We start from the raw sequence: 44,570 nt of genomic DNA on the forward strand, positions 1-44,570 counted from the left end.
GAAACCGCACCTTTGGCAGCCGAGCCGCAAGTGGTGCAGAGTGATGCCGCCGTTGCGCCTGCCGATGAAGCACCGGCCGAAAAAGTGCCCGCTGAGGCCGAGCTGGTTTCCATTTCAGAGGATGCCGTTGAAACAGTGCAGCAGGGTCAGGCAACAGATGCACCGCCGTGGGAAGAGACTTCTGCCGGATATACGCCTCCCGACATTGAAGAAAATGACCCTTTCGAGCCGCCGCCCGACTATCCGTTTTTTGCCGATGAAGCATACGATATGCCTGTTGTTTCAGATGCGGTTGCCGAAGAAGAGGGCGATGACGAAAGCGGAAGCGATGGCGTGGAAGAAAGCAAAGAAGAAATCTTTGTTCCCATGCCGGAATTTAGCGCGGAAAACTGGGCGAAGATTGTTCGCCGTCTCGCCCGAAAACTGGGTGCCGCGCAAATGCTAACTCAGCACGCCGCTTGGGTCGGTTTTAATCCCGATGCCTGTTTGTTGACGCTTTCGCTCACGGCAGATGCCGCCCGCGAGGCCAAACGCAAAGCCTTTTTCGATAAAATTCGTAATGCGCTGGCCGAAGCGTATGAGATGCCTGATTTGCAATTGGAAACCTGCCCGTGGCAGGAAAACAGCGGTTGGGAAACGCCCGCCATGCGTCGGGCAAGATTGCAGCAAGAAGGCCGCCAGCGGGCGCAAGAATTGCTGGAAGCTGATCCGGTGTGTCGCCGGTTGATGGATTTACTCGATTGCCATGAATGGAAACCCGAAACCATCGAGCTGGCAGAGAATATCGAAGAATAAATGCCTGTCTGAAAACAGTGCGCTTTTACCAACCCACATGATTTTATCCAATAGGAGTAACCCGAAATGTTCGGAAAAGCAGGTCTGGGCGGCCTAATGCAGCAAGCCCAAAAAATGCAGGAAAATATGAAGAAAGCCCAAGAAAAGCTGGCCGTTACCGAAGTGAGCGGCGAGGCGGGCAACGGCTTGGTCAAAGTCGTGATGACATGCAACCATGTGGTTAAGAGCATAGACATCAGCCCCGATTTGATTACTGAAGCGGCCGATGATAAAGAAATGCTGGAAGATTTGGTGTTGGCCGCCGTCAATGCCGCCTGCGAACAAGCCGAAGCGCAAACCAACCAAACCATGGGTGCTTTCACGCAAGGGCTTCCTCCAGGCTTTGGCAATTTCTTCAAATAAGCATCACACACAATGCCTGTCTGAAAAATAGGTTTCAGACAGGCATTTTTGATTCTGAAAATCTTCCACTATGGCAGGCTAAACAAGGTTTAATCCATTGTCGTATCGCAGCAAGCAAAGCAAGCGCAGTTAACATGAAGCGGGAATATCCACGGCAGCCAATCAGTTTTTTCAGACAGGCTTCAGCCCAAACGCTTGATTTTTCACCTTCACACCCTTATAAAACAACTATAAAACCCTATTAACCAGAAAAGACATTGCCCCTGTATGAGCCATACCGTACATCTCCGATTCGAAAGCATCGACAACACGGTGCTGCAACGCCTGACCGGCGCCTTAGATGCCAATCTTCACACCCTTGCCAAAGCACTGGATATTCAAGTTAGCCGCCGTTTTTCCGATTTTACCTTTATCGGCGACATGGCTCATACAGGCCGGCGCGCCTTACTCGCCTTGGCCGAAATTGCAGAAAACCGCGATTTGGAAGACAGCGACATCCAGCTTGCCTCCGTCGAAGCCAAAACCGCTGATGCCGAGCATATCGAGCAAAAGCAAGACAAACAATATTATTTGCAAACCAAACGGGGCAGCATCGGCGGTCGTACTCCGCGCCAAAACGGCTACATCCGCGCATTATTAAATCACGATATCGTATTCGGCCTCGGCCCTGCCGGAACCGGCAAAACCTATCTGGCCGTAGCCGCTGCCGCCGATGCCATGGAAAAACGCCAAATCGAGCGCATCGTGCTGGTGCGCCCCGCTGTGGAAGCAGGCGAGAAACTCGGTTTTTTGCCGGGCGATTTAGCGCAAAAAGTCGATCCTTATCTGCGCCCGCTATATGATGCCTTATACGATCTGATCGGTTTCGACCGCGTTACCAAGCTGCTGGAAAAAGGCTTGATTGAAATCGCCCCGCTTGCCTATATGCGCGGCCGTACGCTAAACGGCGCCTATGTGATTCTCGATGAAGCCCAAAATACCACGCCGGAGCAGATGAAAATGTTCCTTACCCGTATCGGATTCGGTGCCAAGGCCGTAATTACCGGCGATTTAAGCCAGATAGACTTGCCGAAAAGCATCAAATCGGGCTTGAAAGATGCCAAAGAAAAACTACGCGATATCGAAGGCATTTATTTCCATACCTTTACCAGCGAAGACGTAGTGCGCCATCCCTTGGTGCAGAAAATCGTCGAAGCCTACGATGCGGCCGATACCAGCGAAAAACATCGCGATACAGAGCCAAACCATTGAGCAACACAACCTAAATGAGAAACTAACGATGCAAAACCTGCACTATCCGCTGCATTTTCTGTTCAAAATTTTTACCCCTTCCAATGATTTCATCGTATCCGATGCCGACGGGCGCGAAATTGCCTATACACGGCAAAAAATCTTCCGCATCAAAGAGGCGGTAGACGTTTATGAAAACAGCCGTCGTGAAAAAATCCGCTACACCTTCAAAGCAGACCGCATTATCGATTTCAACGCCGAATACACGCTGCGCGACGAGCAAAATGGCCACATCATCGGTAAACTCAAGCGCGAAGGCCTTCGCTCGTTTTGGCGTACCAGTTACATTTTGAAAAATGCGGAAGGAGAGGCAGTGTTGACAATCAGAGAAAAAAATCCGTGGATTGCCTTTCTCGATGCGATTATCGCCGACGTGCCGGTTATCAATCTTTTTAGCGGCTTGTTTCTCAATCCTTCCTATGGCGTGGCCGATAGGCAAGGGCGCGAAATTTTTTGTTTGAAAAAAACACCGTCATGGATGGAGCGTAAATTCCAGTTGGAGAAGCATGCAGAAACTACGCCTGAAGAAGAAACACTGGTGGTGCTGGGATTGATGATGCTGATGCTGCAAGCACGTAAAAACGGATGATAGGGCATCAGAACGCTAGTGGATATGTGCGTCATAAATAAGAATTTAAGGCCGCTTAAAATAAGCGGTCTTTTTTGTTGTAGTTTGAACAGCAAGTGATGATTCAGTTTATCACTCTATGAAGGCATTAGAGCAAGTCGTAGTCAGTGATAAAGTGGTTTATCCAGCAAGATTTATGATGAGTGTTTTTGAAATTGATTTCTAACTATATAAATGTAAAGATTGATTTATTGGATGAGCAATTCGTCTAAATCGCTTAAAATTCCCAGCATAGTCAAATTTACCCATCTTGGGTGTATTTCAGCATAAAGAACATAAAATGATCCGAAACCGTACTTTAAAACTCACCCTTTCCGCCCTTACTATTGCTGTGCTGGCGGCTTGCTCGTCTTCGGAGCAGCCAGTGGAGCCGATTAACCGAGCCGCAGATGTTTCCGGCGGCGTGCATTTGCCCGTGGTTCGTGCGATTGAGTCGCCCTCTAAAACCTTGTCTGATTACCGTATGTATCAAAGTGTTTTGGATGCGATTAAGCAAGATGACGATATTTTGCCCGCGCAGTTCGTTGCGCAGGCGGGCGACAGTGCAATGGTGGAAACGGTGCGTAACGAGTGGCTGAAAAGTTTGGCTCGGCGCGGGCAGTGGGCGCAATTTGACATGCAATATGCTAAATTGGATGCGGCAGGGCGCGCTCAAGAAGTAACCTGCTATGCGGAATACAGGGCACTGAGCCAAGGAAAATCGAGCAGTTTGTCTGCCAAGCTGGTTAAAGAGCTGGGTAAACAGCCTAAGGGTTGCACTCTGTTGCTGGAAGAAGCGGCCAGATATGGGAAGCTGGATAATCAAAGTGCATGGCGTCGGGTACGCGGTTTAATCAGCAACAATCAGGTAACAGACGCCCGCAATCTCGCCATCGCGCTTGGAAGCCCGTTGGATAGTGGTGCAGGGCAGGGTGCGCAGGAAAAATTGTTGATCGACGTGATTGGCCCTGCCGCGCAGAAAAGCGGTGATGCGGCAGGCAGATTGACTGCTTTGGAAAATGTGTTGACTCGCGAACAGAGTGCTTTTGCGTGGGGCGTATTGGGTTATGCCGAAGCGAAAAAGCAGAATTTTTCAACGGCGTTAAGCTATTACGGCCGTGCGGATAGAAAACAGCTTTCCGACGAACAGCTTGAATGGTATGCCCGTTCGGCTTTGCGTTTTTCCCGTTGGAATGATTTGGCGGGCATTATCGAAAGCATGCCTGAGCAGCTGAAGAAAAAGCCTGATTGGCAATATTGGCTGGCGCGTAGCTATGCTGCACAAGGTAACGATGCGCGTGCGAAAGCCTTATACGAGGCAGCTGCACAGTCGGGTCGTAATTTCTATGCGGCTTTATCGTTGGAAGAATTGGGGCAACGGGTAAGTGTGAAAAACAATGTTGCGGATGCATCTAAAAGAGACGTTGATAAATTGGCGTCAGACGGTGCGGTTGATCGTGCGCTCAATTTATTCCAGGCCAGCCAGGCTTCCGGCGATTGGAAGATGCGTCGGCAAGCGCAGGCAGAATGGCGCTATGCAACTCGGGGTTTAAACGAAGAAACTCTGTTGGCGGCGGCTCAGCTGGCGTTTGACAAAGGCTTTTATGAAATGGCGGTTAATACGGCCGACGGCACTTCAAATAAATTGAATTATAAACTGCGCTATATTTCGCCGTTTAAAGATATTACCGTGCGTTATGCCGAGCAGGCCGGTATTGATCCGGCTTGGGTTTACGGCTTGATTCGTCAGGAAAGCCGCTTCATGATGGGCGCGCAATCCAGCGTTGGAGCACAGGGTTTGATGCAAGTAATGCCTGCCACGGCTCGCGAAATCGCCAATAAAATCGGTATGGACGACAGCGAATTGTATACGATGGACGGCAATATCCGCATGGGTACTTGGTATATGGCCGATGCCAAGCGCCGTTTGCAGGATAACGAAGTGATGGCAACAGCAGGATACAATGCCGGCCCGGGGCGTGCGCGCGGTTGGCAGGCTGCAACGCCGTTGGAAGGTGCGATTTATGCCGAAACGATTCCGTTTAATGAAACGCGCGATTATGTGAAAAAGGTTATGACCAACGCAACTTATTACGCCACTTTATTCAATGAGCCGAAAACCTCTCTGAAACAGCGTATGGGTACTGTGCCGGGGCGTTGATGGTTTTCAGACAGGCATTGCTATTAAAAAAGACGGTAGTTTTTGCTTCGTAAGAAGATTGTGTTAGAATAGCGGCCTTTCTAGCCGGGTCTGTAGCTCAGGGGTTAGAGCAGGGGACTCATAATCCCTTGGTCGTGGGTTCGAACCCCACCGGACCCACCAAATTTCCAAAGCCTAAACAATCGTTTAGGCTTTTTGTTTTGAGGCTTTTCGCTTGAGCAGATTCTGCCTGTGACCAATTTGTGTCCAGAACAGCGTCTAAAAGTGCCGCATGTCCGTGCAAATGCTCGGGCGACAAGTGCGCGTACCGCTGCACCATCGAGATACTTTCCCATCCGCCCATTTCCTGCAAGGCAGCCAAGGGAACACCTTTTTGCACCAGCCAGCTTGCCCATGTGTGGCGTAAATCGTGCCAGCGGAAATTTTTGATTCCAGACTGTTCCAGCGCATTCTTCCAAATACGCGAACTGATGCTTGTAACTCGACCTCCGCGTGAATTGGTAAACACAAATTGAGGGTGTCTTCCTATCTGCTTTTCTAAAATATTGACGGTCGTCTGATTTAAAGCAATTCCGATTGAACGACCTGCTTTGGCTTTATCGGGATGTACCCATGCAACTTTTCTATCTAAATCGATTTGACTCCATTTCAAATCGAGTACGTTGCGTTGCCGTAATCCTGTATTCAGACTGAATTCTTCTGGCAGCGCGGCAACCAGCCTTTCGGCTTCCTCTACCATTAACCAGCGGATACGACGTTTTGCTTCTCTGTATAACGGTAATTTGGGTGCTCTCTCTAACAACATCCATTCGTTTGTCGCTTTGTTTAAAATAGCTCTGACCAATGCAAGATAACGATTTTTGGTGCTGTTTGAACAGGGTAGAACTGATATGGTCGCCATAATTGTTTCTCGTGTCATGTGTTTGAGCATCAGGCCGCGGAATGTGCCTAACCCTCGTAAACGACTGATGTCTGAGCCTATGCTTTTTTTCTCGGCGCTCATCTCCTCTATCCATCGGACGGCCGCTTCATCCCACAGCCGTTTCGGTTTTTCACCCATTTGCTCTTGTTGCCACAACTCATATTTCAGTTTGTCGTGCAACCTTTGCGCTTCCTGCTTGTCTTTCGTGCCAGCAGATTGTCTAATTCTGCGACCGCTTTTGAGTCGGATATCGATTTGGTAATATCCATTTTTCCGTTTATAAGTTGGCATTTTTGTTCACTCCTGTGTTCGAGTGATGCCTGCACAGCATCATTTTCAAGATGGTTCAAAAATACGTCAAGGGCAGATTGGGTAATGCAATATTTCCGTCCCGGCTTAGATGCAACCAATAACCCTTGCCGAATATATTGCCGGATGGTTTCAGGGTGGCATTGGCAATGTTTGTCAACGGCATTCACGTCATAGGTTTTCATCAGGTTTTCCTTATGATACGTTTTCATAAACAGGGAATGGTGCCGTTTCCATATCAAGCGCCAGTCGCTGAACTGCCTGATAGCGCTTAATTTTCGGTGACAATACCAGATAGGCCGTTTCGGATACATAAAAAAGCAGAAAATAATCATTGCCTGCTTCGGTATGTATCGGCTTTAACCGGTAATGCGGATACCGTTCATCGGGTGGCATAAAGGTCAGTCCAACCTTTATCGTACTAAACGGATTACGCGCTTCAATCAACATGACTTATCTCCTTCCCACCATAATAAAAACCAACCTGACAGGCTGCATGATAAAAAGCCGTACTTTTATCAGGATTTTTTAATACAGTCGTATAAACACACCACGATGACATTGAGTAGAGGACTTACCAACCCCGCCCTTACCCTGAGAATAATCATATGAGCTTCCTTCATAAACATCCTTTCTTGAAAAACGCTTTTCGCATAAGAAAGCCCGATTGTTTTTCAGACAAGCTTTTATTCAAAATAAAAATAAGGGATGGCAAGTAGCTTGCACAAATTCTATTTTCTAAGCTCTATTAAATTACTGGAATTAGAAGATGGGGAGTATATTTGTCTGTTTTGTTCTTTTTTATGTCTGTTTTGTACATTTAAAATAAACAAATAAAATATAATATTCGTCTTTCATAAAAAATAAACTTGTTATTCTATTGTATGAAACAAGTATTTGGGGATCATGCTACTCTATTTGATATTGATATTAGACTGCTAAAAAATAAAGGATATTTCAAACTATGATAAGTTTTCTGTATAAGAATTCGAATAAAGGTTCTCCTCTCGCGCAAATAGATATCATTTTTAATCATGAGGAGTTAGCAGAAGATGTTAGAAAATATATTATTGATATTTATAAAAAGAATTATGATGCGACGATTTACCCAAATCCAGATGTGTTTATTGCCTATAAGGATAGAATAACAGGTGATTTGCTAGCTTGTACGGGAATTTCATTCCGCCATTCATTGAAACAACTATTCTCCGAAAGCTATCTTAATGCCCCCTTGTCTGAGGTCATTTTGAAAAAAACAAATTGTATGATTGATGAGGAAAATATAATAGAAGTGGGCTCTCTAGCCTCAAATAATCCTAGTGCGGTTGGAAATATGCTTCATATTTTACCTTTTCTTTTATGGTTTATGGGGTATGAAGCGGTAATTTTTACAGCAACAAGTAGATTATCTAAGATATTGGCCTTCTACAGAATTCCATTTTCCATATTAGCGACAGCTTCTATAGAATGTATTCCTGAAGAAGAAAGAAAGCTATGGGGAAGTTATTATGATCAATCTCCTAAAACTGTTGTTGTTTTATTGGAACAGTGTGTAGAGCTCTTTGGTCGTATTCGTAGTAATCTAACCTTTATAGATTTTGAAGGAATACATCGTAATTTCTTAAACTAATCAAAAGATGAATGTTAATCATGAATATTCTTAACTCAATATTAATGCAAGCAGAAAATGTGCCAGATGCTCCAGCCGTTATTCTATTACAAGAAACTTCTAGAGATAGATATGAAGAAGAAGTTTTTTATAGTTATTCATCCTTAGTAACAGAGGCTAAAAATCTAGCAAAATTCCTGCTCCAAAACACTAATAAAGGCTCGTGTGTTGGTATTGTGATGGGTAATACTCCAGAATGGGTGTTGTCGGATATAGCACTGCTTATAGCCGAGCTAACTCAAGTACCAGTGCCTTTAGCTTTTTCCTATAAACAAGCAGAGCATTTATTGCATTCCTGTGACATTATTTTAGCTGATGAATTAGGAACAGCTTGCTTAGATCAATGGAAAAAAAATGGATTAAATTTAATAGGAAAAATTTATCCTATAACTTGTGGGCAAACGCTAAACACAGAAACCCAACTACTTGATAATGATATAGAACAATATATAGAACGACAATCTCAATCTGACTCTATTATTAAAATAATTCATACTTCTGGGACTACATCTCAGCCTAAAGGAGTAAAGATTCGGCGCAGAGGTTTAGATGAACTCGTTACTTCATTATGGCAGCATGCAGATCCCTCAGACTATAAACGTTATTTAAGTTTGGTTCCACTGAGTCTGTTAATCGAACAAGTTACTGCACTCTACATACCTTTAACCTCAGGAGGAGCAGTAATAATGCCTCCAAGTCATATTGCTCCTTTAGGAAGTCCTGGGGTCAAGGCAGAAGAACGATTGGAAATTATTCGTCAATCACGCCCTTCCGCTTTGACATTGACACCAGCTCTAGTGGAGGCGTTAGCTGATAGCGCTCATAAGCATGAGGAAAAATCAAATTTAATTTTAGCCCTATTTGGCAGAGATTCCTTACCACTATTAGCAGCTGGCGGAGCTCCTGTTTCCAGTGAAGTTTTGCATAGCCTTGATCAACTTGGAATCACAGTTTACCAAGGCTATGGCCTTAGTGAAAACAGCTCTGTCGCTACTTGGAATCATAAAGGTGCTAATCGCATCGGAACGGTAGGCAAGCCGTTGTCTCATGTTGAGGTAAAGATTTCTGAGGATAATGAACTTTATATTCGTAGCAGCTCTCTATTTGCCGGCTATACAAATGAAGATCCTAGTAGTTGCTTGACCGATAAGGATGGTTGGTTGCATACAGGAGATTTAGCAATACAAGATGATGATGGATTCATATCTATACTTGGGAGGAAAAAGTCTATGATCATAATGGCGAATGGTCGAAATATCTCTCCTGAATGGCTCGAATCAGCTTATCGTAACGTTCCTGGAGTATTACAAGTTATTGTTTTTGGAGATAAGCAGCAGTTTCTAAGTGGCATTTTTATTATTGAGGATATGTCAAAAGCAGATATGGTTCAACAATCTATAAATAATTATGCAGAAAAATATCTTAATGAGATTGAACATATTACTGAACCAATATTTGTACCGTATGACAAGAGAGTTATGGAGAAATTATTTACTATTACGGGGAGGCCTCGACGTGATGTTATTTCAAGTTTTATTGAACAACTGACAGAATGGAGATAATTATTTTATGATAAATCAAATTGATACGAGTCCTCATACAAATCATGCTGGCTTAGTTATTACCTCTCTGGATAGGGGGAGTGTAACAGATCTCGAGCCTAATGATTTATTGCAGCAATTAGCTAAAAATGGATATTTAATATTGCGTAATTTTAATCACAGTATTGACAGTTTTTCTTGCCTAGTACGTCAAAGTAGTGGGCGTATCAGCTTAGATCCTGCTCGTAGCTTTGATGGTAATACAGCTCAAAAAGTAGATGCTGGTTATGACAAGGTTGGCTTACATTGTGAGAATGGAAATAGTCCATTCTGGCCAGATTTATGTTGGTTTTATTGTCAAAAAGCTCCTAAACTCGGCTCGCAAACTACAGTATGTGATGGTAAAATTGTATATAATTATATGAGTAGCAAAGCAAAATTGGCTTTTCTTGAGCAGGATATTATGTATTCTCGCCGAGTAGAAGAGAAAAAATGGAAAACTTTTGCTTTTCACTCCTTAAGAGATCAAGTAAATGCACCTACAAGTATTGAAGAAATTACGTTGGATGATTTGTTATCTTTAATTGAAGATCAGCCAAATACTAATATTATAGTAAATAAAGATCATTCTGTTTATTACCAATTTAAAACATCAGCAATTCGTTCCAGTCATGTTAATCCATTGGAAACTCATAATTTTGCCAATAGTATTTTTGGCCCATCTAATCATTATGAGAAGCCAGTGATTACTTTTGCCAATGGAGAAAGCATTCCAACCGAGATTCTAGAAGAAGTTGAGGATCTTTGTGAGCGATTCACAGATGATATTGGATGGAAAGATGGTGATATCGTATTAATTGATAATACTCGAGTAATGCATGGTCGACGTAAGATTGAAGATAAAGCACGTACGATTTTTAATGCATTGTCGTATCTGAGTTAATAAAGCTGTATAAGGACTAATACTATGATGAATTCTATCAAACAAATCAATAAATATGCCCATTTAAATTATCTCCATCCTAATCGAATGCCATGGGAGGAAGCTGCAACGGATGGCGAGTTAGATTTCCTCTCTAGAGTTATACTTGGACAATCTGGGCAAGAAGAAAAAGCTATTGCATACCTTTACAAAGAACTAGCACAACTAGCCGAAATTGAAATGCATGTTGCTACAGTGATGAGCCGGGTATTGTGTGAATTACAAGGAGAATCAACACCTCTTATCATGGGTGACGGTTTATATCATTCTATTTCTTGTTTTGCATCTGAAGAAATCAATCATGCAAATAGCTTTTATCAGTATGTTCGAAATTTATCTGGTGCTGATGTTAAGCTAAAGAATAATTTTTCTAAAGAAAGAATTGAGCTCTATAATGATAATGATTCACCATTAATTAAACTTGCAGCTCTGTGCTCTACTGCCTATGTTGGAGAGTCAATTATCACAGTGTTCGAGCGCCGATTAAAAGTCCTTGATCCAATGCAGCATAGTTTCCTCACTAGGCTATTACACTTCCATGGATTAGATGAGGCCCGTCATATCAAATTTGACCATGCTGTTTTTGATCAAATTATTCCAACTTTTTCAAATTCTGAACGTAAGCGGATGCATCAATTAATTCAGGAAACAGAATCCTTGAATACTCAACTGGCAATAGCTAGTGAGGAAACGGTAAAAGCAGCGTTTGACATAGATTACACAGAAGGTAATTTAACAGCGAAAACCCAACTTGATATGACGTTACGCTTTCGCGAAATCGTTCAATCGGGAGAAACAATCAGAAAAGTCGACGATTATATTGATGATGAAACTGAAGCAATTATACATCAGTTTTCTCAAGCATCTAAAGTTCATGCAACTCAATTTTCGGAGAAGTTATGAGCTTTGATCAAGTTACCTCATCTAATAAATCAGTGAAAATAGGCACAGCTGCAATTATCGTCTCTCTTTTTCTTGCAGCAGTTGATGGTACTATTGTCAGTACTGTACTTCCTTATATTAGTAATGAACTTGGTGATCCAGCGCTTTATCCTTGGATAATGACAGCTTTTCTACTCCCCGTGGCACTGATTGCTCCATTAGCAGGAGCAATCAGTGATCGGCTTGGAACCTCTACTACACTAAAAGGCTTCTTACTATTATTTCTATTGGCATCCGTGTTTGCTGCAATAAGTTCAAGTATGTTTGAACTTATTGCAGCAAGGGCATTGCAAGGCATTGGTGCTGGAGGAATTATTGTGTTGTCCTATTCCTTATTAGCCGTATTATTTAATGCGGAAAAACGTGGAAAAATGCAAGGAATATTAAGTGGGGTATGGGGACTTGCTGCTATTGTTGGACCTCTTTTAGGAAGTGTATTGAATAACATATTTACTTGGAGGTCAATTTTTTGGTTTAATATTCCAATCAGTATATTGGCTCTAATACTTTTGTTTATAACTCCAACTGTTAAAAAAGATTACGATACTGAAAAAATAGATTGGACTACCCAAGCCTTATTAGTTGGTTTTACTTGTAGCTTATTATTAATTAGTCAGCTAGAAAGTATTAAGGATATATTACCGCAGCTTTTAATAATACTAGCCGTAACATCTATACTACTGTTTATTCGTATTAGAAAACTGCCGCAAAAAAGCCCTATTCCTTTACTCTTTTTTCAAAAGAAAATGTTATTTTCTGTTATGTGCTTAATTTTGCTTTCTAGTGCTGCGCTATATGCATCGGTAACCCTACTTCCTCTTGCGTTGCATCAGCAAAAAAGCAGTGATCTCTCTAGTGGCTTATTAATCATGCTAGCGGCTTTAGGCTGGGTCGTTGGTTCTGCAATTTGTGGAAACAAGCTTGTTTCTACTGGTTACCGGAGAATGTCAATTAACGGTATGGTAATGCTTGCATGCGGTTCATTTTTAATGGTGATGGCTATAAGCTACAATATATTTGCCCTGATTGCTGTTGCTTTATTATTAACAGGTCTAGGGATGGGATTTGTTGCAACCTCAACTCTAGTATTAGTGCAAAATAGTGCTCCTACTGAAAAAATTGGTAAATGGACTGCTACAGTCCAGTTTTTACGTAATCTTGGTGCTTCATTAGGAATAAATACGTTAGCAACAATACAACTATATTTAAAAGGAATCTACTCCTTCCAGGCTTGTTTTACTATTCTTGGATTATGTATGATTATTGGACTATTTTTTTCGTTGTCATTGCCATCTGTATATAAAAATAGCTTACTTAACTAGATTTGTGTAGTTGGGAATTTTTATACTATATTAAGCTATTCAGGTCGCTTATATGCCTAATATAAAAATTTAAGCGTCATAGAACCTAGTTTAAGTAGCTTATGGTTGGGCCATACGATCAGTGCCGTATTTAGGAAAGCAAGACTATAGCTGTTTGCCTCTCTTGTTAGTATCTGTAGCGCTACAGAATTATCAAAATAAGGATTCGAAAATTACTTTTAGCTAAAGTCGAATTAAAGCCATTGAAAGGAAAATTAAACGATAAACTAAGTGGCATAATTATACTATCCGTTAGATGATTATTTAAAACAATAAGTGTAAGCAATTTGTCAATTTTAGTATGCAAAGCATAGTATTTATTTATCCATATAGTTAAGATATGACTAAAATTTCTATTCTTGATATTACAATCCTAAAGCGTATTATCAGAAAAGAGGACTCGACAGAAATAATTCCTCATAAACATCCATATGGGCAGTTCGTGTTAGTTACGAATGGTATGCTGTTAGGATATACAAACCATAATCAGTGGTTAATAAAGCAAAATATGGGAGTATGGATTCCCCCTAATACGACTCATTGGGGGATTGCTAATGAGGATGCAGAATTGGTTGTCCTTTATCTACCGCCTGAATTGTGTAATAACTTTGGAGAAAGCTTAAAACTAATAGAATCTTCTCTTCTTCTTATTGCTATTTGTGACCGCTTGACCCGTGATAATTACTCTATTTCCAATAAAAACAAACATAATTTGCTTCAGTTACTATTTGAAGAGATTATTTGCTCTCCGGCACATCAGTTTATTTTACCGTTACCTCAAGATAGTCGTTTAAAAAAAATAACAGATAGTATTATAAAAAAACCAAATGAAAGATATACATTAACTGAGTGGGGACAGAAAGTAGGGGCAACAAGCCGTACATTAGCACGGCTATTTAAGAAAGAAACAGGATTACGCTATACTGAATGGCATAATCGTTTACTATTAATTATTGCCTGTCAGGAATTATCAAAAGGTACATCCAATGAGCAGATTTCGGCTATATTGGGCTTTTCCTCAGGAGATTCATTTGGTCATTGGTTTCGTCGAAATTATAATAATTCGCCAGGCCAAGCTCGTAAGGCTTTCAAAGAGAAATATACATAATATCCATTATATTCGATAATTTGTCTTTGTGGGACATGTTTTTACTTGTTTTAAATGGTATTCTGACTTATACATATAAGTTAATTTTTTTAGTAAATGTTATGAGTTATAATTTAGTTCATGTTTTACATATTTTATTTGCAATTGTAGCGGTTGGCCCATTATTATTTGCTCCATGGCTTTCTTTACGCCTTAAAACTTGTGAAGAAGAGAGAGAAAAATTTTTACTTTTAAAAGGGCTGAGAGCTATCGACATATATTATAATATTGCAGGTTGGGGGCTAATGTTAAGTGGGGGAGTATTGCTCTATTTGCATGAATGGCATAGGATTTTTCAATTGTGGTTTATCTTTAGTGTCTTACTTTTTATTGTAGATTCAATAGCAGAAAAGTTCTTGCGGGATCCTTCAGGTGAAATGCTCAATCAACTTACCCCAAAGGCTACTAATTGGAATGAATACTCATTAAAAATGCATAAAGCAATAGTAATACAAACTGTTTGTACAGCTTGCATTTTCATACTTATGTTGCTTCACAGTAGATTACCAATAAAGTTCCTTATGAAATCATTTTTTTGAAAAAAATACGTAAAGATATTTCTTTCAATACTTAACTGCTTACTGCCGTATACCCTACTCTGCCTGAGCCTGCTGTGTCGAACGATTGTCCGGTATTTCCTTAGCCAGTTTACTGATGGAGCGTGCTTCAGTCTTATGCTCTTATCTTGTTGTACAGTTCCTTTGCGATTTGGGCGTATTCTTTAAATAATAATGCCTCACATTTGTAGGGTTCATGCGCCGCGTTGCCGCATCGCTCGTAAACTACTATTCTCCAGTTTATGTACTGAGCCTCTGTGTCGTCGTTTTGTTGCAGCGCATAAAACACCTTCTCGGTAAAGCGTACCCGACATTCAAACAGGTCGGATTTGCATAGATTCAGTTGTTGGTCAAGTTCGTCTTGCATCAATACGAATAAATGAACATGCGGATGCGGTGGCTCGTCAGGATGGCCCGTTCGTGATGTGGACCAAACAATTGATGGCTGTCGAATTGTTCGGTCGTATGCGGGCGGCGTTGTGTACCGCTTCCAGTGGTGTACTGGCCGGCATTGACAAGACGATATTCAGTGCTTCTTTGTATTTGCTTTATTCCGGTATACCCAGCCACTGCCAGCCTTTCAATAAGCTGTTTCGCTTTCTCACCCGATAGCTGCTCGCGTCCTGCGTTTCCAGGTTTCCTTCGCCGTTACGCGAAACGTATCCAGATGGTTGCATAACTGACGAAATCTACTGAATAAACAAAAAGTCTAAACGATTTTTAGGCTTTGAGAGTTTGACGATTAAGCAGGGTTCAACGTTTCAATGGGGGCAAACATCCCATTTGAAGTTTTACAAGCGCAGCACGATGGATATCCTCCACCAATCCAACTGTCAGCTACTACTCATCAGCCGCAACTTGATCAGATTACCCGCCAGCCAGCTGGACACCAGTAAGCATAGGTATCACTGTTATGGCAGCAGCTCAATGCATTGACGAAATTTATCTTCCGTCCACCATAGTAATGATCAAAATCCGCAAACGGCTCAGCAACCGTTCTAATGGTATGCGCGGGGTATGCAGTTTGGCTTTATGGTGGTTGTGATAGCAGGCCGATTCGGTAAAGGGATCAGGTTTTAAGAAAGACCTTTGAAGATTCGATAAATGCCTGTCTGAATATTTTCAGACAGGCATTGTCATTTTATCCAGCGTACGCCATTCGGTTTGCGGGAAATGTTGTGTTGTGTAGTGTTGCAAAAATCGTTCGGTTTCGGTATTGATGGCAGGGTCGTAAATGGGATAACGGTTGTAGATGATGCGGTGTACCGGCAATTTGCGGGCGGCTAAGGCATTCAGGCTGAGTAAGGTGTGGTTGATGCTGCCGAGTTTGCCTGATGTAACGAGTATCACGGGGTAGCGGTGCTCTGCGGCGTAATCCAGAATCGTTTGGTTGCGGGTTAGCGGCACCATCAGGCCGCCGGCACCTTCGAGTAAAACGGTGTCGTAGTGTTGCAATAGAATGTCTGTGGCCTGTTTAATGCGCTTGGGGTCTATCTGGGTGTGTTCGCGTTCGGCTGCCATGTGCGGTGAACAGGGGTAGGGGAATACATAGGGCGCGGTGGTGCCGTTGCGGTCGTGTTCACTCAGGGGAATGCTTTGCAGGCGCCGATGGGTCAGGATGTCTTGCGCGATGCCGGTGCAGCCGGTTTGCACTATTTTTTGCGTGGTAACGTTGATGCCTGATAAGGTCAGCTCTTTGGCATATTGGGCGGTGGCAACAGTTTTGCCGACGTCGGTGTCAATGCCGCTGATAAGGAAGACGTGTTTGGTCATGATGTGTGGCTGCTGATGCGTTGGGCGATGATGTATAGCGGTGTGTAGGTGAGCGGGAATTTACCGTCGGTTTCGTAGCGGGTACGGTATTGTGCGTAAAAATCCGATAAACGGGTTTTGGTCCAGGTGTGTTTGCGGATTGCGGTTACGCCGGTGTGTTTCAAATGTTGTAATACGGCTTGCGGGCTGTCGAATTTTAAAGTGATGGTATCGGCTGCAAAATGGCTTGTCTGAAAGCCGCTTTGTTGCAATAGATTTTGCCAGACTTCGGGAGAGGGGTAAATCAAGCCGGCTTGGGTCAGGGTGCGGATTTGAAATAAATTGTCGGGTGTAAAGGTGCTGAAAGCCAGGATGCCGCCCGGTTTCAGACAGGCATGAAGTTTGCGCAGGAGAAGGGCAGGGTTGGTTATCCACTGGAAAGTAGAGGCGGATGTAATGAGGTCGTATGGCGTATCAAGCGGTAAGGTTTCGATGTCGCCGGCGAGAAAATGATCGGCTGCCACATAGCTCGAGCATGCTTCGCATAAATCGTTAACGTGCCATGTATTGGCCGACAGATTATTTTGCAACATACGGGTGTAGTTACCAGAGCCGCATCCGATTTCCAGCGCGCAATCAATATCGGGCGGTATGAAGTTTTGCAGCAACATTAGAAGATGGGATGCGATTTCCGTTTGCGCTGCCGCATGGCGCTCGTAAGAAGGTAGCGCGCGGGCGAAACGGCGGGCGATATCGGTTTTACAAAGCATGGCGGCAGAGGATTGGAAAAACGAAGATTGTAGCAGAATGAAAGTCGGTGCAGATAGTGCAATCGAATCGGCCGGTGAAAGTGTTTTCAGACAGGCATTAAGATTCGGTCTGTAAATAGACGCTGGCATGCGCGAGCCAGAGGCCGCGCGGGTTTGGGTTTGACTATAAGCGGCCAATTTCGGTTACAATCGAATCCATGAAAAAATCAAATCGAAATATCTTCCTTGTCGGCCTGATGGGCGCAGGGAAAACCACTATCGGCAAGCGGCTGGCACAAACATTGGCACGGCCATTTTACGACAGCGATCATGTAATCTGTGAAAAAACCGGCGTATCGATTCCAACCATTTTCGAATTGGAAGGAGAGCAAGGATTTCGCGAGCGTGAAGCCTGTACTATTGAAGACTTGACCCGTGAAAACGGCATCGTATTGGCCACCGGCGGCGGAGTTGTTTTGCGTGAAGACAACCGGCAGCGCCTTCGTGAGCGTGGTTTGGTTATCTATCTGCATGCTTGTCCTACGGTTTTGCTCGAAAGAACCCGCTGTGATAAAAACCGCCCGCTGCTTCAAGTAGATAATCCGTTGGCTAAACTGCAAACGCTTTATCAGGCGCGCGATCCGATTTACCGCCAAACCGCCCATGCCGTTATTGAAGGTGGAGAAGGCGGCTGTCATAAGACCATTGAAAATATACTAAAATTCCTGCAAGAGTAAGCCCCATGCAAACCCTTACCGTCAACACCCCGTCTCACAGTTATCCTATTTTTATCGGCAGAGATTTGCTGAGTCAAAACATTGCCGAAACTTTGCGGCAGTATATCCGGCAAAAAGCGGCCATTATTACCAATGAAACCGTTGCGCCGCTGTATCTGGTCGAATGGCAGAAAAAATTGGATGAATTGGGCATCAACCATTTTTCCATTATCCTACCAGACGGCGAAGTTTATAAAAACTGGCAAACGCTCAATCTGATTTTTGACGGCCTGCTCAAACACAACGCAGAGCGCAAAACCACACTAATCGCCTTGGGCGGCGGTGTGATTGGCGATACGGTGGGGTTTGCCGCCGCAGTTTACCAACGCGGCGCACCTTTCATACAAGTGCCCACCACGTTGCTTAGTCAGGTTGATTCTTCGGTTGGCGGGAAAACCGCGGTCAATCATCCCTTGGGAAAAAATATGGTTGGCGCATTTTATCAGCCGCAAGCCGTTTTTGCCGACTTGTCAACGTTGTCGACACTGCCACCGCGAGAATTTTCGGCCGGCATGGCGGAAGTGATTAAATATGCATTGTTGGGAGATGCGGAATTTTTAGTTTGGTTGGAAAAACATATGGAAGATTTGATGCAGCAGAAACCGGAAGCACTCGGTTATGCCGTTTACCATTGCTGCAAAATGAAAGCCGAAATTGTGGCGGCTGATGAAAAAGAACAGGGCATTCGTGCCTGGCTGAATCTTGGTCACACATTTGGCCATGCCATAGAAGCAGAAATGGGGTACGGCGTCTGGTTGCATGGCGAGGCAGTGGCGGCAGGCGCGGTGCTAGCCTGCCGTTTATCGCAAGCGCTGGGAAAATTAAGCGAAGAAGATACGCAACGTGCCGTCCGTTTATTCGCCCGAGCTGGCCTACCTACCGAAGCGCCGGTGTTTGATTTTGACCGGTGGATGGCGCATATGAAACATGACAAAAAGGTTAGCGACGGCACGATGAATTTCATCAGCCTGAATAAGCTGGGCGAAGCGTGCATAACGCCTATTCATGATATGGAACTTTTGCGAAGGGTTTTGCCGGTTTGAGTAAGAACAACTCGTATTAAACGATATTTAACTGGTATTTGTGGCAGGAAAAATGAAACTGATACAACAAATACTTGCATTAAAACCGTAAAATATCCTAAAATTGGCGGTTTCCCATACATTCTATTTTTCTTCAAGGAAATTTTAAACATGGTAGTTATCCGTTTAGCCCGCGGCGGCTCTAAAAAACGCCCTTTTTACAGCATCGTTGTAGCCGACAGCAGAAGCCGTCGCGACGGTCGTTTCATTGAGCGCGTGGGTTTTTACAATCCAGTAGCCAATGAAAAACAAGAACGTGTGCGTTTGAATGCTGAACGCCTGAATCATTGGGTAGGCCAAGGTGCGCAAGTTAGCGAAGCTGTTAGTAAACTGGTTAAAGAGCAAAAAGCGGCCGCTTAAGTCTTTAAAATATGAATGACACTCAGAAATGGGTAGCCATGGGCTACATTAAAGGGGTATTTGGTATTAAAGGTTGGGTAAAAGTCTCTGCCAATACTGAATATTCCGATAGTCTGTTGGATTACTCGGAGTGGCGGCTGGTTAAAGACGGTCAAAAACGCACGGTTGCCGTAGAAAGCGGTAAATTGTCTGGCGGTGAACTTCAAGTAAAATTTGAAGGTATTGACGATCGAAATGTAGCACACGAACTACGCGGTTATACGATTGAAGTACCACGTGAAGCATTTGCCCCTGCAGAGGAAGGCGAATATTATTGGACGGATTTGGTTGGCATGACTGTAACCAATCAAGAAGGTATTTCACTGGGAACCGTAGAAAATCTTATGGAAACCGGTGCTCATGACGTGTTGGTTGTTGACGGTGATTACGGCAAAAAGTTAATTCCGTTTGTCTCGAATTATATCGGCAGCGTTAATATGGAAGACCGAACGATTCTTGTAGATTGGGGTTTGGATTACTGATGAAAATTCAGGCGATTACCCTGTTTCCAGAAATGTTTGACAGTATCACTCAATATGGCGTTACCTCTCGTGCGCTGAAAAGCGGATTGTGGCAGTTCGAAGCGATTAATCCACGCGAATTTGCTGATAACAAACTCGGTTATATTGATGACCGTCCTTTTGGCGGCGGGCCGGGAATGATTATGATGGCACCGCCTCTGTTGGCCGCTATTGATGCTGCTAAGAAACGGATTTCAAAATCACAGTCGACTGTGATTTATTTGAGTCCGCAAGGTGCGCCGCTGAATCATGAAAAAGTAAAAGAGCTTGCTCAGATGAGCGACTTGATTTTACTGTGTGGCCGTTATGAAGGTATAGATGAGCGCGTGTTGCAAGCAAGCGTTGATCAGGAAGTCAGTATAGGCGATTTTGTTGTATCGGGAGGTGAATTGCCGGCAATGATGCTGATGGATGCGGTATTGCGGTTGATTCCCGGTGTGTTGGGCGATATGGAGTCTGCCCAGCAAGATTCTTTTGCCGATGGTTTACTGGATTGTCCCCATTACACCCGACCCGTATCATTTATGGGAATGGATGTTCCGGAGGTATTGCGTTCAGGCAATCACGGTTTGATTGCGGAGTGGCGGTTAAAACAATCGTTGCAACGTACTTTTTTACGCAGACCAGATTTATTGGAAAAGCGTGATTTAATCCCAAAGGAAACCCGACTCTTGCGAGAAATCGAAGAAGAGCAACGGAAAATCCAATTATAATTTAAGGAAATTAAAATGAACTTGATTCAACAGTTAGAGCAAGAAGAAATTGCCCGTTTGAACAAAGATATTCCGGAATTTGCTCCGGGTGATACCGTTGTGGTATGGGCACGCGTAATAGAGGGTAACCGTACCCGTCTTCAAGCTTATGAAGGTGTGGTTATTTCCCGTCGCAATCGTGGTTTGAACAGCAATTTTATCGTGCGTAAAATTTCCAGCGGTGAAGGCGTTGAGCGTACTTTCCCTTTGTATTCTCCGCGTGTTGAGAAAATTGAAGTAAAACGCCGAGGCGATGTGCGTCGTGCCAAATTGTATTATTTACGTGGCTTGACTGGTAAAGCTGCGCGGATTAAAGAAAAATTGCCGGCTCGGAAAGGCTAATTTTAACTTTTTTAGTATAGAATGCGATGAAATCCCTCTGAATGGTTTATTTAGAGGGATTTTTTTATTCGATGATGGGTAAGTTGCAGGATAAAGAATAATAAGGGCTAAGGATGGAGGGGAGATGCCATTTAATAGAAAGAGAGAGATTGTATCTATGCTTGTCTGAAAAACTATTTTTGTTTGTTGATTATTTAGGTTAATATCAACAACTATTATATATCGGTATTTAGTTAAGGATAAATGTGAATAATATTAAAGTTGCGGCGATTCAGATGGTTTCTTCAACCCATCCGAGTGAGAATTTGGAAACGATGCAAAGATTGGTGCGTCAGGCAGCACAGTTGCAGGTGGATTGGGTTTTGTTGCCAGAATATTGGCCGTTGATGGGCAAACAAGATATCGATAAGTTGGAGATCGCAGAGCCTTTGGGTTGCGGGGTACTGCAACAGGCATTGAGCGATTTGGCGCGGGAATGTGGGGTGGTGTTGTTTGGCGGCACTGTTCCTTTGAAGAGTAAGGAACTGGATAAGGTATTAAATACGATGTTGGTTTTTGATGCCGATGGGGAACGCTTGAGCTTTTATGACAAGATGCATTTGTTTGGTTATTCCGGTTTAGGAGAGCAATATGCGGAAGCGGATACGATTCTGGCTGGGCAAGCGGTGCCGAGTTTGAAAGTTGATGGTTGGAGTGTGGCGCAGGGTGTGTGTTATGACGTTAGGTTTCCTGAATTTTTCAGGGCGCAATTGCCGTTTGACGTATTGTTGTTGCCTGCTGCGTTTACAGATACAACAGGCCGCGCGCATTGGGAACTATTATTGCGGGCTCGTGCGGTGGAAAATCAATGTTACGTGGTTGCCGCGGCTCAAGGCGGGGTACATGAAAGCGGCCGTAAAACGTTTGGTCATAGCATGATTGTTGATCCATGGGGCGATGTGGTAAATGTGTTGGGTGAGGGCGAGGGTATTGTAACGGCTGAATTGGATGTGGCGCGTTTGAAAAGTGTTCGTACGCGTTTGCCTGCTTTGTCGCATAGGATGTTGTAGTGGGTTAAATTTCAGACAGGCATTGGAACGTATTTATGCCTTTTCTTGAAAATTTAATCAGATTATTTATAGCGGGGTAGTTCCCGCTATAAATATTGAAAAATAAAGTATTTTTTTGTACAATCTTTCGCTTTTCACTGCAAGGCAATTTAAATGCCTGTCTGAAAAATTATCGTCATTTCATCAATTAAGAATCCGTTATGTCTCATATTCCACAAGAAGTGCGCCGCCGTCGTACTTTTGCCATCATTTCCCACCCTGATGCGGGTAAAACCACGTTAACCGAAAAGCTGTTGTTGTTTTCCGGTGCTATTCAAAGTGCAGGTACGGTAAAAGGTAAGAAAACCGGTAAGTTCGCGACATCTGACTGGATGGAAATTGAGAAGCAACGGGGTATTTCAGTTGCTTCATCTGTAATGCAATTTGAATATCAAGATCATATTGTTAACTTACTCGATACGCCCGGACACCAAGACTTCTCTGAAGATACTTATCGCGTGCTGACTGCTGTGGACAGTGCGTTGATGGTTATTGATGCGGCAAAAGGGGTGGAGGCGCAGACTATTAAACTGCTGAACGTTTGCCGTTTGCGCAGCACCCCTATCGTCACTTTTATGAACAAATATGACCGTGAGGTACGCGATTCTTTGGAATTGTTGGATGAAGTGGAGAGTATTCTTAAAATCCGCTGCGCACCGGTTACCTGGCCGATAGGGATGGGTAAGAATTTTAAGGGTGTGTATCATATTTTAAATGATAAAGTGTATTTGTTTGATGCCGGCGGTAAGAAATTGCCGCATGAATTTGAAATTGTTGAAGGCATCGATAACCCGCGGTTGGATGAGTTGTTTCCATTGGAAATGGACAATCTGCGTGCAGAAATCGAATTGGTGCAGGCTGCTTCCAATGAATTTGATTTAGATGCGTTTTTGGCGGGCGAATTGACACCGGTGTTTTTTGGTTCGGCCATCAATAATTTCGGTATTCAAGAGATCCTCAATTCTTTGATTGACTGGGCGCCTGCGCCCAAAGGTCGGGATGCGACCGTACGGATGGTGGAACCGGAAGAAGGAAAATTTTCTGGTTTTGTGTTTAAAATCCAAGCCAATATGGATCCGAAGCATCGTGACCGCATCGCTTTTTTGCGCATCTGTTCCGGCAAGTTTGAGCGCGGTATGAAGATGAAGCATTTGCGGATTAATCGTGAAATCGCGGCTTCCAGCGTGGTAACGTTTATGTCGCATGATCGGGAATTGGTTGAAGAGGCTTATGCCGGAGACATCATCGGTATTCCGAATCACGGCAATATTCAGATCGGCGACAGTTTTTCAGAAGGAGAGCAGCTGGCCTTTACCGGCATTCCGTTTTTTGCACCTGAATTGTTCCGCAGTGTTCGTATTAAAAACCCTCTGAAAATGAAACAGTTGCAAAAAGGTTTGCAACAGTTGGGGGAAGAAGGTGCGGTGCAGGTATTTAAACCGCATAACGGTGCAGATTTAATCTTGGGTGCGGTGGGTGTGTTGCAGTTTGAAGTGGTTACGTCGCGTCTGTCAGCAGAATACGGAGTGGAAGCGGTATTTGAAACGGCTAGCATCTGGTCTGCACGCTGGGTATCTTGCGAGGATAAGAAAAAGTTGGCCGAATTTGAAAAGGCTAACGTGGCTAACCTGGCAACCGATGCGGGCGGTAATCTGGCTTATCTCGCCCCTAATCGTGTGAATTTGAATTTAACTCAGGAGCGTTGGCCGGATATTGTATTCCACGAAACGCGTGAACATGCAGTTAATCTCAGTGCATAGTTTTAGCGGTTAATAAACTGAGTTCTAGCTTGGTTAAATGTCTGTCTGATTTTTTTCAGACAGGCATTTATTTTTTGATGGATAAACGGGTTAAGATTAAATTTGAATAGAATTAAATCTGTTGTAAAAAAGCGAAATTTAAAATAAACGGATATTATTTTTGATAAACGGATTTTTAAATGTTAGTTAAATAAATTTTAGCAAATCATACAGATAGGGTTTATATTTTGATAATTATTCTTGTTACCTTAACATTGCTAGCTGTAAATAAAGGAAGAATTAACGAAAAAAAAGATTGGAAAATGCCGATTGTCTGTTTAAAATTCCATTTATCTTGATTTATATGCTAATTGGTAAAGAAATTTTAAATACGGCGGCATTATGAACACTATTTCTATCGACTTTCAACCACAACGAAGTTTTCTTGAACAGTCAAGAAAAGTTTCGCGTGCCCATATGGGAGAAATGATTGCCGAGATGAATAAAAATGCATTATTTGCCGACAAGCGTATTTTGATTCAAAGTCAGCCGGTTTGCGCTGCGGATAAGCTTGAAACCGAATCATTAAAGAGCTGCCCGTTCGGCGGTTCTGGTTTTACTAATCAAATTAATGCGATGGAAGGTAGTGAACTTTTATTGGGCATGCCTTCTGAAAACCGTTATAACAGGGTTTTTCTGGTTGATTGCATGGGAGATGCTCGGCAAAGCCTTTGTTTCCATGATAAAGAAGAGCTTAAAAGTACCGGATTGATTGAATGGTTGTTAGACGAGCAGGCTTCAACGTTGATTATCGGCGGCACGGCGATAGACCGCAGCTTGAAGGAAACGGTGAAGCAGCTGCGCTTTTTTGGCAATTGGGATATTGTTGTGAATTTGGCAGCTTGCCGTGGATTTGATGCGGAAGAAACATTGGCTGCTATTAACGAAATGCGCCGTATCGGTGTGCGGACGATTACCAATTCGATAGAACTGATTAGCAAATTGGTGCCGGCACATGCGGCTTCGCCTGAAATGATGAAAATCAGCCATGCTTTGAAGTTTTCCAGAATCTGAACTGGTAAGATGTGGAGGCTGATTAATGCCTGTCTGAAAAAGTTTTCAGACAGGCATTTGCTTTGTTATTTGCCGAAAGGTTGGTTCTATATGGTTCGAAAGTATGGTTTCGCCGTTGGGCGATATGGTTTTATAATACATAAATCGGTTGCCATGCCGTAAAAAACGATATGTTTTGCCTAATCCTGTTTTCTTGGCGGCTAAAAAAGCGTATCGTTGCAAACCGGCGCTAACCAAATATAACGATACCAAATATACCAAGGAACGCATTATGTCTGAGCAGCAAGAACCGCAGCCGGCGGTGCCTAAGCAAGTGCCGCCTAAAAAAGCAGCCTCTCAGCCGGAGAAGGGTAAATCAAAAGAAAAAGAACAGGTTGTTAAACTCTATCAAGGCGCTAAACGCATCCATCCCAAGTTGGCCAAAGGTCGCTTTGCCAATTGGCGGATTTGGGCGATTGTAGCGACGCAATTCGTGTTTTACGTATTGCCATGGTTTAACCTGAATGGCAGGCAGGCTGTTTTGTTTGATATTCCTGCCAGGCATTTCTATATCTTCGGCCTTTCATTGGGTACGGGCGATTTGATTTATCTGGCCGGGTTGCTGATTGTTTCGGCTTTCGGCCTCTTTTGGTGGACGACCATCGCAGGCCGTTTGTGGTGCGGCTATGCTTGCCCGCAAACGGTTTACACGGAAATCATGTTGTGGATAGACCATTTCGTTGAAGGCGATCGCAACAAGCGGATGAAATTGGAGAAAGCGCCGTGGGACTTCACTAAAATCCGCATCAAAGCGACTAAATATCTGCTGATTTTTGCCGTATGTGCTTGGACGGGTATCACATTTGCCGGTTGGTTTTCCCCCATCCGTCAATTCGTTCCTAATATTTTTAATGGGTCGGCTGGAACGGCCGTTTTAATTGCAGCGGCTTTTTATGGTATTGCAACTTGGATGATGGCGCATGTGATGCGTGAGCAAGTATGCAAATACATGTGCCCGTATGCGCGTTTCCAGAGCGCCATGTTTGACCACGACACCTTGGTTATTTCTTATGATGAAGAGCGGGGGGAGCCGCGCGGGGCACGCAAGAAAAACGTCAGCAAAGAAGAAAGCCAATTGGGCGACTGTATCAATTGCACGATGTGCGTGCAGGTATGTCCTGTCGGCATAGATATCCGAAACGGTTTGCAGTATGAATGCATAGGCTGTGCTGCGTGTATTGATGCTTGCGATGAAATTATGGATAAAATGAATTATCCGCGCGGGCTCATCCGTTACACTACAGAGTCTGCATTGAAACATGAGTATACCGAAGCACAAATTAAAAAACGTTTGTTCAGGCCTAAAGTTGTTGGATATGGTGCGTTTCTCTTTGTCGCGGTTATCGCTTTACTGTTCGGCGTGGCCACGCGTGATAGTCTGACTGTCGATATTATTAAAGATAGAGGCGTGATGGTACGAGAAAACAAACAGGGCCGCTTGGAGAATGCATATAATCTGCGCATCGTAAACGCAAGCGAAGAGGAACAAGTGCTGACTGCTTCAGTAAGCGGTTTTGACGACATTGCTCTGACTGGCCTGCCGCCGAAAGGTTTGCATGTCCCGCCGAATGAAACACTGACTGTGCCGGTGCAAGTATCTACCTATCCCGAATATGCCGATAAAGGCACGCATCCGATTGAATTCCGGTTTAAATACCGACAAGCGGCAGAAGCGGGTGATCAGGCTAAAGAGCTTGTGGAAGATTCTTCATTTATCGGGGAGTAAAACGTGAGTAAATCGAAGCCTGTTAAAGCTTGGTATAAAGAACCTTGGCCGTGGATTTTAATGGCCGGTCCGGCGATTGTGGTTGTCGCCGCCGTTTCCACCTTTTTTATTGCCAAAACCCATAATTCGGATTTGGTCATTGATGATTATTACAAAGACGGTAAGCACATCAACTTGCAACTGGAGCGTGACCAAGAAGCGAAAAAACGCAATATCGAAGCTCAGGTATTAATCAGCCCGACTAATGATGTGGCCAAAGTGTTTATCAGCGGCAATTTTGATCCTAAGCAGAAAATGAGCCTTTTGTTCATGCATCCGGCACGACAAGATTTGGATCAGAAAATCACTTTGCAGCCCGGTGCTTTGTCGGGCGATAAAAAAGAATACAATGCTATATTTAAACCGTTGCCAGCTACAGAGCATTGGTATGTGCGCGTTGAAGATGATGCCGGAAAATGGCGTGTAGAAGATAAATGGCTGGTAAAATCAGGCAATGCGGTAATACTCAAGCCGGTAGAGAATTTGGAGTAGCCTTAGTGTAGATTATTGTGTTAGTCCATTACACAAAAGCTTGTCTGAAACAATCGGGCAAGCTTTTTTAATGGAGGGGTGGGTGATTATTTAGAGGTGGGTAATTATTTGTTTTTTTATTTTACCGGCCCTTTAAATTCTTATTTAGCTATAGCCTAACTATCGTGATGAGCTTGCATAAGCAAAATAAGCACTTAATGGCAATAAATAGAGCTTGGTTATGTAAGAATTATGAGTTTGTTAACGTAAAAAGGAAAATCCCTGAATCATAGCTGATTCAGGGATTAGTATATTTGGCACGCCCACGGGGAATCGAACCCCGGTTACCGCCGTGAAAGGGCGATGTCCTAACCGCTAGACGATGGGCGCGGATATATTGTTTTTGGCGCACCCGGAGCGATTCGAACGCCCGACCCTCTGGTTCGTAGCCAGATACTCTATCCAACTGAGCTACGGGTGCGAAAAAAAGAAATTATATTTTCTTGATTTTATGTTGTCAACTGTTTTCTCGCGGAGAAGGCTAAGAAAAGGTAGAATATTAAAATTGTTATTTGGATTTGATGGAAATTTGGTTATGGCGGAAGCAATGAGTTGGCCTTTGTTGGCGTCTGCATTTACTCGGTTTGACCGGCCGGTCGTTATTGTGGATTTGGAAACGACCGGTGGTAATTTGCAAGACGATAGGGTTACGGAAGTGGCGTTTTTGTGTTTCGAGCATGGGCAGGTTGTGCGTTACGAATGGTTGGTTAATCCGGAAATGCCGATTCCTCCTTTTGTACAAAAATTAACGGGAATTGATGACGATATGGTCGATAGTGCGCCGGTTTTTGCCAGTTTGGCGCAAGAATTGTTGCCATTGTTACGCGGTGCGCTGATTGTGGCTCACAACAGTAAATTTGATTATACGTTTTTGTGTCAAGAGTTCCGACGTGCGGGCATAGACTTTGCGGCACCTGCTTTGTGTACGGTTCAGCTTTCCCGGAGGCTGTATCCTCAATTTCATAAGCATAATTTGGATAGCATTATTGAGCGTTGCGGTATGGTGGTGGAGAGCCGCCATCGTGCTATGGCTGATGTTTTGGTGTTGGCGGATTTTCTGGAAATGGCTTTGCAAGAGCGTGGCGTAATGGAGTTTGAAGCGCAATGCAGGGCTTTGATGAATCCGAAAATGTTACCGGCATGGTTGCCGAAAGGTTTGGCTGATCAGCTTTATGCGCTTCCGGAGCGGCATGGCGTTTTGGTTTGGTTGGATCGGAATGGTAAGGCGCTTTATTTATCGGATTATGAACGGATGTTTGCCGAAGTGGCGCTTAATTTGAATGCAGGAAAGCCTATTTACGCGCAAGCGGCTCAATCGATTAAGATTGTTCCGGCAGTAGGCAGTTTGCATGCTTTATGGCTGAAAGCGCAATTGGCCGCGGAATACGGTTTGCCGCCGTTGCAGGAACAAGGAAAAGCTTATCTGACGGTACATTTTTATCCAAATGAAAATGGAACGTTGCAGGCGAAAATCGAACCGTTGCGCTGTGGCCTTCATCAGGAAAAGCCTTATGGTTTGTTTTTGCATAAAAAGGCAGCTAAACGCGCGCTTTCTTTATGGGCGGCTGAAGCGGGCCTTTGTCCTTCGGTGTTGGCTATTTTGCCGCCAACTTATGCGACGGATGAACCTTGCCCTGTTAGGCAGGTTGGACGTTGTGAAGGAGAGTGCGGTACGGATGATGATCAAGCCCGGCATAACGAACGTGTTTTGGCGGCAGCGACTTTGTTGCCGGTGGCAGATTGGGGTAGGTTACACGAAGTGGAGATCACGGAGGCTGATGCGTTTAATGGGGAAAGTATGACGTTTCGTTGTGCAAGCGGTGCCTTGCTGTTGCCGGACGGCAGCTGGTATTTTGATGCTGCCCTGCCGGCTTTGTTGAAAAGTAAATTTAAACGAGGCAGAGCGGTTTTTAAAGAACTGGGGTAGTTGAGGAGGGGGATTTAGGCGTAATGATTTTGGGGTAGCCTGATGCCGGTAGTATGTTTTCAATATGATAATCAAAAAGCCTGTCTGAAAATGTTTTCAGGCAGGCTTTTTATCGAAATAATAAGTTTACGTTTACATGTTTTGCAAGCGGGCAATGCGGTTGTCTAGGCTTGGGTGGGTGCTTAAGAGTGAATCTTTAGCATCGCTGGCAATGCCCATTGCCGTCATGTCTTGTGGCAGGTCGCTCGGATTGCCTTTTAGGCGTTGTAAGGCGGCGATCATTTTAGGTGCGCCGACCAGCTTGGCGGCTCCTGCGTCGGCACGGTATTCGCGCTGGCGGCTGAACCACATAACGATGATGCTGGCCAGAAATCCGAACAGGACTTGCAATACCATGCTGACGATAAAATAGATGCCGTTGCTGGTTTCGCCGCGATCGTTGGTGGCAACCATATTGGAAATGATGCGAGATAGGAAAACGACAAATGTATTGACCACGCCTTGAATCAGAGTCAGAGTAACCATATCGCCATTGCCGATATGGGCCATTTCGTGCGCCAATACGGCTTCGACTTCGCCTCGGTTCATATGGTTTAACAAACCGGTGCTGACGGCAACCAGAGAGTGATTTTTACTTGCTCCGGTAGCGAAGGCATTCGGTTCGGGCGAATCGTAAATGGCGACTTCGGGGGTATTGAGATTCCATTGGCGGGCTTGGGCTTCTACGGTGCCGAGCAGCCAGGTTTCCAACTCGTTTTCAGGCTGGGTAATGACTTGGGCACCGACGGAACGTTTGGCTACCATTTTAGAGGTAAGTAGTGAAATGATGGAGCCGGTAAAGCCGATAACGGCGGAAAAACCGAGCAGCCCTGCAACGTTATTAGGATTGCCGTTTAATCCTAATATGCTCAAGATGATGCTGATAACAACTAAAACGGCAATATTTGTTAGTAAGAATAAGAATATGCGTTTCACGGATTTCCCTTCTTGTATATGTGTGGTTTGGTCTCAAAACTGAGCGCTTATTTTCGCAAAAAGCATACTAAAGAAATAGCGGGATTTCGGAAAAGGTATGCAAATTTGTATGGGTTTATTGAAGGTATTTAAACAAGATGCCTGTCTGCAAGTAATAAATTTTCATAGTTTTCAGACAGGCTTTTGTTTGTATGGCATAAATGATAATCAGTATTTAGTTTCTGATTTGCCCGTTACCGAGAACAATCCATTTTTGGCTGGTCAAGCCTTGCAAGCCGACAGGGCCGCGGACATGGATTTTATCGGTGGAAATGCCGATTTCCGCGCCTAAACCATATTCAAAACCATCGGCGAAACGGGTTGAGGCGTTGACCATCACGCTGGCGCTGTCAACCTGCCGCAGGAAGGTTTGGGCGTCGGTGTACGATTCGGTGATGATGCTGTCGGTGTGATGGCTGCCGTAGGTATTGATGTGGGAGATGGCTTCTTCCAGAGAGGAAACGGTTTTAATGGAAAGTATCGGTGCGAGGTATTCGGTATGCCAATCGGCTTCGTCTGCGGCTGTGATGCCGGGCAAAATAGCAGTAACCTGAGGGCTGCCGCGCAATTCGACGCCTTTCTCGGCATATTGTGCGGCCAATAGAGGCAGGATTTCGGCTGCACGTTTTTCGTGAACCAATAAGGTTTCCATAGTGTTGCAGGTGCCGTAACGAGAGGTTTTGGCATTGAAGGCGATGGAAACCGCTTTTTCCGTATCGGCACTTTGGTCGATATAGATGTGGCAAATGCCATCGAGATGCTTGATAACGGGTACGCGTGCTTCCGCCGAAATGCGGGCAACTAAGTTCTTCCCGCCGCGTGGGATAACTACGTCGATTAAATCGGGGCTTTGCAACATGACGCCGACGCCTTCCCGGTCGGTCTGCTCGATAAAGGCGACGGCACCGCCGGGCAAGCCTGCCTCCTGCAAAGCCTGCGTGATTAATCGCGCAATGGCCGCATTGCTGCGAAAGGCCTCGCTGCCGCCGCGTAAAATGCAGGCATTGCCGGATTTGAGACATAGTGCGGCCGCGTCGACGGTAACATTGGGGCGCGATTCGTAAATAATGCCGATCACACCGAGCGGTACGCGCATTTTGCCGATTTGCAGGCCGTTAGGGCGGATACGGAATTCATCCATTTCACCTATGGGATCGGGCAGAGCGGCAATTTGACGCAGGCCTTCGCACATGCTTTCTATGGTTTTTTCGGAGAGCTTAAGACGATCCAGCAGGGCGGTATCCAAACCTTTGGCTTCGGCAGCGGCCATATCTTCCTGGTTGGCAGCGAGAATCTCGGTTTCTTTTTGTTTGATGAGTTGAGCCAGAAGCAAAAGAGCCGCATTTTTTTGTGCGCTGGTTGCCGACGCCATTTCATAAAAAGCGTCTTTGGCCGCCTGAGCCCGCCCGCGTACATATTCTTGAATATTCTGCATAGGTTTCACTTGTTTCTCGTTGGTTGGGTTGATATCCGTAAAATTATTGGAGCTTTTGAGTTTTGTAAAGCATTAGACGGAGCGTCTTTAAAAAATGGTTAAGATTGGTGTGCAGAGTTAGGCTATAAATACGGTTATGTTTAAATAATGAAAATGCTTATGGCATTTTATTGATATTAGTCAATTTTAAAAAGGAGATTTAAGGCATTTTGAGCGTAAACATTGGTAAAAATGCTCAATAGAAACATAGTCAAATGTCATTTAATCGTTTAAACGACCATATTTCCAAGCATGAATAAAAATTCTATGAATTGCATTAAAATTTACAATCTATAACGTTAATCGTGATTAATGCGGATTATTGTTATTTGATTGAAAAATAAACAAATGAATATTAATAATTACTCAAATTAGGAGTGCTTCATGGAAATGTACGCAAAAACAATATTAGTATTTTTGCATTTTTTATTGGCTGCGCTGGCATTGGCGCAAGTTATTCGAACTGATTATTTAGTGTTGAAAAATTATACCAAACCGTTGGGCGAAACGGTGGTGGCCGCTATTTCGGAAACCAAACGAATCGCGTGTTGGAGCTTGGCATTGCTTTATTTGACTGGTGGTTTATTGGTGTTGTATGGCATGAATACTAATCCGGCGTATATGTCTAATGAAAAACTTTGGGTGAAATTTATTTGCGTCGGTGTTTTAACACTGAACGGTTATTTGGTGCATAAGCTGGATAAGCATGTACGGGTTGGTTCGACTTTGTCGGAATTTCCGCTGTCGTTTGCATTGCAAATGGCTGTTGTAGGGGCAATCAGTTCGTCAAGCTGGATTTTTGCTTGTTTGTTGGGCATCGCCCGTGCTTGGAATGGCAAGCTCCCGTTTGTTGAGGTGATGACTTATTATGGTGCTACGGTAGTGCTGGCAATTTGCGTGAGCATCGGATTTACTTTGCTGGTTAGAACCCGTCTGACTTATCCCGACAAACGTTTTAGACATGATTAACCAATTGTATTTTTAAGTGAACCGCTTTGGCTGTAAAGCGCCAAGGTTTTAAGAAACAAAAAAAAGCGCACGATTTTCGGTGCGCTTTTTTTTGTTTGGCGAAACTTTAGTGCTGCTGATCCAGCCAGCGTTCGGCATCCAGCGCTGCTTGGCAACCTGAGGCGGCGCTGGTAATGGCTTGTCGGTAGGTATGGTCTTTAACGTCGCCCGCCGCCCAAATGCCTTCGATATTGGTTGCGCCGACGTTGTCTCCGCTACCGCCTTTGGTTTTCAGATAACCGGTCTCATCCATATCAAGCTGGCCTTTGAATATTTCGGTATTGGGTTGGTGGCCGATGGCAATGAACACGCCTTGCACGGTAATTTCTTCGCTTTCGCCACGGTTGTTTTTCAGACGGGCTCCGGTTACGCCGCCGGCATCGCCGAGCACTTCATCTAGCGTGCTGTTGAGTTTCAGGATAATTTTGCCTTCCGATACGCGTTGCATGAGTTTGTCGACCATGATTTTTTCGGCACGGAAGCTGTCGCGGCGGTGGATTAGGGTAACGGTGGCGGCGATATTGGCCAGATAGAGCGCTTCTTCAACTGCGGTATTGCCGCCGCCGACAACGGCAACATGTTGGTTTTTATAAAAGAAACCGTCGCAGGTGGCGCAGGCGGATACGCCCTTGCCGGCAAAGGCTTCTTCGCTGGGAAGCCCCAGATATTTGGCGGATGCGCCTGTGGCGATAATCAATGCGTCGCAAGTGTATTCGCCCATGTCGCCGATGAGTTTGAACGGACGGCTTTGCAATTGGGCCGTGTGGATTTGGTCGAAAATCATTTCGGTGCCGAAGCGTTCGGCGTGGGCTTGGAATCGCGCCATGAGTTCGGGGCCTTGTACGCCGTTGGGGTCGGCAGGCCAGTTGTCGACTTCCGTGGTGGTCATGAGTTGGCCGCCTTGTGCGATGCCGGTAATGAGGGTAGGGCTGAGATTGGCTCGCGCGGCGTAAACGGCAGCGGTATAGCCGGCAGGGCCGGAGCCTAAAATGATGAGTTTGCTGTGTTTTGAGTTGCTCATGGTTTATCCTGCTTTCGGGTTGTTTCAGACAGGCATGATGCCTGTCTGAAATATTGTTGGCAATGGGATGGGTAGATTGTTCAGCCGGGTTTTAACGGCGGCGACCAAAACCGCGGCCGAGGCCGAAGCTGCGCTGCTGGCGGGGTTGTTGGTAATTGTTTGGTGCTTTGTTGGTTTGGCGGTAGGCCGAGGAATTGGCTTGCCGGGCGGCTTGTTGACGCGGGGTCAGCTTATTGGGGACTTGTGCCGTTTTGCCGCGGTATTGTTGGGCGTATTGGGTACGGACTTGCTGTGCTGCTGCGCTGTTGGCAGGCGCTCTGGTAAATTTGTTGGCCAAGGCGTTGCCGATAAAGGCGCCGGCTGCGGCACCGACCAAACTTTGCAGCAACCAGCTTCCGGTAGATGAATCGTACATATATTGTTGGCCGTCGTTGCCTGTAACGATTTCGCCGTTTTTGCCTTTTTCCTGTGCTTCGGCGGGCAAGGTTTCGTTGACTGCGCTGGCGGCAAGTTGGTAAACGGTGCCGTCTTGTTGCGCTTGCAACTGGGCGATTTGTTCTTGCTGGGCTTTGAGTTGTGCTTCAAGCTTGGCTTGTTTGCTGTCGCCGCAGGCAGAAAGAATAAGGGATGCGGTAAGGCCGAGTAGGACTAGATGTTTTTTCATGATTCGGTTCCGACTTAAGGTATTAAACAAATTTCAATATGGTGTATTTTTAAATTAATTCAACTTGCTTTGCTGAATAAAATGCCTGTCTGAAATTTTCAGACAGGCATTGTTCGGATTTAGTCTAGTTTTTTGAAGTGTTTGCGGCGCTCGTTTTCTTGTAAGTAACGTTTGCGCAAGCGGATGGATTTCGGCGTGATTTCCACCAGTTCGTCATCATCAATAAACTCTACCGCGCTTTCCAGAGTGAGTTTTATCGGCGTGGTCAGGCGTACGGCTTCGTCGGTGCCGCTGGCACGGACGTTGGTCAGCTTCTTGCCTTTGAGCGGGTTGACCACCAAATCGTTATCGCGACTGTGGATACCGATAATCATGCCTTCGTAGATTTTTTCGCCGGGCGAAACAAACATGCGACCGCGGTCTTCCAGATTCCATAAAGCATAAGCCACGGCTTCGCCTTGTTCTTGAGAAACCAGCACGCCGTTGTGGCGGCCGGGCATATCGGGTTTGACCGGAGCATAGTCGTCGAACACGTGGCTCATCAGGCCGGTGCCGCGCGTCATGGTCATGAACTCACCTTGAAAGCCGATGAGGCCGCGGGCGGGAATGTGGTATTCGAGGCGGGTGCGACCATTGCCGTCGCTTTCCATATTGGTCAGCTCGCCGCGGCGACGACCCAGCTCTTCCATGACAGCGCCTTGGTTGTCGTCGGGAACGTCAACGGTAAGGTTTTCATACGGCTCGCATTTCTGGCCGTCAATATCGCGGTAAACCACGCGCGGCTTGCCTACGGCCAGCTCATAGCCTTCACGGCGCATGTTTTCCAGCAAGATGGTCAAATGCAACTCGCCGCGGCCGGATACGCGGAATATGTCGGCATCCGCCGTATCTTCCACTCTTAATGCAACGTTGGTCAGTAATTCTTTCTGCAAGCGATCGCGGATTTGGCGCGAGGTAACGAATTTACCTTCGGTTCCGGCCAGCGGGCTGGTGTTTACCATGAAATCCATCGTCAGAGTCGGCTCGTCTACGCTCAACATCGGCAGACCGACAGGATTGTCTTTATCGGAAATGGTCACGCCGATGCCGATTTCTTCCAAACCGGAAATAATGATGATATCGCCCGCTTCCGCTTCTTCTAACGGCACGCGTTCCAAACCTTTGAAGCCGAGCAGTTGGTTGATTCGGCCTTGTGCCACTTGTTGCTCATGATTCATAACGGCAACCACTTGGCCCGGTTTGATGCGGCCATTCAAAATGCGGCCGATACCGAGACGGCCGGTATAGTTGTCGTAGTCGAGCTGGGAAATTTGCAGCTGCAGCGGTTTGTTGGCATCGCCGGAGGGCGGCGGGGTGTGTTTCAGAATGGTTTCAAACAGCGGGCGCATATCGCTGCTGTCGTCGGCTTCGTTCATCTTGGCGAAGCCGGACAGACCGGATGCGTAAACAATGGGGAAATCCAGTTGCTCGTCGGTAGCGCCGAGATTGTCGAACAATTCAAAGGTTTGGTCGATAACCCAGCTCGGGCGGGCGCTGGGTTTGTCGATTTTATTGATGACCACAATAGGGCGCAGGCCGAGAGCCAAGGCTTTTTTGGTTACGAAACGGGTTTGCGGCATCGGACCTTCTTGTGCGTCTACCAGCAATACCACGCAATCAACCATACCCAATACACGTTCTACTTCGCCTCCGAAATCAGCGTGTCCGGGGGTGTCGACGATATTGATGTGGTAGCCCTCGTATTCGATGGCGGTGTTTTTGGCAAGAATGGTAATGCCGCGCTCTTTTTCAAGATCGTTGCTGTCCATAACGCGCTCGTCAACCTGCTGGTTGGCGCGAAAGGTGCCGGATTGGCGCAGAAGTTGGTCGACCAGCGTGGTTTTGCCGTGGTCGACGTGGGCGATAATCGCAATGTTGCGGATTTGTTTCATGTTGTTTGTGCTTTAGCTAAATTTGAAAAACTGTGAATTATAACATGCTTTTATTTGGGGATACGGCGGAATATTCAGCAGCAAAAAACAACAGTTTAGGGTTAATTTATGTAAATCATAAATATGATTGATAGAGCTTATCAAAATCATCTCCAACAAAATGTCATAGAAAACAAGAAAATGATATTTTTCGGGCTGAAAAATTGGACGGGTTGTTGTTGATAATTGTTTGTATTTTAAATAGAAAAATTGAAAAAAATAAAATTGTTGCTAGAATTGCGACTTGAATAAATACACGCAGTCGTTAAAAAAACATCAAGCCACTATGGGGTGGTTGAAAGGAAAATCATGCAAGGCAATCAAGCTGTAATCGATTATATGAATGAATTGTTGGCCGGAGAGCTGGCCGCTCGCGATCAATATTTTATCCATTCCCGTATGTATGCGGAATGGGGTTATAACAAACTGTTTGACCGCATCGGTCATGAAATGGAAGATGAAACCGGCCATGCCGAACAGTTTATCCGTCGTATTTTAATGCTGGGTGGCACGCCGAAAATGGTTCCTGCCGCATTGAATTTGGGCACCGACGTGCCTTCCATGTTGAAAGCAGATTTGGAAACCGAATTTGAAGTTCGTGCGGCTTTGAAAAAAGGCATCCGTCTTTGCGAAGAGCATCAAGATTACGTTACCCGTGAATTGATGGTTGAGCAATTGAAAGATACGGAAGAAGATCATGCCCACTGGCTGGAACAACAATTGCGCTTGATTGACATGGTTGGTTTGAACAATTACTTGCAAAGCCAGGTTTGATTTCGGATTCGATGAAAGGAATCAATTATGCAAGGTGATCGTTCCGTTATCCGCGAGCTGAATAAAAACTTAGGCTTGCTGCTGATAACCATTAACCAATACTTCCTGCATGCCCGTATTTTGAAAAATTGGGGTTTTGAGGAATTGAGCGAGAATTTCTACAAGCAATCGATTGTGGAAATGAAGGCTGCGGATAAAATTATTGAGCGCATTCTGATGCTTGAAGGTTTACCAAACCTGCAAGAATTGGGTAAATTGTTGATTGGTGAAAACGCTCAAGAAATTATTCAATGCGATTTAACGAAAGAGCAGGAAAAACATGACGCATTGGTCGCAGCCATTGCCGAATGCGAGGCTAAGCAAGATTATGTCAGCCGAGCCCTGTTGGCCAAGTTGAAAGATACCAACGAAGAACACATTGATTGGTTGGAAACCCAGCAAGAGATGATTGTTGAGTTGGGTCTGCAAAATTATTTACAAACCGCAGCGCAAGAGGATTAAGCCGGTTCGCCTGCTTAATATAATACACAAACCTACCAAAGCAAACAGCTTTTGCGCAAGCTGGAAAAGAAGCGGCCTGCCTTAACCGGCAGGCCGTTTTATTACCGTGTTTCTCCGCTCCATGCCTGTCTGAAAAGGATAAGCTTAGCGTTTCAGACAGGCATGGTTAAAGCGGAAAACTTATGCTATAAGATAAAGACATTTTCATTTGGAAAGACAAAACCGTCATGGATGCATTGGAATTATTGACTACCCGACGTTCGGATAAAAAACTGGCGGCTCCCGGGCCCAATCGAAATCAGTTGGAAATGATGTTGCAAGCCGCAACTCAAGTGCCTGATCACGGCAATATGCGGCCGGTAAAATTTACGGTTATCGAAAGCGAAGAGGGCTTGGCGCGTTTTCGGGAATTGTTGAAACAGACGGTTGTCGAATTGAATTTCGGCGAGGATAGCCTTAAAAAGGCGGAAAAAGTAGGCACGATGGCGCCGCTGGTGGTAGGGGTAACTTTCAGCCCGAATCGAGAGGTCTGCAAGCCGAAGCCTGAATGGGAGCAGATGTTGAGTGCCGCTTGTTCGGCTTATGCGTTTCAACTGGCGGCCGTCGCTCAAGGTTTTGGCAACGTATGGATTTCAGGTTTGTGGGTAAACAGCCCTTTAATCCGCGAGGCGTTTGGCTGTGCGGAAAAAGATAAAATCATTGCTTTGCTGATGGTGGGAACGGCAGAAGAACCGGTATCCGGCGCTAAAAATAACGATTTGGACTCGTACGTTACTTATTGGTAATGAGACGTTGTCATGCAAAGCCAAACCGACCGCTGAAATATGCGGCCGGTTTTTTCAGACAGGCATCAGATGCGGTTTGAGTTGAGATGATATTGATTAAGCCGTTTAGTTTGAGTATAATGTTACGTTATAACAAATTAGGAGGGTTTATGAAAAAGAATATTCATCCTGAAAATTACCGTACTGTTTTGTTTTACGACAGTAGCGCGGATGAGGGTTGGTTGATTCGTTCTTGCGCGCCGGTTTCTAAAACCATGGTGTGGCGAGACGGGCAGGAATATCCGGTGTTTATGCTGGAAACTTCCTCTGCCAGCCATCCTGCCTATACCGGTAAACGGAGGGAGCATAACAAAGAGGGCCGCGCCAGCCGCTTTAATCAGCGCTATGCGGGAATGATGAATGCATTGAAAAAAGGATAAGCTATGCAAGTATTATCGTCTTTAAAAACAGCCAAACAGCGGCATCGGGATTGTCAGGTTGTACGCCGCCGTGGTAAGGTTTATGTAATTTGCAAAAGCAACCCCCGCTTTAAAGCGCGTCAGCGTTAAGGGTTGAATGCGATACTTCCATATTAGCTAGGTTTAATAAGCTGCCGTTGGGCGGCTTTTTTTTCGCTGTTTTCCGCCTTTTTATCATGATTGTTTTTCGGAACGGATTTATTGTTGAACGGGCTTGTTCTTTACTGAATTCGGACTAATTTCATATTAATCATAATGTTAGAGTTTTTTGTTTGTTAATCATATATTTATTTTAGTGTCAAGCGAAATTAATAAAATCTAACTATTGAAATACAACTTGCCAACCCAATATGACATTCATCCAATAAATTATTCCATTCAAGTTAGGGAGTTAAAGAATATGAGATTTGATAAATTAACCGCTAAATTCCAACAGGCTTTGCAAGAAGGGCAAAGCTTGGCATTGGCGGCCGATAACAGTTATTTAGAAGCCGGCCATGTCTTAAAAGCGCTGCTGGATGATGATAGCGGCATTACGGCTTTGCTGGCCAACGCGGGTGCCAATGTGGCCCAAGTGAAACAACAATTACAGCAGAATTTAAACGCTTTGCCCAAAGTATCGGGTAATGGTGGGGAGATTCTGCCTAGTCGCGAATTGCAGGCCGTTTTAAATTTGATGGATAAAGCAGCCGTTAAACGCGGAGATGCTTATATTGCCAGCGAATTATTTCCGTTGGCGCTTATCCAGCAAAATGATGCTACCGGCAAGATTCTGAAAAATGCCGGTGCAACCGAACAAAACATTAATGCCGCTATTGATGCGGTGCGAGGAGGGGCGTCTGTGGATAATCCCAATGCAGAAGATCAACGCGAAGCGTTGAAAAAATATACGCTTGATTTAACCCAACGGGCACGTGAAGGCAAGCTGGATCCGGTTATCGGCCGTGATGATGAAATCCGCCGTGCCATTCAGGTTTTACAACGTCGTACGAAAAACAACCCTGTCTTAATCGGTGAGCCAGGTGTCGGCAAAACCGCCATTGTAGAAGGTTTGGCACAGAGGATAGTAGATGGCGAAGTGCCTGAGAGCTTGCGTAACAAACGCTTGCTGGTGCTGGATTTGGCTGCGTTGATCGCCGGTGCAAAATACCGCGGCGAGTTTGAAGAACGCTTGAAAAGTGTGTTGAACGATCTGGCTAAAGACGATGGCAATACTTTGATTTTTATCGATGAGATTCATACATTGGTTGGCGCGGGTAAAACCGACGGCGCAATGGACGCCGGCAATATGCTGAAGCCTGCGCTGGCGCGCGGCGAATTGCATTGTATTGGCGCCACTACGCTGGACGAATACCGTCAATACATCGAAAAAGATGCCGCGCTGGAGCGCCGCTTTCAGAAAGTTTTGGTCGGAGAGCCGAGCGTGGAAGACACTATTGCGATTCTGCGCGGTTTGCAAGAGCGTTATGAAATCCACCACGGTATCGATATTACCGACCCGGCCATCGTGGCTGCGGCCGAATTGAGCAACCGCTATATTACCGACCGTTTTTTACCGGATAAAGCCATTGATTTGATTGATGAAGCGGCCAGTCGAATCAAAATGGAGCTCGACAGCAAACCGGAGCAAATGGATAAGCTCGACCGCCGTATTATTCAGCTCAAAATGGAGCGGATGCACGTTGAAAAAGAAAGCGACGAGGCAAGTAAGAAACGTTTGGAGCTGATTGACGAAGAAATTTCTGGATTACAGAAAGAATATGCCGATTTGGACGAAATCTGGAAAGCCGAAAAAGCATCAACTGCCGGTACGGCCGATATTAAAAAACAAATCGACGAAATCAAAGTGAAAATCGAGCAGGCCAAACGCCAAGGCGATTTTGCCCGTGCATCCGAGCTGGAATACGGCGAATTGCCCAAATTGGGCCAGCAGCTGCAAGCGATTGAGAGCAACCCTGAAGTGAAACATACCAACAAACTTTTCCGCACCGAAGTAGGGGCGGACGAAGTGGCTGAAATCGTGTCGCGTATGACAGGCATTCCCGTGGCAAAAATGATGGAAGGCGAACGGGACAAACTTTTGAAAATGGAAGAAGTGCTGCATAAACGCGTGGTTGGACAAGATCAGGCGGTGCGTGCGGTATCCGACGCCATTCGCCGCAGCCGTTCCGGCTTGGCCGATCCCAACAAACCTTACGGCAGCTTTTTATTTTTAGGCCCGACTGGTGTCGGTAAAACCGAGTTGTGCAAAGCGTTGGCGAATTTCTTGTTCGACAGCGAAGACCATCTGATCCGCATTGATATGTCGGAATATATGGAAAAACATGCGGTTGCCCGTTTGATTGGCGCACCTCCGGGTTACGTTGGCTATGAAGAGGGCGGTTATCTTACCGAGCAAGTGCGCCGTAAACCGTATAGCGTGATTTTGCTGGACGAGGTGGAAAAAGCGCATCCTGATGTGTTCAATATTTTACTGCAAGTGCTGGATGACGGCCGCTTGACCGACGGGCAGGGTCGTACGGTGGATTTTAAAAACACCGTTATTGTGATGACGTCGAATATCGGCAGCCAGCATATTCAGAAATTGGGTACAAGCGATTATGAAGCAGTAAAAGATGTGGTGATGGAAGATGTGAAAGAGCATTTCCGCCCTGAAATGATTAACCGCATTGACGAGGTGGTGGTGTTCCACGGCTTGGATCAGGCCAATATCCGAAACATCGCTAAAATCCAGCTTGCAGGCCTGAAAAAACGCTTGGAAGCCATGAATTTGCATTTGCATGTGGATGACGCTGCGTTGGATGTGATTGCCAAAGCCGGCTTTGATCCGGTATACGGCGCCCGCCCGCTCAAACGTGCCATTCAGGCTGAAATTGAAAATCCGTTGTCTATTCGGTTGTTGGAAGGTGCTTACAAACCTGACAGCGCGATTCACATCAAAGCCGATGGAGACAAACTGGTGTTCGATTGATTCGGATAAACGCATGATCAACAGTTTTAAACTTTAAATCAGAATGCCTGTCTGAAAAGGGTTTTCAGACAGGCATGATTGTTAGCCAATGTATTGACCTTTAAATAATAAGGAAAGGAGCAGGGCAATGGAGCAAAGATACTTAGGCCGAAGTGGCATCAAAGTGAGCAAAATCTGCCTCGGCACGATGACGTGGGGCGAGCAGAACACAGAGCAAGAAGCGCACGAGCAATTGGATTATGCGTTGGCAAACGGAGTGAATTTTATCGACACGGCCGAGATGTATCCTGTTCCGCCGTGCAAAGAAACGTATACGCGCACCGAGCAATATATCGGCAATTGGATTAAAGCGCGCGGCCGGCGCGATGATTTTGTGCTGGCGAGCAAAGTGGCCGGGCCTACCGGCAATAATACCAACGGGCTGGACAGCTATATTCGCGGCGGCAACGATTTTTCACGCGCGCAGATTATCGAGGCTTGCGAAGCCAGCCTGAAACGCTTGAATACCGATTATCTCGACTTATATCAGCTGCATTGGCCGGAGCGGAAAGTGAATTATTTTGGCCGCTTGGGCGTGTCGGCGCTCGACGGGAGTGAGCGGTTTACGCCGTTTGCCGAAGTGTTGGACGCTTTGAGCGAGTTGGTAAAACAGGGCAAAATCCGCGCGTTCGGCTTATCAAACGAAACGCCTTGGGGCACCATGCGCTATCTGAATTTACATGAGCAGAATCCAGAATTGGCGCGGGTGGCCAGCGTGCAAAATCCTTATAACCTGCTGAATCGCAGCTATGAAGTGGGCATGAGTGAAATCGCTTTGCGCGAAGAAGTGCCGCTGCTGGCCTATTCGCCGTTAGCTTTCGGCGTGTTGAGCGGAAAATACCGTAACGGCGCGCGGCCGGAAGGCAGCCGCTTGGCTTTGTTTGAGCGTTTCCAACGTTATACCAAACCCAAGGCATTCGAAGCGGTGGAGCGTTATGCCGAAATCGCCGAAGCAAACGGCTTGAGCCTGACCGCATTGTCGCTGGCGTTTGTGAATCAGCAAAAATTTGTGGCCAGCAACATCATCGGCGCCACAACGATGGCGCAGTTGCGCGAAAACATTGCCAGCGCAGAAGTGCAATTAAGCGAAGATGTGTTGGCGGCAATCGATGCGGTTCACGCTGAAATCAGCAATCCCTGCCCGTAAGCTTGCACAGAGTAGCATATAAAACGAAACATCAAAGCCTGTCTGAAAATCGTTTTCAGACAGGTTTTAACTTTTTATAAGTTGAAAATAACAGATGCAACTGTTTTATGAAAATTAGCTATAATGGCGCTTTTCTACCGAGGAAAATTGATGTTGCCCGAATCCGCACTTCGCGAGATGTATCCCGCAATCATGACGCCCAGCCATGACGGTAAATATTTCCATAATTACGTTCTCTCGCTGCTCAACCTAACCAACCATGCGCAGAAAGTCGGCATGCCGCTGCAAATCGTTTTGCAACGCGGCGAAAGCCTGATTACCCGCGCCCGCAATAATTGCGTTGCTTCCTTTTTGGCCAACCCCGAATGGACGCATCTTTTCTGGATGGATTCCGATATCGGCTTTTCCCCCGAAGCCGTATATCGCCTGCTCTTAGCCGATAGAGATGTGGTAGCCGGCGTATACCCGCTCAAGCGAGAAAACTGGCCCGAAGCAGGTCTGCCGCAAGGCATGACGCGCACCGAATTTGAAGCGGCTTACACCCGCTACACCATCAACACCAGCCGCTTGGATGAAAACGGCGAAATCGCCCTGCATATCGATGCCGACGGCTTTATGGAAGTAGACGAAGCGCCCACCGGCTTTATGGTTATCAAGCGCAGCGTGTTCGAACGCATGATCGCGGCTTACCCCGATTTGCAATACGTTTCAGACAGCGATTACGAGCCGGAAGAAGAAAACCTGCATTATCGTTTTTTCGATTGTTTCGTCGACCCGCAAAGCCGCCGCTATCTCTCGGAAGACTACGGTTTCTGCCATCTTTGGCAACGTATCGGCGGCAAGATTTTTATCGACACGCAATCCAATTTAACCCATCAAGGGGCCAAAGTTTATCGCGGCCCGTTTGCCCGATCTTTGAAAACCAATTTACCGATGGCCGTATCAGCCCCCGAAGGCCGCAAAATGCGGCTTGAGCATGACGCGCCGCTGGCCATGAATCCGCCGGGTGCTGAATAAGAGATTTTGCTCACGCTTGGATGTTTTTAGAAATAAATGGTTGATCTGAGAAAAAACCATAGCCGGTGTGATATATCGGCTATGGTTTTTATATTGGATTAACGTATTGGATAGGCTCAAACTTATTTAAATATCTTCAATGCTGATTTCCCAATCAGGGTTCTCTTGTTGTGTTTCAGGAAGGTTGATTGTTATCGGTAAATTGAGATAATAAAATATTCCTTGGCCGTTTTTGCCTGTGATGACGACGCGTTTATTATCTAAGTCAACATGGTCTTGGTTAGTATCTTCTCCTGATTCAGTATATAAAATAATTCCGCCTTTTTCTTTGAATTGGTGCCATTTTTCTTTATCGGCATGCTTGTCTGAATATGAAACAATCGAACCTGTAAAATCTTTTGCATTACACATCTCTAAAGATGTGGTGCCTAGCAAATTTACACTTCGAAGGTTCGCCTCTTGCAGGTTTGCGCTCCAAAGGTTTGCGTTTTGAAGGTTTGCATTTT

The 44,570-nt window shown here is 45.2% G+C and carries 45 protein-coding genes, 3 tRNA genes and 1 pseudogene (1 of these 49 only partly in view); 36 read left to right on the forward strand and 13 right to left on the reverse strand.

What is annotated here, in order from left to right; genetic code table 11:
* From dnaX to Q4A84_RS04995, 6 genes are all read left to right on the forward strand, one after another.
* A protein-coding gene (dnaX, locus tag Q4A84_RS04970) for a DNA polymerase III subunit gamma/tau (protein ID WP_303087825.1) crosses the window boundary here: on the forward strand, positions 1–795 show its 3' end. 1,257 nt of this gene lie to the left of the window's left edge; 795 of the gene's 2,052 nt are visible here — the last part of the coding sequence; the start codon falls outside the window, past its left edge; it ends in the stop codon at positions 793–795.
* 66 nt (positions 796–861) lie between these two features.
* Entirely contained in the window at positions 862–1,197 is a 336-nt protein-coding gene (locus Q4A84_RS04975; RefSeq protein WP_303087826.1) for a YbaB/EbfC family nucleoid-associated protein, read from the forward strand.
* A 267-nt stretch (positions 1,198–1,464) separates the two neighbouring features.
* Positions 1,465–2,448, forward strand: coding sequence for a PhoH family protein (locus tag Q4A84_RS04980; RefSeq protein WP_303087827.1), 984 nt, complete (start codon positions 1,465–1,467; stop codon positions 2,446–2,448).
* Between the two features lie 28 nt (positions 2,449–2,476).
* Positions 2,477–3,076, forward strand: coding sequence for a hypothetical protein (locus tag Q4A84_RS04985; protein WP_303087828.1), 600 nt, complete (start codon positions 2,477–2,479; stop codon positions 3,074–3,076).
* A 319-nt stretch (positions 3,077–3,395) separates the two neighbouring features.
* Positions 3,396–5,255, forward strand: a complete 1,860-nt coding sequence (locus tag Q4A84_RS04990; protein ID WP_303087829.1) for a lytic transglycosylase domain-containing protein — start codon at positions 3,396–3,398, stop codon at positions 5,253–5,255.
* A gap of 86 nt (positions 5,256–5,341) precedes the next feature.
* A tRNA-Ile gene (locus Q4A84_RS04995) sits at positions 5,342–5,417 on the forward strand.
* On the opposite strand, the gene Q4A84_RS05000 is transcribed toward Q4A84_RS04995, so the two are convergent.
* From Q4A84_RS05000 to Q4A84_RS05010, 3 genes are read right to left on the reverse strand one after another with little or no spacing between them, the layout of a single operon-like run.
* Positions 5,374–6,432 carry a site-specific integrase gene (locus Q4A84_RS05000; protein ID WP_303087873.1) on the reverse strand — a complete coding sequence of 353 codons (1,059 nt, stop codon included), beginning with the start codon at positions 6,430–6,432 and terminating at the stop codon, positions 5,374–5,376. The genes Q4A84_RS04995 and Q4A84_RS05000 overlap by 44 nt on opposite strands.
* Positions 6,342–6,671: a helix-turn-helix domain-containing protein gene (locus tag Q4A84_RS05005; protein ID WP_303087830.1), complete on the reverse strand. Its 330-nt coding sequence runs from the start codon at positions 6,669–6,671 to the stop codon at positions 6,342–6,344. Before Q4A84_RS05005 ends, Q4A84_RS05000 begins: the two co-directional genes overlap by 91 nt.
* Positions 6,672–6,681: 10 nt before the next feature.
* Positions 6,682–6,936 (reverse strand): toxin PIN, encoded by a 255-nt coding sequence (locus tag Q4A84_RS05010; RefSeq protein ID WP_303087831.1) that lies wholly within the window; start codon positions 6,934–6,936, stop codon positions 6,682–6,684.
* A gap of 514 nt (positions 6,937–7,450) precedes the next feature.
* On the opposite strand from Q4A84_RS05010, the gene Q4A84_RS05015 reads away from it, so the two are divergent.
* From Q4A84_RS05015 to Q4A84_RS05055, 9 genes are all read left to right on the forward strand, one after another.
* On the forward strand, positions 7,451–8,116 hold the full coding sequence (locus tag Q4A84_RS05015) for a thermostable hemolysin (RefSeq protein ID WP_303087832.1): 666 nt from the start codon (positions 7,451–7,453) through the stop codon (positions 8,114–8,116).
* A gap of 20 nt (positions 8,117–8,136) precedes the next feature.
* Entirely contained in the window at positions 8,137–9,717 is a 1,581-nt protein-coding gene (locus Q4A84_RS05020; protein ID WP_303087833.1) for an AMP-binding protein, read from the forward strand.
* A 7-nt stretch (positions 9,718–9,724) separates the two neighbouring features.
* A complete protein-coding gene (locus tag Q4A84_RS05025; protein ID WP_303087834.1) occupies positions 9,725–10,639 on the forward strand; it encodes a TauD/TfdA family dioxygenase in 915 nt (304 codons plus the stop codon).
* Between the two features lie 24 nt (positions 10,640–10,663).
* Entirely contained in the window at positions 10,664–11,581 is a 918-nt protein-coding gene (locus Q4A84_RS05030; protein ID WP_303087835.1) for a diiron oxygenase, read from the forward strand.
* The gene (locus Q4A84_RS05035; protein ID WP_303087836.1) at positions 11,578–12,942 is read left to right on the forward strand and encodes an MFS transporter; all 1,365 of its coding nucleotides are present in this window, start codon (positions 11,578–11,580) and stop codon (positions 12,940–12,942) included. Before Q4A84_RS05030 ends, Q4A84_RS05035 begins: the two co-directional genes overlap by 4 nt.
* Positions 12,943–13,321: 379 nt before the next feature.
* Positions 13,322–14,089, forward strand: coding sequence for an AraC family transcriptional regulator (locus tag Q4A84_RS05040; protein ID WP_303087837.1), 768 nt, complete (start codon positions 13,322–13,324; stop codon positions 14,087–14,089).
* 101 nt (positions 14,090–14,190) lie between these two features.
* Positions 14,191–14,667 carry a hypothetical protein gene (locus tag Q4A84_RS05045; protein WP_303087838.1) on the forward strand — a complete coding sequence of 159 codons (477 nt, stop codon included), beginning with the start codon at positions 14,191–14,193 and terminating at the stop codon, positions 14,665–14,667.
* Between the two features lie 438 nt (positions 14,668–15,105).
* A complete protein-coding gene (locus Q4A84_RS05050) occupies positions 15,106–15,297 on the forward strand; it encodes a hypothetical protein (protein ID WP_303087839.1) in 192 nt (63 codons plus the stop codon).
* A gap of 301 nt (positions 15,298–15,598) precedes the next feature.
* Complete coding sequence (locus tag Q4A84_RS05055) at positions 15,599–15,730, forward strand: hypothetical protein (RefSeq protein WP_303087840.1); 132 nt, start codon at positions 15,599–15,601, stop codon at positions 15,728–15,730.
* Positions 15,731–15,807: 77 nt separating this feature from the next.
* Here the strand turns inward: Q4A84_RS05055 and bioD are convergent, their stop codons facing one another.
* Complete coding sequence (gene bioD / locus Q4A84_RS05060) at positions 15,808–16,458, reverse strand: dethiobiotin synthase (RefSeq protein WP_303087841.1); 651 nt, start codon at positions 16,456–16,458, stop codon at positions 15,808–15,810.
* Complete coding sequence (bioC, locus tag Q4A84_RS05065; protein WP_303087842.1) at positions 16,455–17,336, reverse strand: malonyl-ACP O-methyltransferase BioC; 882 nt, start codon at positions 17,334–17,336, stop codon at positions 16,455–16,457. Before bioC ends, bioD begins: the two co-directional genes overlap by 4 nt.
* 68 nt (positions 17,337–17,404) lie before the next feature.
* Between bioC and Q4A84_RS05070 the strand changes: the two genes are divergently transcribed.
* From Q4A84_RS05070 to Q4A84_RS05120, 11 genes are all read left to right on the forward strand, one after another.
* Complete coding sequence (locus Q4A84_RS05070) at positions 17,405–17,923, forward strand: shikimate kinase (protein WP_303087843.1); 519 nt, start codon at positions 17,405–17,407, stop codon at positions 17,921–17,923.
* A 5-nt stretch (positions 17,924–17,928) separates the two neighbouring features.
* Complete coding sequence (gene aroB / locus Q4A84_RS05075) at positions 17,929–19,005, forward strand: 3-dehydroquinate synthase (RefSeq protein ID WP_303087844.1); 1,077 nt, start codon at positions 17,929–17,931, stop codon at positions 19,003–19,005.
* A 150-nt stretch (positions 19,006–19,155) separates the two neighbouring features.
* On the forward strand, positions 19,156–19,404 hold the full coding sequence (rpsP, locus tag Q4A84_RS05080; protein WP_303087845.1) for a 30S ribosomal protein S16: 249 nt from the start codon (positions 19,156–19,158) through the stop codon (positions 19,402–19,404).
* An 11-nt stretch (positions 19,405–19,415) separates the two neighbouring features.
* Positions 19,416–19,925, forward strand: coding sequence for a ribosome maturation factor RimM (gene rimM, locus Q4A84_RS05085; RefSeq protein ID WP_303087846.1), 510 nt, complete (start codon positions 19,416–19,418; stop codon positions 19,923–19,925).
* On the forward strand, positions 19,925–20,677 hold the full coding sequence (trmD, locus tag Q4A84_RS05090) for a tRNA (guanosine(37)-N1)-methyltransferase TrmD (protein WP_303087847.1): 753 nt from the start codon (positions 19,925–19,927) through the stop codon (positions 20,675–20,677). The genes rimM and trmD overlap by 1 nt, the downstream gene beginning before the upstream one ends.
* Positions 20,678–20,692: 15 nt before the next feature.
* Positions 20,693–21,058 (forward strand): 50S ribosomal protein L19, encoded by a 366-nt coding sequence (gene rplS / locus Q4A84_RS05095; RefSeq protein WP_303087848.1) that lies wholly within the window; start codon positions 20,693–20,695, stop codon positions 21,056–21,058.
* Positions 21,059–21,303: 245 nt separating this feature from the next.
* The gene (locus Q4A84_RS05100) at positions 21,304–22,107 is read left to right on the forward strand and encodes a carbon-nitrogen hydrolase family protein (protein ID WP_303087849.1); all 804 of its coding nucleotides are present in this window, start codon (positions 21,304–21,306) and stop codon (positions 22,105–22,107) included.
* A 200-nt stretch (positions 22,108–22,307) separates the two neighbouring features.
* On the forward strand, positions 22,308–23,906 hold the full coding sequence (locus Q4A84_RS05105) for a peptide chain release factor 3 (protein ID WP_303087850.1): 1,599 nt from the start codon (positions 22,308–22,310) through the stop codon (positions 23,904–23,906).
* A gap of 381 nt (positions 23,907–24,287) precedes the next feature.
* Positions 24,288–24,959, forward strand: coding sequence for an isochorismatase family protein (locus Q4A84_RS05110; RefSeq protein ID WP_303087851.1), 672 nt, complete (start codon positions 24,288–24,290; stop codon positions 24,957–24,959).
* A gap of 271 nt (positions 24,960–25,230) precedes the next feature.
* Positions 25,231–26,724: a cytochrome c oxidase accessory protein CcoG gene (gene ccoG / locus Q4A84_RS05115; RefSeq protein ID WP_303087852.1), complete on the forward strand. Its 1,494-nt coding sequence runs from the start codon at positions 25,231–25,233 to the stop codon at positions 26,722–26,724.
* Positions 26,725–26,727: 3 nt separating this feature from the next.
* Positions 26,728–27,255, forward strand: a complete 528-nt coding sequence (locus Q4A84_RS05120) for a FixH family protein (protein WP_303087853.1) — start codon at positions 26,728–26,730, stop codon at positions 27,253–27,255.
* Between the two features lie 294 nt (positions 27,256–27,549).
* Here Q4A84_RS05120 and Q4A84_RS05125 read toward each other — a convergent pair.
* Positions 27,550–27,624 (reverse strand) — tRNA-Glu (locus Q4A84_RS05125).
* Between the two features lie 14 nt (positions 27,625–27,638).
* Positions 27,639–27,715 (reverse strand) — tRNA-Arg (locus tag Q4A84_RS05130).
* Between the two features lie 114 nt (positions 27,716–27,829).
* Here Q4A84_RS05130 and Q4A84_RS05135 point away from each other — a divergent pair.
* Complete coding sequence (locus Q4A84_RS05135) at positions 27,830–29,221, forward strand: 3'-5' exonuclease (protein ID WP_303087854.1); 1,392 nt, start codon at positions 27,830–27,832, stop codon at positions 29,219–29,221.
* 132 nt (positions 29,222–29,353) lie between these two features.
* Here the strand turns inward: Q4A84_RS05135 and htpX are convergent, their stop codons facing one another.
* Both htpX and Q4A84_RS05145 read right to left on the reverse strand, forming a co-directional pair.
* Positions 29,354–30,196, reverse strand: a complete 843-nt coding sequence (gene htpX, locus Q4A84_RS05140) for a protease HtpX (protein ID WP_303087855.1) — start codon at positions 30,194–30,196, stop codon at positions 29,354–29,356.
* A gap of 214 nt (positions 30,197–30,410) precedes the next feature.
* Positions 30,411–31,712, reverse strand: a pseudogene (locus tag Q4A84_RS05145) (glutamate-5-semialdehyde dehydrogenase); the annotation flags it as partial.
* Between the two features lie 381 nt (positions 31,713–32,093).
* Between Q4A84_RS05145 and Q4A84_RS05150 the strand changes: the two are divergent.
* On the forward strand, positions 32,094–32,678 hold the full coding sequence (locus tag Q4A84_RS05150; RefSeq protein ID WP_303087856.1) for a hypothetical protein: 585 nt from the start codon (positions 32,094–32,096) through the stop codon (positions 32,676–32,678).
* A 106-nt stretch (positions 32,679–32,784) separates the two neighbouring features.
* Here the strand turns inward: Q4A84_RS05150 and trxB are convergent, their stop codons facing one another.
* The 3 genes from trxB to typA form a co-directional block, all read right to left on the reverse strand.
* Positions 32,785–33,738, reverse strand: coding sequence for a thioredoxin-disulfide reductase (trxB, locus tag Q4A84_RS05155; RefSeq protein WP_303087857.1), 954 nt, complete (start codon positions 33,736–33,738; stop codon positions 32,785–32,787).
* 91 nt (positions 33,739–33,829) lie between these two features.
* Positions 33,830–34,402, reverse strand: a complete 573-nt coding sequence (locus Q4A84_RS05160) for a hypothetical protein (protein WP_303087858.1) — start codon at positions 34,400–34,402, stop codon at positions 33,830–33,832.
* Positions 34,403–34,521: 119 nt separating this feature from the next.
* Complete coding sequence (typA, locus tag Q4A84_RS05165; protein WP_303087859.1) at positions 34,522–36,333, reverse strand: translational GTPase TypA; 1,812 nt, start codon at positions 36,331–36,333, stop codon at positions 34,522–34,524.
* A gap of 348 nt (positions 36,334–36,681) precedes the next feature.
* Here typA and bfr (Q4A84_RS05170) point away from each other — a divergent pair, with 348 nt between their 5' ends.
* The 8 genes from bfr (Q4A84_RS05170) (at position 36,682) to Q4A84_RS05205 (ending at position 44,064) form a co-directional block, all read left to right on the forward strand.
* Positions 36,682–37,146, forward strand: a complete 465-nt coding sequence (gene bfr, locus Q4A84_RS05170; RefSeq protein WP_303087860.1) for a bacterioferritin — start codon at positions 36,682–36,684, stop codon at positions 37,144–37,146.
* 27 nt (positions 37,147–37,173) lie between these two features.
* Positions 37,174–37,647, forward strand: a complete 474-nt coding sequence (gene bfr / locus Q4A84_RS05175) for a bacterioferritin (protein ID WP_303087861.1) — start codon at positions 37,174–37,176, stop codon at positions 37,645–37,647.
* A gap of 227 nt (positions 37,648–37,874) precedes the next feature.
* Positions 37,875–38,432, forward strand: a complete 558-nt coding sequence (locus Q4A84_RS05180) for a nitroreductase family protein (RefSeq protein ID WP_303087862.1) — start codon at positions 37,875–37,877, stop codon at positions 38,430–38,432.
* Between the two features lie 149 nt (positions 38,433–38,581).
* On the forward strand, positions 38,582–38,851 hold the full coding sequence (locus tag Q4A84_RS05185) for a type B 50S ribosomal protein L31 (protein WP_303087863.1): 270 nt from the start codon (positions 38,582–38,584) through the stop codon (positions 38,849–38,851).
* Positions 38,852–38,854: 3 nt separating this feature from the next.
* Complete coding sequence (gene ykgO, locus Q4A84_RS05190; RefSeq protein ID WP_303087864.1) at positions 38,855–38,980, forward strand: type B 50S ribosomal protein L36; 126 nt, start codon at positions 38,855–38,857, stop codon at positions 38,978–38,980.
* A gap of 310 nt (positions 38,981–39,290) precedes the next feature.
* A complete protein-coding gene (gene clpB / locus Q4A84_RS05195) occupies positions 39,291–41,861 on the forward strand; it encodes an ATP-dependent chaperone ClpB (protein ID WP_303087865.1) in 2,571 nt (856 codons plus the stop codon).
* Between the two features lie 127 nt (positions 41,862–41,988).
* Complete coding sequence (locus Q4A84_RS05200) at positions 41,989–43,047, forward strand: NADP(H)-dependent aldo-keto reductase (protein WP_303087866.1); 1,059 nt, start codon at positions 41,989–41,991, stop codon at positions 43,045–43,047.
* A gap of 150 nt (positions 43,048–43,197) precedes the next feature.
* Positions 43,198–44,064, forward strand: a complete 867-nt coding sequence (locus tag Q4A84_RS05205; RefSeq protein ID WP_303087867.1) for a hypothetical protein — start codon at positions 43,198–43,200, stop codon at positions 44,062–44,064.
* A 126-nt stretch (positions 44,065–44,190) separates the two neighbouring features.
* Here the strand turns inward: Q4A84_RS05205 and Q4A84_RS05210 are convergent.
* A partial coding sequence (locus Q4A84_RS05210; protein ID WP_303087868.1) for a pentapeptide repeat-containing protein occupies positions 44,191–44,570 on the reverse strand: 380 nt, incomplete at its 5' end.

This window comes from Neisseria sp. (assembly GCF_030527965.1).
GTDB lineage: Bacteria > Pseudomonadota > Gammaproteobacteria > Burkholderiales > Neisseriaceae > Neisseria.

Coding starts and splice junctions, on each gene's coding strand:
- Q4A84_RS05160 (WP_303087858.1), bottom strand. CDS start 34,402: ATGAAAAAACATCTAGTCCTACTCGGCCTTACCGCATCCCTTATTCTT.
- bioC (WP_303087842.1), bottom strand. CDS start 17,336: ATGCCAGCGTCTATTTACAGACCGAATCTTAATGCCTGTCTGAAAACA.
- rplS (WP_303087848.1), top strand. CDS start 20,693: ATGAACTTGATTCAACAGTTAGAGCAAGAAGAAATTGCCCGTTTGAAC.
- rpsP (WP_303087845.1), top strand. CDS start 19,156: ATGGTAGTTATCCGTTTAGCCCGCGGCGGCTCTAAAAAACGCCCTTTT.
- Q4A84_RS05110 (WP_303087851.1), top strand. CDS start 24,288: ATGAACACTATTTCTATCGACTTTCAACCACAACGAAGTTTTCTTGAA.
- Q4A84_RS05025 (WP_303087834.1), top strand. CDS start 9,725: ATGATAAATCAAATTGATACGAGTCCTCATACAAATCATGCTGGCTTA.
- trmD (WP_303087847.1), top strand. CDS start 19,925: ATGAAAATTCAGGCGATTACCCTGTTTCCAGAAATGTTTGACAGTATC.
- Q4A84_RS05185 (WP_303087863.1), top strand. CDS start 38,582: ATGAAAAAGAATATTCATCCTGAAAATTACCGTACTGTTTTGTTTTAC.
- Q4A84_RS05035 (WP_303087836.1), top strand. CDS start 11,578: ATGAGCTTTGATCAAGTTACCTCATCTAATAAATCAGTGAAAATAGGC.
- Q4A84_RS05180 (WP_303087862.1), top strand. CDS start 37,875: ATGGATGCATTGGAATTATTGACTACCCGACGTTCGGATAAAAAACTG.
- bfr (WP_303087860.1), top strand. CDS start 36,682: ATGCAAGGCAATCAAGCTGTAATCGATTATATGAATGAATTGTTGGCC.
- trxB (WP_303087857.1), bottom strand. CDS start 33,738: ATGAGCAACTCAAAACACAGCAAACTCATCATTTTAGGCTCCGGCCCT.
- Q4A84_RS05205 (WP_303087867.1), top strand. CDS start 43,198: ATGTTGCCCGAATCCGCACTTCGCGAGATGTATCCCGCAATCATGACG.
- Q4A84_RS05070 (WP_303087843.1), top strand. CDS start 17,405: ATGAAAAAATCAAATCGAAATATCTTCCTTGTCGGCCTGATGGGCGCA.
- Q4A84_RS05005 (WP_303087830.1), bottom strand. CDS start 6,671: ATGAAAACCTATGACGTGAATGCCGTTGACAAACATTGCCAATGCCAC.
- Q4A84_RS05055 (WP_303087840.1), top strand. CDS start 15,599: ATGGCAGCAGCTCAATGCATTGACGAAATTTATCTTCCGTCCACCATA.
- rimM (WP_303087846.1), top strand. CDS start 19,416: ATGAATGACACTCAGAAATGGGTAGCCATGGGCTACATTAAAGGGGTA.
- Q4A84_RS05040 (WP_303087837.1), top strand. CDS start 13,322: ATGACTAAAATTTCTATTCTTGATATTACAATCCTAAAGCGTATTATC.
- typA (WP_303087859.1), bottom strand. CDS start 36,333: ATGAAACAAATCCGCAACATTGCGATTATCGCCCACGTCGACCACGGC.
- Q4A84_RS05020 (WP_303087833.1), top strand. CDS start 8,137: ATGAATATTCTTAACTCAATATTAATGCAAGCAGAAAATGTGCCAGAT.
- Q4A84_RS05015 (WP_303087832.1), top strand. CDS start 7,451: ATGATAAGTTTTCTGTATAAGAATTCGAATAAAGGTTCTCCTCTCGCG.
- Q4A84_RS04990 (WP_303087829.1), top strand. CDS start 3,396: ATGATCCGAAACCGTACTTTAAAACTCACCCTTTCCGCCCTTACTATT.
- ccoG (WP_303087852.1), top strand. CDS start 25,231: ATGTCTGAGCAGCAAGAACCGCAGCCGGCGGTGCCTAAGCAAGTGCCG.
- bioD (WP_303087841.1), bottom strand. CDS start 16,458: ATGACCAAACACGTCTTCCTTATCAGCGGCATTGACACCGACGTCGGC.
- bfr (WP_303087861.1), top strand. CDS start 37,174: ATGCAAGGTGATCGTTCCGTTATCCGCGAGCTGAATAAAAACTTAGGC.
- Q4A84_RS05135 (WP_303087854.1), top strand. CDS start 27,830: ATGGCGGAAGCAATGAGTTGGCCTTTGTTGGCGTCTGCATTTACTCGG.
- Q4A84_RS05010 (WP_303087831.1), bottom strand. CDS start 6,936: ATGTTGATTGAAGCGCGTAATCCGTTTAGTACGATAAAGGTTGGACTG.
- Q4A84_RS05030 (WP_303087835.1), top strand. CDS start 10,664: ATGATGAATTCTATCAAACAAATCAATAAATATGCCCATTTAAATTAT.
- Q4A84_RS04975 (WP_303087826.1), top strand. CDS start 862: ATGTTCGGAAAAGCAGGTCTGGGCGGCCTAATGCAGCAAGCCCAAAAA.
- Q4A84_RS05200 (WP_303087866.1), top strand. CDS start 41,989: ATGGAGCAAAGATACTTAGGCCGAAGTGGCATCAAAGTGAGCAAAATC.
- Q4A84_RS05045 (WP_303087838.1), top strand. CDS start 14,191: ATGAGTTATAATTTAGTTCATGTTTTACATATTTTATTTGCAATTGTA.
- clpB (WP_303087865.1), top strand. CDS start 39,291: ATGAGATTTGATAAATTAACCGCTAAATTCCAACAGGCTTTGCAAGAA.
- Q4A84_RS05105 (WP_303087850.1), top strand. CDS start 22,308: ATGTCTCATATTCCACAAGAAGTGCGCCGCCGTCGTACTTTTGCCATC.
- aroB (WP_303087844.1), top strand. CDS start 17,929: ATGCAAACCCTTACCGTCAACACCCCGTCTCACAGTTATCCTATTTTT.
- Q4A84_RS05150 (WP_303087856.1), top strand. CDS start 32,094: ATGGAAATGTACGCAAAAACAATATTAGTATTTTTGCATTTTTTATTG.
- Q4A84_RS04980 (WP_303087827.1), top strand. CDS start 1,465: ATGAGCCATACCGTACATCTCCGATTCGAAAGCATCGACAACACGGTG.
- ykgO (WP_303087864.1), top strand. CDS start 38,855: ATGCAAGTATTATCGTCTTTAAAAACAGCCAAACAGCGGCATCGGGAT.
- Q4A84_RS04985 (WP_303087828.1), top strand. CDS start 2,477: ATGCAAAACCTGCACTATCCGCTGCATTTTCTGTTCAAAATTTTTACC.